Origin of the sequence: Kitasatospora sp. NPDC094028 (genome assembly GCF_049543595.1) — a bacterium.
Classification (GTDB): Bacteria; Actinomycetota; Actinomycetes; order Streptomycetales; family Streptomycetaceae; genus Kitasatospora.
Window position 1 is genome coordinate 1 of the sequence record NZ_JBMVFA010000030.1, and the last position, 57,124, is coordinate 57,124.

The 57,124-nt window shown below is 72.9% G+C and carries 49 protein-coding genes, 5 tRNA genes and 1 pseudogene (1 of these 55 cut by a window edge); 39 read left to right on the plus strand and 16 right to left on the minus strand.

From position 1 onward, the window contains the following. The 6 genes from ACPC54_RS32060 to ACPC54_RS32085 form a co-directional block, all read left to right on the plus strand. Positions 1 to 391, plus strand: a 391-nt coding sequence (locus ACPC54_RS32060) for a thiamine pyrophosphate-dependent enzyme (RefSeq protein ID WP_498969895.1), incomplete at its 5' end; no start/stop codon positions are given. A gap of 37 nt (positions 392 to 428) precedes the next feature. Beyond that, positions 429 to 953: an acetolactate synthase small subunit gene (gene ilvN / locus ACPC54_RS32065; RefSeq protein ID WP_218202005.1), complete on the plus strand. Its 525-nt coding sequence runs from the start codon at positions 429 to 431 to the stop codon at positions 951 to 953. A 148-nt stretch (positions 954 to 1,101) separates the two neighbouring features. Then, positions 1,102 to 2,100: a ketol-acid reductoisomerase gene (gene ilvC, locus ACPC54_RS32070; RefSeq protein WP_498969896.1), complete on the plus strand. Its 999-nt coding sequence runs from the start codon at positions 1,102 to 1,104 to the stop codon at positions 2,098 to 2,100. 246 nt (positions 2,101 to 2,346) lie between these two features. Continuing rightward, on the plus strand, positions 2,347 to 3,927 hold the full coding sequence (serA, locus tag ACPC54_RS32075; protein WP_498969897.1) for a phosphoglycerate dehydrogenase: 1,581 nt from the start codon (positions 2,347 to 2,349) through the stop codon (positions 3,925 to 3,927). A gap of 288 nt (positions 3,928 to 4,215) precedes the next feature. Continuing rightward, a complete protein-coding gene (locus ACPC54_RS32080; RefSeq protein WP_498969899.1) occupies positions 4,216 to 4,374 on the plus strand; it encodes a hypothetical protein in 159 nt (52 codons plus the stop codon). A gap of 223 nt (positions 4,375 to 4,597) precedes the next feature. Continuing rightward, positions 4,598 to 7,963 (plus strand): S8 family serine peptidase, encoded by a 3,366-nt coding sequence (locus ACPC54_RS32085; RefSeq protein ID WP_498969901.1) that lies wholly within the window; start codon positions 4,598 to 4,600, stop codon positions 7,961 to 7,963. Between the two features lie 81 nt (positions 7,964 to 8,044). Here the strand turns inward: ACPC54_RS32085 and ACPC54_RS32090 are convergent, their stop codons facing one another. Further along, positions 8,045 to 10,540 carry a YfhO family protein gene (locus ACPC54_RS32090; RefSeq protein ID WP_498969903.1) on the minus strand — a complete coding sequence of 832 codons (2,496 nt, stop codon included), beginning with the start codon at positions 10,538 to 10,540 and terminating at the stop codon, positions 8,045 to 8,047. A gap of 200 nt (positions 10,541 to 10,740) precedes the next feature. Here ACPC54_RS32090 and ACPC54_RS32095 point away from each other — a divergent pair, with 200 nt between their 5' ends. The 3 genes from ACPC54_RS32095 (at position 10,741) to cimA (ending at position 15,074) form a co-directional block, all read left to right on the plus strand. Next, entirely contained in the window at positions 10,741 to 11,781 is a 1,041-nt protein-coding gene (locus tag ACPC54_RS32095) for a 3-isopropylmalate dehydrogenase (RefSeq protein ID WP_498969904.1), read from the plus strand. A 212-nt stretch (positions 11,782 to 11,993) separates the two neighbouring features. Beyond that, on the plus strand, positions 11,994 to 13,106 hold the full coding sequence (locus ACPC54_RS32100; RefSeq protein WP_498969905.1) for a branched-chain amino acid aminotransferase: 1,113 nt from the start codon (positions 11,994 to 11,996) through the stop codon (positions 13,104 to 13,106). 363 nt (positions 13,107 to 13,469) lie between these two features. Next, entirely contained in the window at positions 13,470 to 15,074 is a 1,605-nt protein-coding gene (cimA, locus tag ACPC54_RS32105; RefSeq protein WP_498969907.1) for a citramalate synthase, read from the plus strand. A 64-nt stretch (positions 15,075 to 15,138) separates the two neighbouring features. On the opposite strand, the gene ACPC54_RS32110 is transcribed toward cimA, so the two are convergent. The 8 genes from ACPC54_RS32110 to ACPC54_RS32145 all read right to left on the minus strand — a co-directional run bounded on the left by ACPC54_RS32110 (position 15,139) and on the right by ACPC54_RS32145 (position 26,151). Continuing rightward, positions 15,139 to 15,723, minus strand: a complete 585-nt coding sequence (locus ACPC54_RS32110; RefSeq protein WP_369183104.1) for a GTP-binding protein — start codon at positions 15,721 to 15,723, stop codon at positions 15,139 to 15,141. Then, positions 15,704 to 16,354 carry a DUF742 domain-containing protein gene (locus tag ACPC54_RS32115; protein ID WP_498969909.1) on the minus strand — a complete coding sequence of 217 codons (651 nt, stop codon included), beginning with the start codon at positions 16,352 to 16,354 and terminating at the stop codon, positions 15,704 to 15,706. Before ACPC54_RS32115 ends, ACPC54_RS32110 begins: the two co-directional genes overlap by 20 nt. A 161-nt stretch (positions 16,355 to 16,515) precedes the next feature. Then, positions 16,516 to 16,929 carry a roadblock/LC7 domain-containing protein gene (locus ACPC54_RS32120; protein ID WP_030291361.1) on the minus strand — a complete coding sequence of 138 codons (414 nt, stop codon included), beginning with the start codon at positions 16,927 to 16,929 and terminating at the stop codon, positions 16,516 to 16,518. A 10-nt stretch (positions 16,930 to 16,939) separates the two neighbouring features. Next, positions 16,940 to 20,290, minus strand: coding sequence for a sensor histidine kinase (locus tag ACPC54_RS32125; protein ID WP_498969911.1), 3,351 nt, complete (start codon positions 20,288 to 20,290; stop codon positions 16,940 to 16,942). Positions 20,291 to 20,705: 415 nt separating this feature from the next. Then, the gene (locus ACPC54_RS32130; protein ID WP_498969913.1) at positions 20,706 to 21,284 is read right to left on the minus strand and encodes a GTP-binding protein; all 579 of its coding nucleotides are present in this window, start codon (positions 21,282 to 21,284) and stop codon (positions 20,706 to 20,708) included. Further along, the gene (locus ACPC54_RS32135; RefSeq protein ID WP_030257834.1) at positions 21,265 to 21,687 is read right to left on the minus strand and encodes a DUF742 domain-containing protein; all 423 of its coding nucleotides are present in this window, start codon (positions 21,685 to 21,687) and stop codon (positions 21,265 to 21,267) included. The genes ACPC54_RS32130 and ACPC54_RS32135 overlap by 20 nt, the downstream gene beginning before the upstream one ends. 164 nt (positions 21,688 to 21,851) lie before the next feature. Next, on the minus strand, positions 21,852 to 22,265 hold the full coding sequence (locus tag ACPC54_RS32140; RefSeq protein ID WP_030291361.1) for a roadblock/LC7 domain-containing protein: 414 nt from the start codon (positions 22,263 to 22,265) through the stop codon (positions 21,852 to 21,854). Between the two features lie 10 nt (positions 22,266 to 22,275). Further along, positions 22,276 to 26,151 (minus strand): nitrate- and nitrite sensing domain-containing protein, encoded by a 3,876-nt coding sequence (locus ACPC54_RS32145; RefSeq protein ID WP_498969915.1) that lies wholly within the window; start codon positions 26,149 to 26,151, stop codon positions 22,276 to 22,278. Positions 26,152 to 26,729: 578 nt separating this feature from the next. Between ACPC54_RS32145 and ACPC54_RS32150 the strand changes: the two genes are divergently transcribed. The 8 genes from ACPC54_RS32150 (at position 26,730) to ACPC54_RS32185 (ending at position 30,278) form a co-directional block, all read left to right on the plus strand. Then, on the plus strand, positions 26,730 to 26,948 hold the full coding sequence (locus ACPC54_RS32150) for a hypothetical protein (RefSeq protein WP_498969917.1): 219 nt from the start codon (positions 26,730 to 26,732) through the stop codon (positions 26,946 to 26,948). Positions 26,949 to 27,232: 284 nt separating this feature from the next. Further along, on the plus strand, positions 27,233 to 28,033 hold the full coding sequence (locus ACPC54_RS32155) for a fumarylacetoacetate hydrolase family protein (RefSeq protein ID WP_498969918.1): 801 nt from the start codon (positions 27,233 to 27,235) through the stop codon (positions 28,031 to 28,033). After that, positions 28,026 to 29,525: a glutamate--tRNA ligase gene (gene gltX, locus ACPC54_RS32160; RefSeq protein ID WP_498969919.1), complete on the plus strand. Its 1,500-nt coding sequence runs from the start codon at positions 28,026 to 28,028 to the stop codon at positions 29,523 to 29,525. The genes ACPC54_RS32155 and gltX overlap by 8 nt, the downstream gene beginning before the upstream one ends. A 237-nt stretch (positions 29,526 to 29,762) precedes the next feature. After that, positions 29,763 to 29,834: transfer RNA gene (locus tag ACPC54_RS32165), tRNA-Gln, on the plus strand. A 49-nt stretch (positions 29,835 to 29,883) separates the two neighbouring features. Then, positions 29,884 to 29,956 (plus strand) — tRNA-Glu (locus ACPC54_RS32170). A 27-nt stretch (positions 29,957 to 29,983) separates the two neighbouring features. Beyond that, positions 29,984 to 30,056: transfer RNA gene (locus ACPC54_RS32175), tRNA-Glu, on the plus strand. 25 nt (positions 30,057 to 30,081) lie between these two features. Then, positions 30,082 to 30,154: transfer RNA gene (locus tag ACPC54_RS32180), tRNA-Glu, on the plus strand. 49 nt (positions 30,155 to 30,203) lie between these two features. After that, a tRNA-Gln gene (locus ACPC54_RS32185) sits at positions 30,204 to 30,278 on the plus strand. A 158-nt stretch (positions 30,279 to 30,436) separates the two neighbouring features. Here the strand turns inward: ACPC54_RS32185 and ACPC54_RS32190 are convergent. Continuing rightward, entirely contained in the window at positions 30,437 to 31,150 is a 714-nt protein-coding gene (locus tag ACPC54_RS32190; RefSeq protein ID WP_030306825.1) for an IclR family transcriptional regulator, read from the minus strand. 231 nt (positions 31,151 to 31,381) lie between these two features. On the opposite strand from ACPC54_RS32190, the gene leuC reads away from it, so the two are divergent. The 4 genes from leuC (at position 31,382) to ACPC54_RS32210 (ending at position 34,785) form a co-directional block, all read left to right on the plus strand. Next, on the plus strand, positions 31,382 to 32,803 hold the full coding sequence (gene leuC, locus ACPC54_RS32195) for a 3-isopropylmalate dehydratase large subunit (protein WP_498969920.1): 1,422 nt from the start codon (positions 31,382 to 31,384) through the stop codon (positions 32,801 to 32,803). 5 nt (positions 32,804 to 32,808) lie between these two features. Then, the gene (gene leuD / locus ACPC54_RS32200; RefSeq protein ID WP_498969921.1) at positions 32,809 to 33,405 is read left to right on the plus strand and encodes a 3-isopropylmalate dehydratase small subunit; all 597 of its coding nucleotides are present in this window, start codon (positions 32,809 to 32,811) and stop codon (positions 33,403 to 33,405) included. Between the two features lie 182 nt (positions 33,406 to 33,587). After that, on the plus strand, positions 33,588 to 33,935 hold the full coding sequence (locus ACPC54_RS32205; RefSeq protein WP_498969922.1) for an SCO5555 family protein: 348 nt from the start codon (positions 33,588 to 33,590) through the stop codon (positions 33,933 to 33,935). A gap of 133 nt (positions 33,936 to 34,068) precedes the next feature. Continuing rightward, positions 34,069 to 34,785 carry an HU family DNA-binding protein gene (locus tag ACPC54_RS32210; protein ID WP_498969923.1) on the plus strand — a complete coding sequence of 239 codons (717 nt, stop codon included), beginning with the start codon at positions 34,069 to 34,071 and terminating at the stop codon, positions 34,783 to 34,785. A 161-nt stretch (positions 34,786 to 34,946) separates the two neighbouring features. Here the strand turns inward: ACPC54_RS32210 and ACPC54_RS32215 are convergent, their stop codons facing one another. Beyond that, positions 34,947 to 35,168, minus strand: a complete 222-nt coding sequence (locus tag ACPC54_RS32215; RefSeq protein ID WP_498969924.1) for a hypothetical protein — start codon at positions 35,166 to 35,168, stop codon at positions 34,947 to 34,949. A gap of 50 nt (positions 35,169 to 35,218) precedes the next feature. Further along, positions 35,219 to 35,902, minus strand: a complete 684-nt coding sequence (cofC, locus tag ACPC54_RS32220; RefSeq protein ID WP_498969925.1) for a 2-phospho-L-lactate guanylyltransferase — start codon at positions 35,900 to 35,902, stop codon at positions 35,219 to 35,221. A gap of 230 nt (positions 35,903 to 36,132) precedes the next feature. Between cofC and ACPC54_RS32225 the strand changes: the two genes are divergently transcribed. The 3 genes from ACPC54_RS32225 (at position 36,133) to ACPC54_RS32235 (ending at position 39,202) form a co-directional block, all read left to right on the plus strand. Then, complete coding sequence (locus tag ACPC54_RS32225; protein WP_498969926.1) at positions 36,133 to 36,966, plus strand: lysophospholipid acyltransferase family protein; 834 nt, start codon at positions 36,133 to 36,135, stop codon at positions 36,964 to 36,966. 14 nt (positions 36,967 to 36,980) lie between these two features. Further along, a complete protein-coding gene (locus tag ACPC54_RS32230) occupies positions 36,981 to 37,964 on the plus strand; it encodes an NAD(P)H-dependent glycerol-3-phosphate dehydrogenase (RefSeq protein WP_498970002.1) in 984 nt (327 codons plus the stop codon). 92 nt (positions 37,965 to 38,056) lie between these two features. Continuing rightward, positions 38,057 to 39,202, plus strand: a complete 1,146-nt coding sequence (locus ACPC54_RS32235) for a D-alanine--D-alanine ligase family protein (RefSeq protein WP_498969928.1) — start codon at positions 38,057 to 38,059, stop codon at positions 39,200 to 39,202. Between the two features lie 76 nt (positions 39,203 to 39,278). Here ACPC54_RS32235 and ACPC54_RS32240 read toward each other — a convergent pair whose 3' ends face one another. After that, on the minus strand, positions 39,279 to 39,797 hold the full coding sequence (locus ACPC54_RS32240; RefSeq protein ID WP_498969929.1) for a DUF3515 domain-containing protein: 519 nt from the start codon (positions 39,795 to 39,797) through the stop codon (positions 39,279 to 39,281). Between the two features lie 20 nt (positions 39,798 to 39,817). Continuing rightward, on the minus strand, positions 39,818 to 40,051 hold the full coding sequence (locus tag ACPC54_RS32245; protein WP_498969931.1) for an Lrp/AsnC family transcriptional regulator: 234 nt from the start codon (positions 40,049 to 40,051) through the stop codon (positions 39,818 to 39,820). A gap of 207 nt (positions 40,052 to 40,258) precedes the next feature. Here ACPC54_RS32245 and ACPC54_RS32250 point away from each other — a divergent pair, with 207 nt between their 5' ends. From ACPC54_RS32250 to thiD, 3 genes are all read left to right on the plus strand, one after another. Further along, entirely contained in the window at positions 40,259 to 41,224 is a 966-nt protein-coding gene (locus tag ACPC54_RS32250; protein WP_498969933.1) for a thiamine-phosphate kinase, read from the plus strand. Between the two features lie 244 nt (positions 41,225 to 41,468). Beyond that, a complete protein-coding gene (locus tag ACPC54_RS32255; RefSeq protein ID WP_498969934.1) occupies positions 41,469 to 42,494 on the plus strand; it encodes an ATP-dependent 6-phosphofructokinase in 1,026 nt (341 codons plus the stop codon). Positions 42,495 to 42,518: 24 nt separating this feature from the next. Beyond that, a complete protein-coding gene (gene thiD, locus ACPC54_RS32260) occupies positions 42,519 to 43,316 on the plus strand; it encodes a bifunctional hydroxymethylpyrimidine kinase/phosphomethylpyrimidine kinase (RefSeq protein WP_498969935.1) in 798 nt (265 codons plus the stop codon). A 224-nt stretch (positions 43,317 to 43,540) separates the two neighbouring features. Here the strand turns inward: thiD and rpmB are convergent. Beyond that, a pseudogene (gene rpmB, locus ACPC54_RS32265) lies at positions 43,541 to 43,651 on the minus strand (50S ribosomal protein L28); the annotation flags it as partial. A gap of 274 nt (positions 43,652 to 43,925) precedes the next feature. On the opposite strand from rpmB, the gene ACPC54_RS32270 reads away from it, so the two are divergent. The 10 genes from ACPC54_RS32270 to mutM all read left to right on the plus strand — a co-directional run bounded on the left by ACPC54_RS32270 (position 43,926) and on the right by mutM (position 53,996). Beyond that, entirely contained in the window at positions 43,926 to 45,587 is a 1,662-nt protein-coding gene (locus ACPC54_RS32270; protein ID WP_498969937.1) for a DAK2 domain-containing protein, read from the plus strand. A gap of 71 nt (positions 45,588 to 45,658) precedes the next feature. Next, positions 45,659 to 47,881 (plus strand): ATP-dependent DNA helicase RecG, encoded by a 2,223-nt coding sequence (gene recG / locus ACPC54_RS32275; RefSeq protein ID WP_498969938.1) that lies wholly within the window; start codon positions 45,659 to 45,661, stop codon positions 47,879 to 47,881. Positions 47,882 to 47,984: 103 nt separating this feature from the next. Next, positions 47,985 to 48,518, plus strand: coding sequence for a hypothetical protein (locus ACPC54_RS32280; RefSeq protein ID WP_045702540.1), 534 nt, complete (start codon positions 47,985 to 47,987; stop codon positions 48,516 to 48,518). Between the two features lie 191 nt (positions 48,519 to 48,709). Further along, positions 48,710 to 49,294, plus strand: coding sequence for a 16S rRNA (guanine(966)-N(2))-methyltransferase RsmD (gene rsmD / locus ACPC54_RS32285; protein ID WP_498969939.1), 585 nt, complete (start codon positions 48,710 to 48,712; stop codon positions 49,292 to 49,294). A 49-nt stretch (positions 49,295 to 49,343) separates the two neighbouring features. Continuing rightward, the gene (gene coaD, locus ACPC54_RS32290) at positions 49,344 to 49,835 is read left to right on the plus strand and encodes a pantetheine-phosphate adenylyltransferase (RefSeq protein ID WP_498969941.1); all 492 of its coding nucleotides are present in this window, start codon (positions 49,344 to 49,346) and stop codon (positions 49,833 to 49,835) included. Positions 49,836 to 50,023: 188 nt separating this feature from the next. Further along, positions 50,024 to 51,226, plus strand: a complete 1,203-nt coding sequence (locus tag ACPC54_RS32295; protein ID WP_498969942.1) for a F0F1 ATP synthase subunit B — start codon at positions 50,024 to 50,026, stop codon at positions 51,224 to 51,226. Positions 51,227 to 51,434: 208 nt separating this feature from the next. Next, on the plus strand, positions 51,435 to 52,079 hold the full coding sequence (locus tag ACPC54_RS32300; RefSeq protein WP_498969944.1) for a YceD family protein: 645 nt from the start codon (positions 51,435 to 51,437) through the stop codon (positions 52,077 to 52,079). Positions 52,080 to 52,081: 2 nt separating this feature from the next. Beyond that, complete coding sequence (gene rpmF, locus ACPC54_RS32305) at positions 52,082 to 52,255, plus strand: 50S ribosomal protein L32 (RefSeq protein WP_030056747.1); 174 nt, start codon at positions 52,082 to 52,084, stop codon at positions 52,253 to 52,255. 20 nt (positions 52,256 to 52,275) lie between these two features. Then, a complete protein-coding gene (gene rnc, locus ACPC54_RS32310; protein ID WP_498969946.1) occupies positions 52,276 to 53,064 on the plus strand; it encodes a ribonuclease III in 789 nt (262 codons plus the stop codon). A 53-nt stretch (positions 53,065 to 53,117) separates the two neighbouring features. Beyond that, the gene (gene mutM / locus ACPC54_RS32315) at positions 53,118 to 53,996 is read left to right on the plus strand and encodes a bifunctional DNA-formamidopyrimidine glycosylase/DNA-(apurinic or apyrimidinic site) lyase (RefSeq protein WP_498969948.1); all 879 of its coding nucleotides are present in this window, start codon (positions 53,118 to 53,120) and stop codon (positions 53,994 to 53,996) included. 18 nt (positions 53,997 to 54,014) lie between these two features. On the opposite strand, the gene ACPC54_RS32320 is transcribed toward mutM, so the two are convergent. Next, entirely contained in the window at positions 54,015 to 54,935 is a 921-nt protein-coding gene (locus tag ACPC54_RS32320; RefSeq protein WP_498969949.1) for a DMT family protein, read from the minus strand. Between the two features lie 328 nt (positions 54,936 to 55,263). Between ACPC54_RS32320 and ACPC54_RS32325 the strand changes: the two genes are divergently transcribed. Next, positions 55,264 to 56,601 carry a hypothetical protein gene (locus tag ACPC54_RS32325; RefSeq protein ID WP_498969950.1) on the plus strand — a complete coding sequence of 446 codons (1,338 nt, stop codon included), beginning with the start codon at positions 55,264 to 55,266 and terminating at the stop codon, positions 56,599 to 56,601. Between the two features lie 120 nt (positions 56,602 to 56,721). Next, on the plus strand, positions 56,722 to 57,124 hold the 5' portion of the coding sequence (locus ACPC54_RS32330) for a winged helix-turn-helix transcriptional regulator (RefSeq protein WP_498969951.1). It continues 101 nt past the right edge of the window; the window shows 403 of its 504 coding nt (coding positions 1-403); its start codon is at positions 56,722 to 56,724; its stop codon lies beyond the right edge, outside the window.

The following is a 57,124-nucleotide window of genomic DNA, read 5'->3' on the forward strand; positions in this document are numbered from 1 at the left end:
CATCCCGATCAAGGTCGCCGTCATCAACAACGGCTCCCTCGGCATGGTCCGCCAGTGGCAGACGCTGTTCTACAACCAGCGCTACTCCAACACCGTGCTGCACTCCGGCCCCGACCACGACGGCATCGAGCCGCCGGCCCAGGGCACCCGCATCCCGGACTTCGTGAAGCTGTCCGAGGCGATGGGCTGCGTCGGCCTGCGCTGCGAGCGCCCCGAGGACCTGGACGCCGTCATCGAGCAGGCGATGGCCATCGACGACCGCCCGGTCGTCATCGACTTCATCGTCCACCAGGACGCCATGGTCTGGCCGATGGTCGCGGCCGGCACCAGCAACGACGAGATCCAGTTCGCCAAGGGCGTCCGGCCCGACTTCGGCGACGACCTCGACTGACCGCCCCTTTCACTCCAGAACGACTGAGGAACGAGACATGTCCAAGCACACCCTCTCCGTCCTGGTCGAGAACAAGCCCGGCGTGCTCGCCCGCATCGCCGCGCTGTTCTCCCGTCGGGGCTTCAACATCGACTCCCTCGCCGTCGGCCCGACCGAGCATCCGGACGTGTCCCGGATGACGATCGTGGTCAACGTCGAGGACCTCCCGCTGGAACAGGTCACCAAGCAGCTCAACAAGCTCGTGAACGTGATAAAGATCGTCGAACTCGACCAGGCCGCTGCGATCCAGCGGGAACTGGTCCTGGTGAAGGTCCGCGCCGACAACGAGACGCGGTCGCAGATCGTCGAGATCGTCCAGCTGTTCCGGGCCAAGACCGTCGACGTGTCGCCCGATGCGGTGACCATCGAGGCCACCGGCAGCTCGGACAAGCTGGAGGCCATGCTCCGGATGCTGGAGCCTTACGGCATCAAGGAGTTGGTCCAGTCCGGCCTGGTCGCCATCGGCCGCGGCGCCCGTTCCATCACGGACCGGTCGCTGCGCGCCCTCGACCGCAGCGCCTGACCGGCGCTGTCTCGCCCGCCCGTCGCCCGCCACCACCCTTCCGAGGGCGCGCCGGCGCGCGGCACCTCTTGAGCAACGACCCACACCCGCGCCGGATCCACCTACGGTGGGAACCCCCGGCAACCACCACGCAAGGAGATGTGCCCCCGTGGCCGAGCTGTTCTACGAAGACGACGCCGACCTGTCCATCATCCAGGGCCGCAAGGTCGCGGTCATCGGCTACGGCAGCCAGGGCCACGCCCACGCGCTGTCCCTGCGCGACTCGGGCGCCGACGTCCGGGTCGGCCTGAAGCCGGAGTCCAAGTCCCGCGCCAAGGCCGAGGAGGCCGGCCTGCGCGTGGTCACCCCGGCCGAGGCCGCCGCCGAGGCCGACGTCATCATGATCCTCGTCCCGGACCCGATCCAGGCCGACGTCTACGAGGCGGACATCGCCCCGCACCTGAAGGCCGGCGACGCGCTGTTCTTCGGCCACGGCCTGAACATCCGCTTCGGCTTCATCAAGCCCCCGGCGGACGTCGACGTCTGCATGGTCGCCCCGAAGGGCCCGGGCCACCTGGTCCGCCGTCAGTACGAGGAGGGCCGCGGCGTCCCGGCGATCGTCGCCGTCGAGCAGGACGCGACCGGCAACGCCTTCGCGCTGGCGCTGTCCTACGCCAAGGGCCTGGGCGCCACCAAGGCCGGCGTCATCAAGACCACCTTCACCGAGGAGACCGAGACCGACCTGTTCGGCGAGCAGGCCGTCCTCTGCGGTGGCACCGCCGCCCTGGTGAAGGCCGGGTTCGAGACCCTGGTCGAGGCCGGCTACCAGCCGGAGATCGCCTACTTCGAGTGCCTGCACGAGCTGAAGCTCATCGTCGACCTGATGTACGAGGGCGGCCTGGAGAAGATGCGCTGGTCGGTCTCCGAGACCGCCGAGTGGGGCGACTACGTCACCGGTCCGCGGATCATCACCGACGCCACCAAGGCCGAGATGAAGAAGGTCCTCGCCGAGATCCAGGACGGCACCTTCGCCAACACCTGGATCGCCGAGTACAAGGCGGGCCTGCCCAAGTACAACGAGTACAAGAAGGCCGACGAGGACCACCTGCTGGAGACCACCGGCAAGAAGCTGCGCTCGCTGATGAGCTGGGTCGACGAGAAGGCCTGAGCTTCTTCGGAGCCCTCCCGGCCCATTTCGCCGAGCTCGAATTCTGCAGGGTCCTTGTACAAGTAGGCTGCTCCCGTCCGGGTGATTTCGCCGGACGGGAGCAGCTCGCTACCCAGCCCGTCGATACACTCCGAGTGCGCGTCAGGCCCACAGCGTCGTGCGTCTACCTACGCGGCATGCCACCTTCCCCCGTCCGCCACGCCACCTACGTGCTCGGGGTGAACCGGACAGTTAAGGAACACTGTCGTGAGCAAATCCGTAGTACTGATCGCCGAAGAGCTGTCGCCCGCCACCGTCGACGCCCTCGGCCCCGACTTCGAGATCCGGCACTGCAACGGCGCCGACCGCACCGAGCTGCTGACCGCGATCGCCGACGTCGACGCGATCCTGATCCGCTCCGCCACCAAGGTCGACTCGGAGGCGCTGGCCGCCGCCCGCAAGCTCAAGGTGGTCGCCCGCGCCGGCGTCGGCCTGGACAACGTGGACGTGGCCGCCGCCACCAAGGCCGGCGTGATGGTCGTCAACGCGCCGACCTCCAACATCGTCACCGCCGCCGAACTCGCCTGCGGCCTGCTGATCTCCGTCGCCCGCAACATCGCGCCGGCCAACGCCGCGCTCAAGCAGGGCGAGTGGAAGCGCAACAAGTACACCGGCGTCGAGCTGAGCGAGAAGACCCTCGGCGTCGTCGGGCTCGGCCGGATCGGCGTCCTGGTCGCCCAGCGGATGTCCGCGTTCGGCATGAAGATCGTCGCGTACGACCCCTACATCCAGGCCGCCCGCGCCGCGCAGATGGGCGTCAAGCTGGTCTCGCTGGAGGAGCTGCTGGAGGTCTCGGACTTCATCACCGTCCACCTCCCCAAGACCCCCGAGACGATCGGCCTGATCGGCGACGAGGCGCTGCACAAGGTCAAGCCGAGCGTCCGGATCGTCAACGCCGCGCGCGGCGGCATCGTCGACGAGGAGGCGCTCGCCGCCGCCCTGCGCGACGGCCGGGTGGCCGGCGCGGGCCTGGACGTGTACGCCAAGGAGCCGTGCACCGACTCCCCGCTGTTCGCCTTCGACAACGTGGTGGCCACCCCGCACCTGGGCGCCTCCACCGACGAGGCGCAGGAGAAGGCCGGCATCGCCGTCGCCAGGTCGGTGCGCCTCGCGCTGGCCGGCGAGCTGGTGCCGGACGCCGTCAACGTCCAGGGCGGCGTGATCGCCGAGGACGTGCGCCCCGGTCTGCCGCTGGCCGAGAAGCTCGGCCGGATCTTCACCGCGCTGGCCGGCGAGGTGGCCGTCCGCCTCGACGTCGAGGTCCGCGGCGAGATCACCCAGCACGACGTGAAGGTGCTCGAACTGTCCGCGCTGAAGGGCGTGTTCGAGGACGTGGTGGCGGAGACGGTGTCCTACGTCAACGCCCCGCTGTTCGCGCAGGAGCGCGGCGTCGAGGTCCGCCTGACCACCTCCAGCGAGAGCCCCGAGCACCGCAACGTGATCACCGTGCGCGGCACCCTCGCGAACGGCGAGGAGATCGCCATCTCCGGCACGCTGGCCGGCCCGAAGCAGACCCAGAAGATCGTCGGCGTGGACGCCTTCGACGTGGACGTCGCGCTCACCGACCACATGGCCTTCTTCAAGTACGAGGACCGCCCCGGCGTGGTCGGCGTGCTCGGCAAGCACCTCGGCGACGCGGGCATCAACATCGCCGGCATGCAGGTCGCCCGCGACGGCGGCAGCGCGCTCGCCTCCATCACGGTGGACAGCGAGATCCCGCAGGACGTGCTGTCGGTGATCGCCGCCGAGATCGGCGCCCGCTTCGCGCGCTCGGTCGACCTGGGCTGATCCTCCCGGCCTCCGCAGGGCCCGTACCGCCGGTCGAACGGCAGTACGGGCCCTGCTGCGTGCTCCCGGGTGACACCCGTCTCAGATACTAGGAAATCCGAGTATTCGTGCAGACACGGCCGGGGCGGGGTCGTACCGTGGAAGAGCCATACGGTGTGCCGCCCCTGTAGCCAGGGCGCGCGGCCCGTGTGTGCGTGCGCTGTCACGAGCGGGCGATCCCCGCTCTCGCGCGTACCCCTCCTCTTCCCTTTCCGCGCCTCCGTGCGCGCCGCTTCCCAGGAGCCCGGTATGCCCACCACCGCCGACCGTCACGTCACCTCCGCCCCCGCCGCCTCCGTCCGCGCCCCGCGCCGCCGCCGGGCCGCCGAACGCAACCCCTTCGCCGCCGACGCGCTGCAGCGCTCGCTCGACCGGCGGGACAACGGTGGGGCGACCGGGCACCGCTGAGCGTTCCTCAGGAGCGGTGACGTTCATCGGAGGACTGGGCCGTCCGGGCGGCCGGACGGTCACTCCGTAGAGTGCAACTCCGCTCCGTCCGAGGGAAGTTGCTCGCCCTGCCCGGCGCGATCATCCTAATTTGGGGCCCCCGGAAGGGTGATCGGCGTCCGCGCGGGCGGGCGTCAGCGACCACGGTGTGCGGATCAGTCCCCCTGCCGGGGGAGAGGGCCCAGTGCTCCTGCCACCCGTCCGCCGTCCGCTCGCCCGGATCGGGCTCACCCTGGCCCTGCTGGCCGGGGCCACCGCTTTCACCGCCGGCCCGGCCGCCGGCGGCCCGCCGAGCGCCGGGCCGCCGGACACCGGCCCCGGCCGCACCACGTCCGTCCTGCTCGAACTCGGCACCGAGGCGGCCGGCCCCGCCTGGCGGCGCGCCGAGGACGGCGCCCGGCGGGCCCGGCGCTCCCCGGACGCCGTCCGCCGGGAGGCCGCCGAGGCCGGCGCCGCCCAGCGGGCCCGGGCCGGGGAGGCGCTGGACCGGTTCGCCGCCGCCGTCCACCGCGCCGCGCCCGCCGCCCGCGAGCTCTACCGCACCCGCACCCTGCTCACCGGCCTCGCCGTCGACGCGCCCGCCGACCGGCTGGCCGCGCTGCGCGCGCTGCCCGGCGTCCGGGCCGTCCACCCGATCGTCAACAAGCAGCGGGACAACGCCTACTCCGTCCCACTCACCGGCGCCCCGCAGGTCTGGGAGGGCGCCGCGGCCCAGGACGGCGGCACCGGCGCGACCGGCGACACCGGCCAGGGCGTGCGGATCGGCATCATCGACAGCGGCATCGACTACACCCACGCCGACTTCGGCGGCCCCGGCACCGAGGAGGCGTTCCGCTCCGTCGAGCGCGGCAAGCCCGCTCCCGCAGCGCTGTTCCCCACCGCCAAGGTGATCGGCGGCAAGGACCTGGTCGGCGACGACTACGACCCCGACCCGTCCTCCCCGCACCACCAGCCCGTCCCGCACCCCAGCGACAACCCGATCGACTGTGCCCGCAACGGGCACGGCACCCACGTCGCCGGTACCGCCGCCGGTCTCGGCGTCACCGCGGACGGCCACCCGTACGGCGGCCCCTACCGGCCCGGGCTCGACCCGGCCGCGTTCAGGGTCGGCCCCGGCGCCGCCCCCGGCGCCCAGCTGTACGCGATCCGGGTGTTCGGCTGCGACGGCTCCACCGACCGGCTCGCCCAGGCCCTCGACCTGGCCGCCGACCCCAACGGCGACGGCGACCTCGGCGACCGCCTCGACGTCGTCAACCTCTCGCTCGGCAGCCGGTTCGGCAGCCCGGACGACGCCGACGCGCTGGCCGTCGACCGGCTCGCCGCGCTCGGCACCGTCGTCGTCGCGGCCGCCGGGAACGAGGGCGACGTGTACGGCGTCGGCGGCAGCCCCGGCACCGCCGCCCGGGCCGTCGCGGTGGCCGCCTCCGTGCACGGGCACTCCGACGTCGACGGCATCACCGTGCTCGCCCCGGACTCGGTCGCCGGCGTCGTCCCCGGCCACTGGAGCGAGCGCTACCAGGGCTGGACCGGCACCGAGGTGAGCGGTGAACTCGCCCTGCCCGCCGACCAGTCGGACGGCTGCGCGGCGTTCAGCGACGCCGACCGGCAGCGGCTCGCCGGGAAGATCGCGGTCCTCACCTGGAACACCCGCGACCCCGACCGGGCCTGCAACTCCGGCCCGCGCGCCGACCACGCCGCCGACGCCGGGGCGATCGGCGCGCTCTACGCCGCCGACACCGACCACCTCGCCGAGATCGCCGGGGACGACCGCGTCCCGGCCGTCCTGCTCGCCCGCGCGGACGGCGAACGGCTCCGGCAGGCCGCGGCCGCCGGGCCCGTCCGGGTCCGGCTGACCGGCCCCGGCAACACGCTGCACGGCTCGGTCTCCCAGCTCCAGCCCGGCCGGGCCGACACCCTCACCGACTTCACCTCGCGCGGCATCGGGGTGCCCGGCGTGGTCAAGCCCGACCTCGCCGCGCCCGGCGAGACCATCTGGTCCGCGCTGGTCGGCAGCGGCACCGGCGGCCAGCGCGAGAACGGCACCTCGATGGCCACCCCGCACGTCACCGGCCTCGCCGCGCTGGTCCGGGCCGCCCACCCGGACTGGCCGGTCGACCAGGTCAAGGCCGCGCTGATGAACACCGCCGCCGACACCCACCTCGGCGACGACCACACCGGGCCGGTCTACGGGCCGGAGCGCGCCGGGGCCGGGCGGGCCCAGGTCGACCGGGCCGTCCGCACGCCCGTCGTCGCCTACGCGGCGGGGGAGGGGGCCGTCGAGGGCGCGGTCGGGGTCTCCTTCGGGCCGGTCGAGGTCGGCGGGCCGACCGAGCTCGGCCGCGAGATCGAGCTCCGCAACCACGGCACCGCGCCGGTGACGTACCGCACCGGGTATGCGGCCGCCACCGAACTCCCGGGCGCCGCCTACCGGGTGAGCCCCGAGCAGGTCGAGGTGCCGGCCGGCGGGACGGCCCGGGTGCGGGTCACGCTGTCCGTCCCCGGCGAGCTGGGCCGCGCCCCCGACCCGACCATCGACACCGTGCAGGGCGGCAAGGCCCGCAGCTACCGGGCCGAACTGTCCGGGCAGGTCCTGCTCAGCCCCGTCACCGACACCGCGCTGCCGCAGCTGCGCGTCCCGGTGTTCGCCGCGCCCCGCCCGGCCACCGACCTCGGCGCCGCCGTCTCCACCCGCACCACCCGGGACGGCACGCTCGTCGCGCTCGCCGGCAGCTCCGAGCCCGGCGACCGGCCCGGCCTGGTCAGCGCCTTCGCCCTCGGCGGCGAGGGCGCCCGCTGGCCCGACTGCCCGCCGAACAGCGGCGCCGCGGTCGGCCCCGGCGCCGGCATCCGGCCCGAGGACGCGGCCGAGGGCCCCGACCAGCCGCAGGACGTCTGCGCCGCACACGCCACCGACCGCGCCGCGAACCTGCGGGCCGTGGGCGCCGCCGCCTCCGCCGACCAGCTGTACGTCGGCGTCCGGCTGTGGGCCCCCAGCGCCACCCCGGTCGGGCTCTACGGCGTGCGGGTCTCGCTGGACACCGACGGCGACGGCGTCACCGACGTCATCCTCAAGGCCGACCGGCTGCGCGGCAGCGACGTCCTGGTCTCCCGCGCCCTCGACGCCCGCACCGGTGCGGAGCTCGACGTCCAGCCGCTCAACGCCCGCTGGGGCGACGCCGACACCGGGCTGCTGGACAGCGACGTCCTCGTGCTGCCCGTCCGGCTGAGCGCCCTGCCCGGCGTGCGGCCCGGCAGCAGCACCGTCCGCTACGGCGTGTGGACCGGCACCGCGTCCTCCGGCAAGCCCGACCCGGCCGAGGCCTACTCCTCGATCGGCCTGCGCGGCACCCGGCCGAACGTGCCGATCGACGTCCTGCACCCGGCGCTCACCGTCCAGGCCGGTCTCGGCGGGCCCACCGCCGTCGCCGAGCCGGCCCAGGCCGGCACCGTCCTCGACGTCCACCGGGCGCCCGGCGACACCTCCCGGCTGCTGCTGCTCCACCACTTCAACCCGGCCGAGCGGCGGGCGGAGGTGGTCGCGCTGCCCTGACGGCCGCGTGAGGGAACGGGCGGCCCGCCGGTGCGACCGGCGGGCCGCCCGCGCGTGCGGGGGCTTGCGGGGAGCGGGGCCTCAGGCCTCGCCCGGGGCCGCCGCCGCGCGGCGGCGTTCGCGGCGCGGCACGTGGGCCGGGCGGCGGCGGGCGAGGCGGTCGAAGATCGCGACCAGGGCGAGCACCGCCGCCGCGCCGGAGGCGACCGTCAGGCCCTCGGTGAGGCCGGACGGGCGGAAGGCGCAGGCCACGCGGGAGGCGCCGCCGCCCAGCGGCACGCCGATCATGCCGAGCACCCGGCCGGGCACCGCGGGGGCGCCGCCGTCCACCGCGCAGGTCCAGCCCTCCGTCGCCGGGACGGACAGCAGCGCGGTGCCGGTGGAGCCCGCCGGCAGCGTCGCGGTCAGGGTGTGCCCGCCGGCCTGGACCCGGGTCGCGCCGGTCGCCGACAGCCGGGCCACGGCCGCCTCCAGCGCGCCCGCCCGCAGGCAGCCGATCGGCCGGGCGGGCACCTGGCTCACCACGTCCGATCGGAGCGTGACCCGGACCACGCCGTCCGCCGGGACCGGCCCCAGCCGGTGGATCGCCACGGCCGTGGTCGGCTGCTCGCCCTCGCTGCGGAAGACGGTGCCCAGCCCGCTCACCTCGCCCCGGTACCAGACCCCGTGGAAGTAGGCCGTCCCGCCCGGCGTGCAGCTCGCCGTGAACACCGTCGCCTCCGCGCCGCCGGGCACCGACCAGCCGCTGGTGCCGTGCAGGGTCGGCGCCGGCCCGCCGGCCGGGACGGGCAGCGGCGCGTCGTACACCTGGCTGCCGAGCAGCGACTCCTGCCGCGACCACACCGAGGAGGTGTCCGGCCGGGCCCCCGGCGCCAGCACGGTCACCAGCGGCGGCGCGGCCGCCCGGCCCGGGGTGAAGCCCAGCGGGGGCGGGCCGTCGTCCAGGTGCGCGCGGACGGCGAACAGCGCCTGCCCCACCGGGTCGGTGACGCTGGCGGTCTGCCGCCCGCCGGCCGTCCAGCCCGCGCCCAGGTCGTGCAGCAGCTGGGCGGTGACGGTCGGCAGGGAGCCGCTGAAGTAGCCGCCGCCCTGGCCGGCCAGCAGCAGCGGGTCGTTGCTGGTGAAGGCGTGCGGGCCCGGGTCGCTGCGCCCGAGCGGCCAGTCGTCGGCGCCCCGCACCGCCGCGTGCCCGGCCCGGACGGCCGCCGGGGAGGCGCCGCCCGCCGGCGCCGGGGCCGCGCCGATCGCCGCGTACCCGGACCAGACGGCGTTGCCGAGCACCGCGCCGCCGACCACCCAGGTGGCGACGGCGTTCACCCGGCGGTCGGTGTGCCGGAGGTCCAGTGCCCACAGCGCGGCCAGCAGCACCGTGCCGGCGGCGCCGAGCAGCGCCCAGGTGGAGGCGGGCACCGAGTGCCGGGTCGCCGCCAGCACGGCGATCACCGCGACCACCCCCGCGCCGCCCAGCAGGGTCAGCCGGTCCGGCCGGTGCGCCAGCGACACCCAGCCGGCCAGCACGAGCAGCCCGCTCAGCACGAACGCCACCCGGTACGGCCCGCCGGCCGGGATCGCCAGGCCGTGCCAGACCAGCACGGTCGGCGTCCAGAGGAAGGTCAGCACCACCAGCACCAGCGCCGCGCACCACACCGCCCGCTCCCGGGCCCGCACCCGGCGGTTGAACGGCAGCCCGCACACCAGGAGCAGCCCCAGCACCCCGATCGCCACGTCCGGCAGCGGCCGGCCGCCGTGCGTCGGCGGCAGCAGCTGGGCCAGGTGCGCGCTCACCCCGGTCGGGCCGAGCGGCTGCACCGGGGACTCCGGCTGGGCGCCGCGGGCCGCCCGGACCGCGACGAACAGCACCGGGGCGGCGAGCAGCACGCCGGTGGTCACCATCGTCACCGCCCGGCCGGTCGCCCGGACCCGGTGCCGGAACGGCCGCGGCGTCGCGAACAGCCGGACGGCGAACAGGAGTCCGGCCACCAGGGTGGCCAGCGCGGCGGTGTACAGGTTGCCCGCCCAGGCGAGCGTCACGCACAGCGAACCCGCCGCCCAGCGGCGCTCGCGCAGGCACCAGTCACCGGCCAGCCCGAGCAGCGGCAGCGACACCAGGCCCCACAACCACATCGGCGCCGCCCCGCCGACGTCCAGCACCCAGGCGCACAGCCCGTACCCGAGCGCGGCGAGCGCCCGCAGCCACCGCGGGCCGGGGTGCACGCGGCCCAGCAGGTGGGCCATCAGGGCGGTGGCCAGGCCGATGGTGGCCAGCACGACCAGGAAGACGGCGAGTCGCCCCTGGTCGCGGGGGAGGAGCGCGGTGAGCCAGGAGAACGGGTTCATCAGGTAGGCGAAGAAGTCCGCCAGGAACGGGGCGCCGTAGCCGCTGTTCCAGTTGAACAGCAGGTCCCCGGAGGCCCGCCCGTGCAGCAGGTCCCACAGGTGCGCGTGGAACGGCACCGCGACCTCCCCCGCCCCGGCCGGCCACCGCCCGGTCAGCCCCGCCGCCAGCGCGTACCCGCCCGCCGCCAGCCCGGCCGCACCCCCGCAGACCAGCACCTCCCGCCGCCGATCGGATCTCAATCCACGCGCCCCGTTCTGCGAGTTCTCCCCAACCTCGCCACCCTAAGCGCGCCCCCGGCGCACCCCTGGTCACCCGCGCTCCCTCGAACGAGTGGCGTCGGGGAAGGCCGGCCGTTCCCGGTGGGGATCGTCCTGACCTGGCGCGTCCGAATGATGGACGCCAGGTGTCAGCCCATGGGACGCCGCAGTAAGGTCCGAGCATGTCTCGCACCATTCGTCTCGCAGTAGTCCCGGGTGACGGCATCGGCCAGGAAGTGGTGGCCGAGGGCCTGAAGGTCCTGGGCGCCGTGCTTCCCGCCGACGTGAAGCTGGAGACCACCGAGTACGACCTCGGGGCCCGGCGCTACCACCGGACCGGGGAGACGCTGCCGGACGACGTGCTGGCGGAGCTCAAGTCGCACGACGCGATCCTGCTGGGCGCCATCGGGGACCCGAGCGTGCCGTCCGGAGTGCTGGAGCGGGGGCTGCTGCTCAAGCTGCGGTTCGCCTTCGACCACCACATCAACCTGCGGCCGGGCCGGCTGTTCCCCGGGGTGGCGTCGCCGCTGGCGGGGCAGCCGGAGATCGACTTCGTGGTCGTCCGCGAGGGCACCGAGGGCCCGTACGTCGGCAACGGCGGCACGCTGCGCGCCGGGACGCCGCAGGAGGTGGCCACCGAGGTCAGCCTCAACACGGCGTTCGGCATCGAGCGCGTGGTCCGGGACGCCTACCGGCGGGCCCAGGCGCGGCCGCGCAAGAAGCTGACCCTGGTGCACAAGAACAACGTGCTGGTGCACGCCGGGCACCTGTGGACGCGGATCTTCGCCGAGGTCGGCCGGGAGTTCCCCGAGGTCACCACCGACTACCTGCACGTCGACGCGGCGACGATCTTCTTCGTCACCCAGCCGGAGCGCTTCGACGTCATCGTCACCGACAACCTGTTCGGCGACATCCTGACCGACCTGGCGGCCGCCGTCACCGGCGGGATCGGCCTGGCCGCGAGCGGCAACATCAACCCCGGCGGCGAGTTCCCGTCCATGTTCGAGCCGGTGCACGGCTCGGCCCCGGACATCGCCGGCCAGGGCAAGGCGGACCCGACCGCCACCGTGCTCTCCGTCGCCATGCTGCTGGAGCACCTCGGCTTCGCCGCCGAGGCCGCGCGGGTGGAGGCCGCCGTCGCGGCGGACCTCGCCGGACGCACGGACGCCCCGCGCAGCACCGCCCAGGTCGGCGACGCGCTCGCCGCCCGAGTATCCGGCTGAGGGGGCCGGCACCGACAAAGGTTCCGGCCCCCGGGCCGGACCGTATAACGGCAGCTTGCAGCGCTCCAAGGAGCGGGCAACTGTTCGGCGCGGCCCTCTGGATGCGAGTATCGACAGTGGGCCGTGCCGTCGTGCCTCCGTTCCGGGTTCCCCACCGGAACGGGGTGGTGGCGGTGGCGGCCCGAACCAACCCCACGGTGAAGGAAACAGCCATGAGCACGCCCACCCAGGCGCCCATCACGTTCGACCTCAAGCCCTCCGCGCACCCGCTGTCCGCAACGGAGCGCGAGGCGCGGCTGATCAACCCCGGCTTCGGCCGCGTCTTCACCGACCACATGGTCACGATCCGCTGGACGGAGGGCCGCGGCTGGCACGACGCCCAGCTGGTCCCGTACGCGCCGGTGGAGATGGACCCGGCGAACATGACCCTGCACTACGGCCAGGCGATCTTCGAGGGCCTCAAGGCCTACCGCCAGCAGGACGGCTCGATCTCCACCTTCCGCCCGGAGGCCAACGCCCTGCGCTTCCAGGCCTCCGCCCGCCGCCTGGCGATGCCGGAGCTGCCGGTCGAGGCGTTCGTCGAGGCCGTCGAGCTGCTGGTCACCCAGGAGCAGGAGTGGGTGCCGAACGAGCCCGAGCAGAGCCTGTACCTGCGGCCGTTCATGTTCGCCACCGAGGTCGGCCTGGGCGTGCGCCCGTCGAACTCCTACCTCTTCATGATCATCGCCTCGCCGGCCGGCGCCTACTTCCCGGGCGGCGTCAAGCCGGTCTCGGTGTGGCTGTCCAAGGAGTACGTCCGGGCCGCGCCCGGCGGCACCGGCGCCGCCAAGTGCGCGGGCAACTACGCCGCCTCGCTGGTCGCCCAGGCCGAGGCCGCGGGCAAGGGCTGCGACCAGGTGGTCTGGCTCGACGCCGCCGAGCACCGGTGGGTCGAGGAGATGGGCGGCATGAACCTGTACTTCGTCTTCGGCGAGGGCAAGGACGCGAAGATCGTCACCCCGGAGCTGTCCGGCGCGCTGCTGCCCGGCATCACCCGCGACTCGCTGCTGCGCCTGGCCTCGGACCTCGGCTACGCCGTCGAGGAGCGCCGGATCTCCACCGAGGAGTGGCAGCAGGGCAACGCGGACGGCACCCTCACCGAGGTGTTCGCCTGCGGCACCGCCGCCGTCATCACCCCCGTCGGCTCGGTGAAGTCGGCGGCCGCGGACTGGACGGTCGGCACCGGCGAGCCCGGCCCGGTCACCATGGAGCTGCGCCGCGCCCTGCTCGCCATCCAGGGCGGCGAGCGGCCGGACACCCACGGCTGGCTGCACAAGATCGTCTGATCCCGGGAACGCCCGCCACCCCCTCCGGCCTGCGCCGTTTCGCATCGCGAGACGCGCGGGCCGGATCGTGGAGGGTGTGCCAGACTGCCAGCGTGTCCTCGCTTTCGCTGATGATTAGCAGCAGGCGCGCCGGTCCGCAGTGACCGCTCCCGCAGGACCCGATGCGGAGCGACCACCAGCGTCCAGACCCGCGCGCAGACCTCTCGCACCCGCGAGGGGTCTTTTTGTTTCCCCGGACCGGCCGAGAGCCCCCACGAAGGGCTCGGGGACACCGGGGCCGCGCGCGGGATGCTGGACAGTGGAGCCGGGACGAAGAATCCGGCAGAGCAGTACGAACCTCCCCGAAACGGAGAACCAGAGGTCATGACCGAGGTCAGCCGTACCGACGACAGTTTCCACGTCTTCGACACCACCCTGCGCGACGGCGCCCAGCGCGAGGGCATCAACCTGACGGTGGCGGACAAGCTGGCCATCGCCCGGCACCTGGACGACTTCGGGGTGGGCTTCATCGAGGGCGGCTGGCCCGGGGCGAACCCGCGCGACACCGAGTTCTTCGCCCGCGCCGCCGCCGAACTGGAGCTGAAGCAGGCGCAGCTGGTGGCCTTCGGCGCCACTCGCCGGGCCGGCGGCAAGGCGGCCGAGGACCCGCAGCTGGCGGCGCTGGTCTCCTCCGGTGCCCCGGTGGTCACCCTGGTCGCCAAGGCGCACGACCGGCACGTCGAGCTGGCGCTGCGCACCACGCTGGACGAGAACCTGGAGATGATCCGGGACAGCGTCGAGTTCCTGCGCTCCCAGGGCCGGCGGGTGTTCATCGACTGCGAGCACTTCTTCGACGGCTACCGGGCGAACCGCGAGTACGCCCTCGCGGTGGTCCGCACCGCGCACCGGGCGGGCGCGGACGTGGTGGTGCTGTGCGACACCAACGGCGGGATGCTGCCGGCCGGCGTGCGGGAGACCGTCGCGGACGTGCTGGCCGCGACCGGCGCCCGGCTCGGCATGCACGCCCAGGACGACACGGGCTGCGCGGTGGCCAACACCCTGGCCGCGGTGGACGCCGGCGCGACCCACGTACAGTGCACGGCGAACGGCTACGGGGAGCGGGTCGGCAACGCCAACCTGTTCCCGGTGGTCGGCGCGCTGGAGCTGAAGTACGACCGCCGGGTGCTGCCGGCCGGCCGGCTGGCCGAGATGACCCGGATCTCGCACGCGATCGCCGAACTGGTCAACCTGGCGCCGTCCACCCACCAGCCGTACGTCGGCTACTCGGCCTTCGCGCACAAGGCGGGCCTGCACGCCTCCGCGATCAAGGTCGACCCGGACCTCTACCAGCACACCGACCCCGAGCTGGTCGGCAACACCATGCGGATGCTGGTCTCCGACATGGCCGGCCGGGCCTCGGTCGAGCTCAAGGGCAAGGAGCTCGGCTACGACCTGTCCACCGACCGGGACCTCGCGGGCCGGGTGGTGGCCCGGGTCAAGGAGCAGGAGAGCCACGGCTACACCTACGAGTCCGCGGACGCCTCCTTCGAGCTGCTGCTGCGCGACGAGGTGCGCGGCAGCCGGGACCGCTTCTACACCCTGGAGTCCTGGCGGACCATCAGCGAGCAGGGCCCGAAGGGCTTCACGGGCAACGAGGCGACGGTCAAGCTGTGGGCCAAGGGCGAGCGCCGGATCGCCACCGGCGAGGGCAACGGCCCGGTCAACGCGCTGGACCAGGCGCTGCGGACGGCCCTGGAGGGGATCTACCCGCCGCTGGCCGGCTTCGAGTTGGTGGACTACAAGGTCCGCATCCTGGAGGGGCAGCACGGCACCGGATCGAAGACCCGGGTGCTGATCGAGTCGACCGACGGCACCGCGACCTGGTCCACGGTCGGCGTGGCGGACAACGTGATCGCCGCCTCCTGGCTGGCGCTTGAGGACGCGTACACCTACGGCCTGATCCGCGCCGGCCTGGAGCCCGCCGAGTAGCGGCCCCGAACCCGCCCGCGGCCCCCACGACTTGGCGAAGTCGTGGAGGCCGCAAACGGGTTCGTCAGCGGAGTCGGGCCAGGAGGGCGTGTTCGACGAGGGTGATGAGGGCGCTCTTGGCGCTGTCGCGGCGGCGCGCGTCGAGCGTGATGACCGGGGTGTCGGCGCCGAGTTGGAGGGCTTCGCGGACCTCGTCGGGGGTGTGGGGCTGGTGTCCGTCGAAGCCGTTGAGGGCGACGACGAAGGGCAGTCCGCTGTTCTCGAAGTAGTCGAGGGCGGGGAAGCAGTCGGCGAGGCGGCGGGTGTCGACGAGGACGATGGCTCCGATGGCGCCTCGGACGAGGTCGTCCCACATGAACCAGAAGCGGTCCTGTCCGGGGGTGCCGAAGAGGTAGAGGATGAGGTCTTCGTCGAGGGTGATGCGGCCGAAGTCCATGGCGACGGTGGTGGTCGTCTTGCCGGAGACGTGGCTGATGTCGTCGATGCCGGCGGAGGCCGAGGTCATGACGGCTTCGGTTCGCAGGGGGTTGATCTCGGAGACGGCGCCGACGAGCGTGGTCTTGCCGACACCGAAACCGCCCGCGATGACGATCTTCGCGGAGGTGGTGGCGCGGGTGGGGGCGGCCGCGTTAGAGCTTGCGAAGTCCACTGAGGACCCTTTCGAGCAGCGTGACGTCGGGCTGGTTTCCGGATTCGCCCCCGGATGCGGGCTGGTGGATGGCGACCAGGCCGGCTTCGGCGAGGTCGGCGACGAGGATGCGGGCCACTCCCAGCGGGAGGGAGAGCAGGGCCGACACCTCCGCGACGGACTTGACCTCCGTGCACAGCGTGCAGATCCGCTGGTGCTCGGGGAGCAGGGTGGCGAGGCGCTGCGGGTCGACGTCGGCGGAGACCAGGGCCTCCAGCGCGAGTTCGTAGCGCGGCCGGGTGCGGCCTCCGGTCATCGCGAACGGCCGGATGAGCGGGCCGGCGTCCGGCTCGTCGTCGAACTCCTCGACGTGGCCTGGCTGCTGGGCCGGCTGCCGGTAGCCGGGCGCCGGGGCCGGGTAACCGGGGGCCGGGGCGCCGTGGCCGGGCTGCGGCGGGCCGAACTGCTCGTAGTGGCCGTACTGCTGGTGCTGGCCGTACTGCTCCTGCGGCATGCCGTAGGGCGCCTGGGGCTGCCCGTACTGGTGCCGGTCGTATCGCTGACCGTGGCCGGCGCCCGGGGCTCCGAAGGCGTCATGGCCTGTGCCGTACGGAATCCCGTATTGGCCGCTGCGGTCGTCGGGCGGTGTCACGGTTCCTCTCCTCACAGGGTGCGGCGGTGCGGTGCAGGCTCCGGGCGTGGTCCGGAGCCGGTGGTGCGAAGGCCGTACAACGCCCGAACCCGAGCCCGCCGAAGCGGGCCCGGGACGGGCGCGGAGGTGCTTCGAATACCTGGACGGTATCCGACGAACCGTCAGTGCAGGAGACTGCCCTGGAGTTCTGCGCGGAGTGCGGGGGTGAGGACGGCGCCGGCGCGGTCGACGAGCAGGGCCATCTCGTAGCCGACGAGGCCGATGTCGGAGTCGGGTGCGGCGAGGACGGCGAGGGCGGAGCCGTCGCTGATGGCCATCAGGAAGAGGAAGCCTCGTTCCATCTCGACGACGGTCTGGTTGACCTCGCCACCCTCGAAGATCCGGCTGGCGCCGGAGGTGAGGGAGGTGAGGCCGGAGGCAACGGCGGCGAGCTGGTCGGCGCGGTCCCGGGGGAAGCCCTCGGACATGCACAGCAGGAGGCCGTCGGCGGAGACCACCACGGTGTGGGACACCCCGGGGGTGTTGTCCACGAAATTGGTGATCAGCCAGTTCAGGTTCTGTGCGGCCTGGCTCATCTGGGTCAACTCAACGCTCCTGGTGGTTCGAGCCGCCGAAGAGATCGGTGCTGCGGTTCTGTCCGTTGCCGGACTGGTCTACCTGATCGGGGTCGATCCGGAAGCTTCCGGTGTTGCCGACGCTGCGGCCCTGCTCCACGCCGCGGCGCAGGTTGGTGAGACGGCCGCGGACCTCCTCCGGGTTGCGGGAGACCGCCGGCCCGTCCATCGGGGTGGGCTTGGCGTTCCCGGGCACCAGGTTCTGCTTGGGCACGCGCCGCGGCAGTCCGGAGTCGGTGGTGCCGCTGGAGCTGGGCTCGCGCAGCTGCTCGGCCCGCTGCCAGTCGCCGTCGTTGGGCGACTGCCAGGGGGAGGTGGTCGGGCCGGTCGGGCCGTATCCACCGAGGGCCGACACGTCGTGGCCGCCGCGCGGCTCCTGGACGGCCGAGGTGTCCTTGGCGCCCGCGAACCAGTTCGGACCGTCGCCGGACGGGACGGCACCGGCCGGCGCGGAGCCGAGGCCCCCGCCCGCCAGCTGCTGGCCGGGGCGGCGCTGCGGCAGCCCGGACGGCAGGGTGGTGGTGGGCTCGGCGGCCGGCAGGGCGGGCGGCTCCGGGGTGTACGGGTGGCCGGCCGGGGCTTCCTGGGCCTGGTGACCGTACTGGTCCTGGCCGTTGTAGCCGTCCTGCTGGTAGCCGCCCTGGTCGTAGCCGTACTGGTCGTCCGCGCTGTACCGATCGTCCGCGTAGGCGGCGTTCTGGTCGTAGCCCTGCTGCTGCGGGTACGGGTCGTAGCCGTCCTGGGCGTAGCCGCCCTGGTCGTAGCCGTACTGGTCGTCCGCGTAGGCGGGCTGCTGCTGGAAGCCCTGCGGGGCGTACGGGTCGTAGCCCTGCTGGTAGTCCTCCTCGACCTCGGCGTCGAGCACCGGGTCGTGCGGGCCGCTCTCCAGGGCCGCACGGCGGACCTGGTCGAGGCGCTGGGAGCGCTGGACGGCCTCCAGGGCCGGGCTGAACCCGCTGGAGCCGGCGTTGCCGCTGCCCGTGAGGTGGTCGTCGAAGCCCAGCTCGGCGGCGCTGCGGGCGCGGTTGTCCTGGGGCCACTGGGCGGTCGGCTCCTGGTCGGCGAAGATCCGGGAGACGGTGAACTGCTCCTCCGGCTCCGGGGCCGGGCCGGACTGGGTGACGAACGGCGGGAGCATGACCAGCGAGGTGGTGCCGGCCGACTCGCCGGAGGGGCGGAGCTGGACGCGGATGTCGTGCCGCTGGGACAGCCGGCCGACCACGAACAGGCCCATGCGGCGGGAGATGGTGGCGTCGACCGTGGGCGGGTCGGCCAGCTTCTCGTTGATCTCGGCGAAGTCGTCGGCGGTGAGGCCGATGCCCTTGTCGTGGATCTCGACCAGCACCCGGCCGTCCGGCAGGCGGGTGGCGTTGACCAGCACCCGGGTCTGCGGGCTGGAGAACGAGGTGGCGTTCTCCAGCAGCTCGGCGAGCAGGTGGACGAGGTCGGTCACGGCGCCGCCGACGACCTCGACCTCCGGGATGCCGGAGAGCTCGACGCGCTCGTACTGCTCCACCTCGGACGCGGCGGCGCGGAGCACGTCGACCAGCGGGACCGGGGTGTTCCAGCGGCGGCCGGCCTCCTCGCCCGCGAGGACGAGCAGGTTCTCACCGTTGCGGCGCATACGGGTGGCGAGGTGGTCCAGCTTGAAGAGGTTCTCCAGCTGGTCCGGGTCGGCCTCGTTGTTCTCCAGGTCGGTGATCAGCGCCAGCTGGCGCTGGATCAGGCTCTGGCTGCGGCGCGACAGGTTGGTGAAGATCGCGTTGACGTTGCCTCGCAGCAGCGCCTGCTCGGCGGCGAGTTCGACGGCCTGCCGGTGGACCTGGTCGAAGGCCCGGGCGACCTCGCCGATCTCGTCCTTGCCGTGCAGCGGGATCGGGGTCACCGAGGTGTCGACCCGGTCCGGGTCGGTCTTGGAGAGCTTCTCGACCAGGTCCGGCAGGCGGTGGTCGGCGATCTCCAGGGCGGCGTTGCGCAGGGTCCGCATGCCGAGGACCATCGAGCGGGCGACGTAGCCGGTCATCACACCGGCCAGGACGAGCGCGACGAGGACGATGCCGGAGTTCAGGATGGCGTCGTAGAGCGCGTTGTCCTTGAGGTCGCGGGAGTCCTTGAGGACGTCGTTGAGCAGCGCGACTTCGGTGTTCCGCAGGGCCTGGATGTGGGTGTTGGCGGCCTGGTTCCAGTTGTCCGGCGTCAGGCCGGCGTTCTTGACCTCGGCGAACGCGGCGTCGGCCGCGGCCTTGCCGTTCCCCTGGCCGATGGCGGCGGCCTCGGCGTACTTGGCGGCGATCGCCAGCAGGCTCTGCATGGTCGGCGCGGAGCCGTTGGGCATCTTGTAGGCCGAGCGGTCCTGGGAGGTGTCCAGGGCGACCTGCGCGTCCGAGTACTTGCGGGCGTCCTCGGGGGCGCTACCGGTGTTGAACTCGTTGAGCGAGACCTGTTCCAGCTTCTCCGACACCAGGATCTGCTGGGTCATGTCCTGGTTCTCGTACCGCGTGGTCGTGCCCTGCGAGGCGCCGATCAGGATGCTCAGCATCAGCGAGCGCTCGGACGAGGCGGCGGCCTTGGCCAGGGACATCGCGTAGATCGCGCGGCCCTTGCTGGTGGCGTTGGAGGAGCCGTTGCCGACCGAGTTGTCGTAGGCCAGCAGCGGCGAGAACATCGTCGAGTACGCGTTCGCGGTGGCGCTGGCGAACAGCTCGCCGCTGTAGGCGACGGACCGCAGGTGCGGGAGGTCCCCGACGAGGACCTGGAAGGCCTCGTGGCGGCGCGGCAGCTCGCCGGACTTGTCGGAGGCCGCGTAGGCGGCGTTGTACGCCTTCAGGGCGGCGTCCGTGTCCGCGCGGCGCTTGGCGACCTCGCCGTTCGGGTCCTGCTTGGTCATCAGGGGTATCAGGGTCTTGTCACGCTCGTTCTCGAGCGCCTCGGCGAGCTCGGTGGCCGCCTTGGCGAGCTCGGCGGTCTTCTCGGCCCGGGAGGCCTTGATGAAGCCGTCGATCGAGGTGTTCACGCGGAGACCACCGAAGACGATGCTGATGATCACGGGGATCAGCAGGATCGCGATCAGGCGGGTCGGCACGCGCCAGTTGCGCGGGCGGAGGAAGTCGTAGCGGCCGGCGCCGTCGTCGCCCTGTGCCTGCGGGCCGCCGGTCCGGAGTTCCTTCGGCTTGGCCGCGGGGTCCGGTGCGGGCGCGGTCTGGCCGCGCTCCTCGGCGGGGGTGAACGCGGAGAATCCGGCCGGGGCCGCTGCGCTACCGTTCGGCTCGCTCTGGCGGGGCTCGGAGCGCCGCTGCGGGGCGGGTTGCTGCTTACGCCTCACTCGACAACTACCTCTCGGCCGTCTGACGGCCATGGATCAATCCAGCGCTACCCCCGTGCCCCGTGCCCGGCGCCGGGTGCGGGCCGACACGAGAACGACAGGGGTAGCTGGAATTTCAGCACGTGCGGGGATACGGGACAAACAGCCGCCGGTCCGGGCACGCGTCGGCACAATACGGACATTCATCGACATGACGGCGCAAAACCGTGGTGATCTGGCGCTGAACGGCGCTGATTAGCCACACTGAGTCATTGTTGATCACCAAATGCCTACCGAACTGTTATCGGCTGCTTATACACGGGCCTTGCGCGGGCCTCCCCGAGGACACCGGCCGTTCGGCACGACAGCCCCGGTGCCCCGCCCGACCGGACGGGGTACCGGGGCTGTCGCCCGTCGTTCGAACCCGGGGCCGGACTCAGCGGAGTCGGGCCAGGAGGGCGTGTTCGACGAGGGTGATGAGGGCGCTCTTGGCGCTGTCGCGGCGACGGGCGTCCAGGGTGACGACCGGGGTGTCGGCGCCGAGTTGGAGGGCTTCGCGGACCTCGTCGGGGGTGTGGGGCTGGTGTCCGTCGAAGCCGTTGAGGGCGACGACGAAGGGCAGTCCGCTGTTCTCGAAGTAGTCGAGGGCGGGGAAGCAGTCGGCGAGGCGGCGGGTGTCGACGAGGACGATGGCTCCGATGGCGCCTCGGACGAGGTCGTCCCACATGAACCAGAAGCGGTCCTGTCCGGGGGTGCCGAAGAGGTAGAGGATGAGGTCTTCGTCGAGGGTGATGCGGCCGAAGTCCATGGCGACGGTGGTGGTCGTCTTGCCGGAGACGTGGCTGATGTCGTCGATGCCGGCGGAGGCCGAGGTCATGACGGCTTCGGTGCGCAGGGGGTTGATCTCGGAGACGGCGCCGACGAGCGTGGTCTTGCCGACACCGAAACCGCCGGCCACGACGATCTTGGCCGACGTCGTGGCCCGGGCGGATCCGTTAGAGCTTGCGAAGTCCACTGAGGACCCTTTCGAGCAGCGTGACATCGGGCGTTCCGCCCGACTCGCCCGCGGCGGCGGGCTGGTGGATGGCGACGAGACCGGCCTCGGCAAGGTCGGCGACGAGGATGCGGGCGACCCCGAGCGGGACGCCGGCCAGTGCGGAGATCTCCGCGATGGACTTGACCTCACGGCAGAGGTTCACGATCCGGGCGTGCTCCGGCAGCAGCCCGCCGGTCCGCTCGGCCGAACCGGTGGTCGAGATCAGCGCCTCGATGGCGAGCTGGTACCGCGGGCGGGTCCGGCCGCCGGTCATGGCGTACGGACGGACCAGCGGCTGCTGCTCGTAGCCGTCGGACTGCTGCCCGCCGTAGCCGCTGCCGTACCCGTTGCCGTAGCCGGCGGGTGTCGAGGGCGGGGTCATGGGTCCTCCTTGTGCTGCGGCCTTGGGCAGCCGGTTCCAGCTGGGGCGGTGCCAGCTGAGGCGGGATCAGCTGCCTGAGGGTAGCTGAGGGTGAGGCGCCGGGGCCGGTCGGGTCGGTCCCGGCGGGGAGGTGGGACGGGTGGGTGGAGCCGTGCGGAGACCGGTCAGTGCAGGAGACTGCCCTGGAGTTCCGCGCGGAGTGCGGGGGTGAGGACGGCGCCGGCGCGGTCGACGAGCAGGGCCATCTCGTAGCCGACGAGGCCGATGTCGGAGTCGGGTGCGGCGAGGACGGCGAGGGCGGAGCCGTCGCTGATGGCCATCAGGAAGAGGAAACCCCGTTCCATCTCGACGACGGTCTGGTTGACCTCGCCACCCTCGAAGATCCGGCTGGCGCCGGAGGTGAGGGAGGTGAGGCCGGAGGCGACGGCGGCGAGCTGGTCGGCGCGGTCCCGGGGGAAGCCCTCGGACATGCACAGCAGGAGGCCGTCGGCGGAGACCACCACGGTGTGGGACACCCCGGGGGTGTTGTCCACGAAATTGGTGATCAGCCAGTTCAGGTTCTGTGCGGCCTGGCTCATCTGGTTCAACTCAACGCTCCTGGTGATCTGCGCCGTTGCCGTCGCTCCGGCCACCGAAACTATCGAATCCGGGCTGCTGCGCACCATGGTGGAAACCGGTCGGGTTGCCGGCCTGCTCGGCGCCGACCCGGCGGCCCTGCTGGATGCCGCGGCGCAGGTTGGTCAGCCGGCCGCGCACCTCCTCGGGGGCCCGGGAGACCTGCGGACCGGTCAGCGGCGAGGACTCGGCGGTGCCGGAGACCAGGTTGGCCTGCGGCGTGCGCCGGGGGAGGCCGGACAGCGTGACGCCGCTGGTCGACGGCTCGCGGACCTGCTCCGCGCGGCGCCAGCGCTCGTCGTTGGCGGACGGGCGCCACGGCGCGTCGCCGGGGCCGGGCTGCGGCTGCTGCGGGGCCTGCGGCGCCGGAGCCTGCTGCGGCTCGGCCTGCTGCTGCGGGGCCGGGGCCTGCGGCTGGAACTCCCCTTGCGGCTGCGGCCGGCGGAGCTGCTGCGGCCGCTGGGGCTGCTGGGGCTCCTCGAAGCCCGGCGCCGAGGTGCCGGGGCGGCGCGGCTGGTACTGCTGCTGCGGCGCCCGCTGCTGCGGCTCGGCCTGCGGGTTCCAGGGCTGCTCGCCGGTGGCCTCGGAGGGCCCGGTGGGCAGCGCCATCGGCTCGGGGCGGCGGTGCTGCTGCTGGGGGTTGGGCTGCTGCGGGGCGCTCTGCTGGGCCGGCTCCGGGCGCACCGGCTCCGGACGGGCCGGGTTCGGCACGTTCGGCAGCACCGGCTCCACCAGGCCGAGGCCCAGCGGGTCGCGCGGGTCGATCTGGCTGGCCTCGAAGCGCGGCCGGGCGAGCTGCTGGGTGCTCTCCACCGGCACCGGCGCCGGCTCGGCCGAGGGCAGCGGCTGGGGCTGCTGCTGCGGCGGCAGCGGCTGGCCCTGCGGCGGCAGCTGCGGCTGGCGACGGCCCTGCTGCGGGCCGTCCGGGCCCGGACGCTGCGGACGGCGCGGCCCCTGCGGGCCGGGCTGCGGGCGACCGGGCTGGCCGGGACCGCCGGGCCGGCCCGGCTGACCGGGCTGACCGGGCTGCTGCGGGCCGAGCTGGCCGGGACGGCGCTGCGGCAGGCCGTCCTGCTGCGGACGCTCGCCGGGGCGGGCGCCCTGCTGCGGCGCGTCGGGGCGGCCGTGCTGCGGCTGCTCGCCGGTGCGCGGGCCGGGACCGCCGGGCTGACCGGGCTGACCCGGCAGGCCGGGCTGCGGGGAGCCCTGGGGCTGTCCGGGCTGCTGCTGTCCGGCCTGCGGACGGCCGCGCCGGGGCAGGCCGTTCGGGCCGGCCTGCGGGGGCAGCTGGGCGGACTGCTGCGGCTGACCCGGGCGGGCCTGGCCGCGCTGCTGCTGCGGGGCCGGGCGGCCCTGCGGCCGGCCCTGACCCGGGCCCTGGCCCTGGCCGGCGCCCTGCTGCGGCGGATTCTCGCGCAGCGACTGGCCGACCTGACGGGTCGGCAGGCCGCCGTCGCGGCCGCCGGGCGCACCCGGACCGGCCGGCGCACCCGGGCCCGCGGGGGCACCCGGCGCACCGGGCGCACCCGGGCCCGCCGGAGCGGGCGAACCGCCCTGGCCGAGCTGCGGGCGACCGCCCTGCGGGGCACCGCCGGCCGGGCCCTGGCCGATCGCGGCCGGGCCGTTCTGGCCGGGCGCCATCTGGCGCTGCTGGCGCGGCGTCGGGGCGATCCCGCGCTGCTGCTTGGGCGGCTGGCCGCCGGCGCGGGCGGGGCCGCGGCGGTCGGCGGAGTTGGTGACGTCCACCGGGAGCATGACCAGCGCGGTGGTGCCGCCGGAGTCGCTCGGGCGCAGCTGGATGCGGATGCCGTGTCGCAGGGACAGGCGGCCGACCACGAAGAGGCCCATGCGGCGGGAGACGGAGACGTCCACCGTCGGCGGGTTGGCCAGGCGTTCGTTGATCTCGGCGAGGTCGTCCGGGCTGAGGCCGATGCCGGTGTCGTGGATCTCGATCAGCACCCGGCCGTCCGGCAGCGCGTGGCCGGTGACCCGGACGCGGGTCTGCGGGCTGGAGAACGAGGTGGCGTTCTCCAGCAGCTCGGCGAGCAGGTGGACGAGGTCGTTGACGACGCGGCCGGCGACCTCGGCGGACGGCACCGAGGCCAGCTCGATGCGCTCGTACTGCTCCACCTCGGAGGCGGCGGCGCGGAGCACGTCGACCAGCGGCACGGGGCGGGTCCAGCGGCGGCCCGGGTCCTCACCGGCGAGGACGAGGAGGTTTTCGCCGTTGCGGCGCATGCGGGTGGCGAGGTGGTCCAGCTTGAAGAGGTTGGCCAGCTGGTCCGGGTCGGCCTCGCGGCTCTCCAGTTCGGAGATGAGCGACAGCTGGCGCTGGATGAGGCCCTGGCTGCGGCGCGACAGGTTGGTGAACATCGCGTTGATGTTGCCGCGGAGGAGGGCCTGCTCGGCGGCGAGGCGGACGGCCTCGCTGTGCACCATGTCGAAGGCGTGGGCCACGTGGCCGATCTCGTCGGCGGAGTCGATGGCGACGGGCTCGACGGTGGTGTCGACGTCGTGCGGGTCGCTCTCGGAGAGCGTCTTGACCAGCTCGGGCAGTCGCCGCTCGGCGACGTCCTCGGCCGCGGACTGCAGCCGGGTCAGCGAGCGCACCATCGAGCGGGCGATCAGCGCGGCGCCACCGAGGGCGAAGAGCAGCACCAGGGCGACGGCGGCGGCGATGATCAGCGCGTCGGTGTCGGCCTGCGACTGGAGGTCCTGGGCCTTGCCGTCCAGGTTCTCCAGCAGCTTGGTCTCGATCCGGCGCTCAGCCGTGATCTTCGCGCTGATCTTCTCGTACCACTCCTTGAAGCTGACCGGGTCGGTCTGGTGGATGCCGTTGGTCTGGAGGATCGAGTGCGCGTAGCGGTCGGCGTCGGCGATCACCGTGTTGTAGCTGAGCTGGCCGCGCAGGTTGTCCAGGTCGTGCGCGGTGTAGATGTTGTTGAAGCCGATGAGCGCGTTGTCGTAGGACGTGCGCAGGCGGATGCCGAAGGACTCGTCGCTCGCGCTGAGGTCCGGGCCCTTGGGGTTGGCGAGCGCGGCGCTGACCAGGGCGCGCTGCTGCGAGGTGACGTTCTTGGCGAGCGAGAACTGCTGCAGCGCGCGGGTCGCGACGACCAGGTCCTTGTTGTTCGACGCGAGCGCGATGTCCTGGGTGAGGGACAGCAGGTCTCGGATGATCACGTCGTAGGCGGTGATCGTCGACTGGATGTTCTGGTTGTTCTGGTACGGCAGGTTGCGCGCCTCGGTGATGGAGTTCAGGTCCCTGCGGATCTGGAACAGCAGGGCCTTTCCACCGGAGAGTTCGAGGTTCTCGAACTTGTCGGAGGAGGCGGTGAACGCGCGGTTGAAGTCGTCGGTCGCCTTGCGGGCGGTGGTGACGTCGTCGTCCAGCGGCGCGCTCGGGTCCCTGGTGATCGGACCGGCGCTGATGTCGCGCTCGGTCTGCAGGGCGTCCGCGAGGTTGGTCGCCTTCTTGGCCAGGTCCGCGAGGTTGGCCATCTGGGCGAGTTGCTGCGAGTTCTCCATCGAGGTCTGGATGCGCAGGCCACCGAGGACCAGCGAGACCAGGACGGGCAGCGCGAGCAGCGCGATCAGGCGGGTGCGGATGCGCCAGTTGCGCATCCGGAACCGGCTGATGCCGGTGGCGCGGCGCCTGGTCAGGGTGGTCCGGAGCTTGTCCCGGGTGGACTTGCGGTCCTGCCCGTCGCCCTCCGGGTGACCGACCACGTCGGGCCCCGCCGGCTCGGCCGGGCCGCCGGGGGCAGCCGCCTGCTGAGGGGCGGCCGCGGGCTCGTGCGACTCCTGGTCGCCCGCGGCGCCGCTACCCCTTTTGAAACGTCCCTGCACTGGCGTCGCAACCTCTGGACCGGGCGTCCCGCCGCGTCGCCACGGCCTGGACGGTGTCGAGTTTCCATCCGCACCCCGGCCGGTCCGGGAGAGCGGGTCGCCGGGGTGGACTGCTCCCTACCCACGGTCCGTGGCATTCCAGCACAGCCGGGGAATCCCAACAAGGGCCGCCGGTCGTGGCCGCCGAACGCTACCGACCGCGTGCGCGGTTTCACTGACTGTGCGGTAACCGGACCGGAATACCGCCTTTTTCGGACACTCGCCGGATACATGCCAACCAGGCTCTAGATCGAAAAGAGTCGCAGACCTCATGGAATGCCCGAAATGTGCGAGATGTCGGAAAGATCCGATGCGGCGATATGTCGGGAATTCGGCTTTTGTCACACAATTTGTGAGCAAAATCACAGCTCAATGTGTAGCTTTGGTCACGGCCTCTGTGGAATGAGATCTCGTAACCTGGCTGTCTCCGGAGCACGGCCCCGATCAGCCTGCCCAGAACCCTTCCGAATATTCGGAATCACTCAGGCCGGTGCCGATCCGTCGCGGATCAGCCCGGCCGCGACCACGAGGTGCTCTCGATGTCCCAGGCGAAGAAGGCCACCAAGTCCACGCTGCCCAGCGGCTCCACGGCGAACCCCCGCCGGACCACGCTGGCCTCGGTCGCGGACTTCAGCCAGATCCCGGGCGCCCGCAAGCCCGAGGACGCGGTGACCTACTCCACCGAGCTGCCGGCCGTCACGGCCAACCCGCGCCGCACCCAGCTTCTGGTCGCCCCGGTCGTCACCCCCCTGGACTGACCCCGGCAGCGCCGCACCGAGGGCGCCGCCGTCGCATCCGCGACGACGGCGCCCTCGTGCTGTCACCCGCTCGCCGGCGGACCGGAGGGGCTCACCCCTTCGGCGTCGGCGCGCCCTTCGGCCCGGGGCGGAACCAACCGCGCTGAACAGGGGCAAACGGGTCGGCGGAGCCCCCACGCGATAGCCTGGACGACGATTGACGGGGCCGCGCCCAGCTCGGGCGGGGCGCCCACCAGCGCCCGGGCGCGCCCCGGGCGGCCGACGAAGCGAGGGGTAGCCCAGCCGTGCGCATTGCCAGGTTTTCCGTCCGGGAAGGGAGCCCTGCCGCCGGCACGGTCTCCTTCGGCGTCGTGGAGGGCGACCTCTCCCAGCCCGAGTCGCTGGTCGTCCACGCGCTGGCCGGCCACCCGTTCGGCCAACCCCAGCCCACCGGCGAGAGCTACCGCTTCCAGGACGTCCGGCTGCTCAGCCCGATGCTCCCGAACAAGATCGTGGCGGTCGGCCGGAACTACGCGGCGCACGCGGCCGAACTGGGCAACGACGTCCCGGACGTCCCGCTCACCTTCTTCAAGCCCTCCACCTCGGTGATCGGCCCGACCGAGAGCATCGCGTACCCGCCGTTCTCCTCGGACGTCCAGCACGAGGCCGAACTCGCCGTGGTGATCGGCCGGATGTGCCGGGAGGTGCCGCTGGAGCGGGTGCCCGAGGTGATCCTCGGCTACACCTGTGCCAACGACCTCACCGCGCGCGACGTCCAGCAGCGCGAGGGCCAGTGGGCCCGGGCCAAGGGCTTCGACACCGCCTGCCCGCTGGGGCCGTGGATCGAGACCGACCTCGACCCGGCCGACCTCGCCGTCACCTGCACGGTCAACGGCGAGCTCCGGCAGGCCGGCCGCACCTCCCAGATGGTCCGCTCGGTCGCCGAGCTGATCGTCCACATCTCCGAGGCCATGACGCTGCTTCCCGGCGACGTCATCCTCACCGGCACGCCCGCAGGGGTGGGCCCGCTCAACGTCGGCGACGAGGTCGCCGTCTCCATCGAAGGCATCGGCACTCTCACCAACAAGGTGATCAAGCGTGGCTAACACTGACCCGGCCGTCCGGGTTCGCTTCTGTCCGTCCCCGACCGGCAACCCCCACGTGGGCCTGGTCCGCACCGCCCTCTTCAACTGGGCCTACGCCCGCCACAACGGCGGCACGCTGGTCTTCCGGATCGAGGACACCGACTCCGCCCGCGACTCCGAGGAGTCGTACAACCAGCTGCTCGACGCCATGCGCTGGCTCGGCTTCGACTGGGACGAGGGCCCGGAGGTCGGCGGCCCGCACGAGCCGTACCGCCAGTCGCAGCGGATGGACATCTACGCCGACGTCGCCCGCCGCCTGCACGAGGCCGGCCACGCCTACCACTGCTACTGCAGCACCGAGGAGCTGGACGCCCGCCGCGAGGCCGCCCGCGCGGCCGGCAAGCCCTCCGGCTACGACGGCCACTGCCGGAACCTGACGGACGACCAGGTCGCCGTCTACAAGCTGGAGAAGCGCGAGCCGATCCTGCGCTTCCGGATGCCCGACACCACCATCTCCTTCGACGACCTGGTGCGCGGCACGCTCACCTTCGAGCCGGAGAACGTGCCGGACTACGGCATCGTCCGGGCCAACGGCGCCCCGCTGTACACCCTGGTCAACCCGGTGGACGACGCCCTGATGGGCATCACCCACGTGCTGCGCGGCGAGGACCTGCTGTCCTCCACCCCGCGGCAGATCGCCCTGTACGCGGCGCTCGCCGAGATCGGCGTCGGCGACGGCGGCACCCCGCGCTTCGGCCACCTGCCGTACGTGATGGGCGAGGGCAACAAGAAGCTCTCCAAGCGCGACCCGCAGGCCTCGCTCAACCTGTACCGCGAGCGCGGCTTCATCCGCGAGGGCCTGCTCAACTACCTGTCCCTGCTGGGCTGGTCGCTGGCCGAGGACCGGGACATCTTCAGCACGGACGAGCTGATCGCGGCCTTCGACATCGCCAAGGTCAACTCCAACCCGGCCCGCTTCGACCTGAAGAAGTGCGAGGCGATCAACGCCGAGCACGTCCGCCGGCTGGCCCCGGAGGACTTCGTCCGGCGCCTGGTGCCGTACCTGCAGGCCCCCGGCCTGCTGCCGGCCGAGCCGACCGCCGAGCAGCTGGACCTGCTCGCCAGGATCGCGCCGCTCACCCAGGAGCGGATGGTCGTGCTGAGCGAGATCGTGAACATGGCCGGCTTCCTGTTCGTCGACCCGGCCGACTTCACCGTCGACCCGGACGACGCCGCCAAGGCGCTGACCGCCGACGCCCGCCCGGTGCTGGAGGCCAGCATCAAGGCGCTGGAGGAGCTGGCGGACTTCACCCCGGAGCCGATCCAGGCCGCGCTGCGCGAGGCGCTGGTGGACGGGCTGGGCATCAAGCCCAAGTTCGCCTTCACGCCGTTGCGCGTGGCCGTCACGGGCCGCCGGGTGTCGCCGCCGCTGTTCGAGTCGATGGAGCTGCTCGGACGCCCCGAGACGCTGCGCCGGCTGCGCTCCGCCCTGGACGCCCTGCCGGCCGCCTGAGGCACCGGCTGAACTGCCCGCGGGCCCGGCCTCGTGCCGGGCCCGCGGCGTACCCGGAGGTCATCCGCCGGCCTCCCGGCCGCTGCCTGGGGTTATCGATTTTGGAGCCAGGCCAGACGTCGGGTAATGTTCTTTCTGCGCCGCCCGGGAGGGAACGGACGAGGGAGCGAAAGCCCCCCGCCGGGACCGAACGAGAGGCGCAACGCCTGAGAAGAGCTCGCAAGGGTTCAACTCTGGTGGGGTATGGTGTAATTGGCAGCACGACTGATTCTGGTTCAGTTAGTCTAGGTTCGAGTCCTGGTACCCCAGCGCTGTACGATCGGAGACGATCGCACCGCAGTGACAAAAGAAGATCCAAGCCCCCGTTGTGTAGCGGCCTAGCACGCTGCCCTCTCACGGCAGTAGCGCCGGTTCGAATCCGGTCGGGGGTACTGGTCCCGCAAGGGACCGCCTGGAAAGCCCCCGTTGTGTAGCGGCCTAGCACGCTGCCCTCTCACGGCAGTAGCGCCGGTTCGAATCCGGTCGGGGGTACTGATTCCGCAAGGGATCGCCAGGAGCCCCCGTTGTGTAGCGGCCTAGCACGCTGCCCTCTCACGGCAGTAGCGCCGGTTCGAATCCGGTCGGGGGTACTTCAGAGCAGGAAGCCGGTGGGCTCGCCCATCGGCCCTTGCTTTGTGTTGGGGTATGGTGTAATTGGCAGCACGAGTGATTCTGGTTCATTTAGTCTAGGTTCGAGTCCTGGTACCCCAGCCAGAAAAAAGGAAAGGCCCCGGTCCTCGGGGTCTTTTTTGTTTCTCCGGACCGTTTCCCGCCCCGGTGCCCCGAATGCGCCGAGGGCCCCGCTCGACTCCGAGCGGGGCCCTTCCGGTTTTCGTGGGGGCGGGTGGGGGATTTCGGCCGGCGGGGCCGGTTCAGCTGCGGCGCAGCGCCTCGGTGAGCCGGTTCGCGGCCTCGATGATGGCCTGGGCGTGCAGCCGGCCCGGGTGGCGGGTCAGACGCTCGATCGGGCCGGAGACCGAGACGGCGGCCACCACGCGGTTGGAGGGGCCGCGCACCGGCGCGGAGACGGACGCGACGCCCGGCTCCCGCTCGCCGATCGACTGGGCCCAGCCGCGCCGCCGGACGCCGCTGAGCGCGGTGGCGGTGAACCGGGCGCCCTGCAGGCCGCGGTGGAGGCGCTCGGGCTCCTCCCAGGCGAGCAGGACCTGGGCGGCGGAGCCGGCCTTCATCGGCAGGGTGCTGCCGACCGGGACGGTGTCCCGCAGGCCGGAGAGCCGCTCGGCGGCGGCGACGCAGATCCGCATCTCGCCCTGGCGGCGGTAGAGCTGTGCGCTCTCGCCGGTGACGTCGCGCAGGTGGGTCAGGACCGGGCCCGCGGTGGCGAGCAGCCGGTCCTCGCCCGCCGCGGCGGAGAGTTCGGACAGTCGGGGGCCGAGGATGAAGCGCCCCTGCATGTCCCTGGTGACCAGACGGTGGTGTTCGAGTGCGACGGCGAGCCGGTGGGCGGTGGGGCGCGCCAGGCCGGTGGCGGCGACCAGCCCCGCCAACGTGGCGGGGCCCGACTCCAGTGCGCTCAGCACCAGAGCGGCCTTGTCGAGAACGCCGACGCCGCTAGAGTTGTCCATGCGATAAGACTGCAGTCTCATTCCGCGAGACGCAAGTTCAATCTTCCGGGAAAAGCGCCACTCTGGAGGCAGCAGCCCGGGAGACATCCAGGATGTGGCCTCGTCCGAGTGTCCGCATCGTGGACAGCGATCCGGCGTGCAGGTCCGCGGACGCGCCCCGCTCCGGGCGGCGGACGCTTTGACCCCGATGACACGAGAAGGCCGGCAACGCGGCCGGCTGGAGGGATTCCGATGGGACGGACACTCGCTGAGAAGGTCTGGGACGACCACGTCGTGCGGCGCGCGGAAGGCGAGCCCGACCTCCTGTTCATCGACCTGCACCTGCTCCACGAGGTGACCAGCCCGCAGGCCTTCGACGGCCTCCGGCTGGCCGGTCGCAAGGTCCGCCGCACCGACCTGACCATCGCGACCGAGGACCACAACACCCCCACCCTGGACATCGACAAGCCGATCGCCGACCCGGTCTCCCGGGTCCAGCTGGAGACCCTGCGGCGCAACGCGGCCGAGTTCGGCGTGCGCATCCACTCGCTCGGCGACGTCGAGCAGGGCGTGGTGCACGTGGTCGGCCCGCAGCTCGGCCTGACCCAGCCCGGCACCACGGTGGTCTGCGGCGACTCCCACACCTCCACCCACGGCGCCTTCGGCGCGCTGGCGTTCGGCATCGGCACCAGCCAGGTCGAGCACGTGCTGGCCACCCAGACCCTGCCGCTCGCGCCGTTCCGGACCATGGCGATCACCGTCGAGGGCGAACTGCCCGAGGGCGTCACCGCCAAGGACCTGATCCTGGCCGTCATCGCCAGGATCGGCACCGGCGGCGGCCAGGGCTACGTCCTGGAGTACCGCGGCTCGGCGATCCGGAGCCTGTCGATGGAAGCCCGGATGACCGTCTGCAACATGTCCATCGAGGCCGGCGCCCGGGCCGGCATGATCGCCCCGGACGACACCACCTTCGCCTACCTGGAGGGCCGCCCGCACGCCCCGAAGGGCGAGGACTGGGACGCCGCAGTCGCGTACTGGCGGACCCTGGCCACCGACGAGGACGCCGTCTTCGACCACGAGGTCTTCATCGACGCGAACGAGCTGACCCCGTTCGTCACCTGGGGCACCAACCCCGGCCAGGGCGCCCCGCTCGGCGCCGAGGTGCCGGACCCGGCGGACTTCGCCGACCCGCAGGAGCGCCTGGCCGCCGAGAACGCCCTGGCCTACATGGGCCTGGTGCCCGGCACCCCGCTGCGCGAGGTCGCCGTCGACGCCGTCTTCGTCGGCTCCTGCACCAACGGGCGGATCGAGGACCTGCGCGCCGCGGCCGCCGTCCTGGAGGGCCGCAAGGTCGCGGACGGCGTGCGGATGCTGGTCGTCCCCGGGTCCGTCCGGGTCGCGCTGCAGGCCGTCGAGGAGGGCCTGGACAAGGTGTTCACCGCCGCCGGTGCCGAATGGCGGCACGCCGGCTGCTCGATGTGCCTCGGCATGAACCCCGACCAGCTGGCCCCCGGCGAGCGCTGCGCCTCCACCTCGAACCGCAACTTCGAGGGCCGGCAGGGCAAGGGCGGCCGCACCCATCTGGTCTCCCCGCAGGTCGCCGCGGCGACCGCCGTCCTGGGCCGTCTGGCCGCACCGTCCGACCTGAGCGCCAACGTGGCTGTGGAGGCCTGAGAACCATGGAGAAGTTCACCACCCACACCGGCCGGGCCGTCCCGCTGCGCCGCAGCAACGTGGACACCGACCAGATCATCCCCGCCCACTGGCTCAAGAAGGTCACCCGATCCGGTTTCGAGGGCGGGCTGTTCGAAGCCTGGCGCCGGGACGAGGCGTTCATCCTCAACCGGCCCGAGCGGCAGGGCGCCACCGTCCTGGTGGCCGGCCCCGAGTTCGGCACCGGCTCCTCGCGCGAGCACGCCGTCTGGGCGCTGCAGAACTACGGCTTCCACGCGGTGATCTCCAGCCGCTTCGCGGACATCTTCCGCGGCAACTCCCTGAAGAACGGCCTGCTGACGGTCGTCCTGCCGCAGGAGGCCGTGGAACGACTCTGGGTGCTCACCGAGAGTAACCCTTCGGCCGAGATCACCGTTGATCTGGAGAACCGCGAAGTGCGGGCCGAAGGCGTCACGGAGAGCTTCGAACTGGACGACAACGTCCGGTGGAGGCTGCTCAACGGCCTGGACGACATCAGCATCACGCTGCGGAACGAGGACGAGATCGCGGCCTTCGAGGCGAGCCGCCCCGCGTTCAAACCCCGTACCCTGCCCGTGGTCTGAGTTCCGTTCAGATCCGTCATTCCGACGATCCGCCGGATGGCCCGCGTCCCCCTCGGGGGGGCCGGGCCATCCGGCGTTCCGGACCATGAGTTACCACCGGGCCCTTCCCCGGATTGCCCATTCGGCTTTGCCGAACAGGGGCCCGCGCAAGTACAACTACGGGTAGATGGCACAATCAGTACATGCACCGGCACCACGAACCTCCGTACGCGGGCGGCGAACCCGCGTCCGAGGACTCCGGGGGCCGGCGATCCGAACGCCGAATTGACGATCGGCCGGACGTCACCTCCGCGCCAGCTGAGGGATCGGACGACCAGGAAGTCGCAGCGCTCTACGCGCTCGTGGCCGAGCGGTTGAAGCAAGCTCACGCCCGCGTGCATGCGCTGAACGTGTCTGCCGATGCAAAGACCGCTCTCACCCGTCAACTGCTCATCGTCACCGAGACCGCCAAGCGCGATCTTCCGGAGGCGGCACGGCGGTTGAGTCGCTTTGTACATGACCTCGACGAGGGGCTCCCGCCGCTCCGCTGAGGTCGCCGACGCGCAAATCCATTGCGACACTAGGGTGATTCGCGCGTTTGGTAATTGAAAGTCCGCAGATACATACCTAACGTGCGAAAAGAACGGATGGAATCATCCGGCGCCCGTTTCCGAAGGGGAAGACGTGAACAAGGCTCAGCTTGTCGAAGCGGTGGCCGAGCAGCTGGGCGGTCGCAAGGCTGCCGCAGAGGCCGTCGACGCAGTGCTCGACACCATGGTCCGTGCCGTTGTGGCCGGTGACCGGGTTTCGGTCACCGGGTTCGGCACCTTCGAGAAGGTGGAGCGCTCCGCGCGCTTCGCCCGCAACCCGCAGACCGGCGAGCGGGTCAAGGTCAAGAAGACCGCCGTCCCGCGCTTCCGCCCTGGCCAGGGCTTCAAGGACCTGGTCAGCGGCAGCAAGAAGCTGCCGAAGGAAGGCCCCTCGGTGAAGAAGGCCCCCAAGGGCTCGCTCACCCCGGGCAAGAGCGGCGTCGCCGCCACCCCGGCCGCCAAGCGCGCCGCCACCAAGCGTGCCGCCGCCGCTGCCGCCACCCCGGCCGCGACCAAGAAGACCGCCGCCAAGAAGGCGACGACCACGGCCGCCGCCAAGAAGACCACCACGGCCGCCGCCGCCAAGAAGGCGACCGCGACCAAGAAGACCACCGCCGCCGCCGCGAAGAAGACCACCACGGCCGCCGCGACCAAGAAGACGGCCGCCGCCAAGAAGGCGACGACCACGGCCGCCGCCAAGAAGACCACGGCCACCGCCGCCAAGAAGGCGACCGCCACGGCCAAGAAGACGGCGCCGGCGAAGAAGACCGCCACCCGCAAGACCACCGCGCGCAAGACCTCGGCCAAGTAAGGTCCCGCGCGGGCTCGTCCCCCGGACGGCCTTCGGCTGGAGAGCCGCGGCAACCCCCTTTTCCGCGACGGCGGAGACCGGGCGCCGCGGCTCTTTCGGTTTCCGGGCGCTCGGTCAGGAATTCGACGCCCGGCGGCCCCGGCCGTCGCCGGGGCGGGCGGCTACTGCTCGGCGGGGTCGGGGAAGGTCTGCAGCGTCACGAAGACCACCCGGCGGGCCTCGCCGGTGCCCTCGGTGCGGATGCGCACCCGCTGGCCGGGGCGCAGCAGCCGCAGGCCGCCGGCGTCGAAGGCGGCCGCGTCGAACGGCACCGGGGTCCCGTCGTCGAGCAGCACGGAGCCGGCCCGGGTGGCGGGGTCGAAGGTGAACGCGGTGGCCTGCATGCGAGCAGCATAGCGATCAGGGGGTCGCGCCCGGCCGCTCGGGCGCGCCGTCAGGAACGGCCCAGGCGTGCGAACAGGGCACTGGTGTGCGGGCCGAGGCCGAGGGCCGCCGCCTCGCCGAGGTCCGTTCCGGTGTCGACGTCCCGGCGCACCGACTCGACGCCCGCCAGGCGCAGTTCGAGCGCCCCGCCGGCCGCGTGCCGGGCCCGGGAGCCGTCCCCGAAGGCGGGGGAGAGCGGCCGTCCGGGCGTGCAGGCGAGCAGGGTGGTGCCGAGGCCCGGGGAGTCCGGCAGGAAGGCCCGGCCGTCCGCCGGCACCGCGCCCAGCACCCGGGCGAGTTCGGCCGGGCGCAGGGCCGGCAGGTCCGCCGACAGGACGGCCAGCGGGGCGTGCGGGGCCAGCCGCCGGGCGGCCGAGGCGCCGTGCGCCAGCGCCGTGTTGAGGCCGCCACCGGGCTCGTCGGCGACCACCAGGGCACCCAGCCCGGCCAGCCGCTCGCCGGCCGTCGCGTCCCGGGTGACCACCAGGACGCGGGCGACGCCCGGGGTGGCCAGCGCGGCGCGGACGGTGTCCAGCGCGAAGGAGAGTGCCAGGCCGGCCCGGTGCGGGCCGGCGTACGGGGCCAGTCTGCTCTTCGCCGTCGCGAGCGGTTTGAGCGGCAGTACCACCGACCAGTCGGCGGCGGGTGCGGCGGGCGTGACGGGCCCGCTGGGGCGTACGGTGTCCTGGGTCATCGGCGTCATTGTGACGCCGGTCCCGGAACCCTCGCCAGGCCGTCCGAGCTGTGCGGACGTGCGTTTGATCACGACCGCCGCGCGGGTTGGCGCGGCCGCTCGACAGCCGGTGAGCAGGCGGGCGAGACTGTTCCGCGCCCGGCACCCGGGCACCGGTCGCTCCGGTGCGGAGGCCGGGAGGCTACGACCGCGGCACCCCACGTGCCGCATGTGATGAGAAGGAGCCTGGGGTGGCCCGCCGCTCGTACGCCAAGTTCGGCAACGCCGACTACGGCATCTGGTACCGCTTCGCGGCCGTGCTGGTGAAACCGGTGACGACCGCCCTGGTGAAGCCCGACTGGCGGGGCTGGGAGCACCTTCCCGAGAAGGGCGGCTTCATCGCCGCGGTGAACCACAATTCGATCATCGACCCGGTGATCTATGCCCACTGGCAGTACAACAGTGGACGCCCGCCGCGCATTCTCGGCAAGTCCTCGCTGTTCTCGATTCCGTTCATCGGATTCATGCTGCGCAAGACCGGTCAGATTCCGGTGTTCCGCGAGTCCACCGACGCCGCGCAGGCCTTCCGGGCCGCGATCGACGCCGTCAACGGCGGCCAGTGCGTGCAGTTCTACCCCGAGGGCACGCTCACCCGGGACCCGGACCTGTGGCCGATGACCGGCAAGAGCGGTGTCGCCCGGGTCGCGCTGATGACCGGCGCGCCCGTCATCCCGGTCGCGCACTGGGGTGCGCACGAGATCATCCCCCCGTACGGCCGAGCCGGTTACGGGAAGGGCAAGTTCAACCTCTTCCCGCGCCACCGGGTCGTGGTCGCGGCCGGCCCCGCGGTCGACCTGAGCAAGTACCGCGGCCAGGAGCTGACCGCCCAGGTGCTGGCCGACGCCACCGAGGACATCATGTCGGCGATCACCGAGGTGCTCGCCGACATCCGCGGCGAGCGACCGCCCGCCGAGCGCTACGACATGCGCAAGGCGGCCCGGCAGCGGGCCGCCGCGGCGCTCGCCGAGCGGCGCCGCGCCAAGGGCGAGAAGCCCGCCGACTCGGGTGAGGAGACCGGCCGGTGAGCCGCTGCGCAGTGATGGGGACCGGCTCCTGGGGCACCGCCTTCGCGATGGTGCTCGCCGACGCCGGCAGCGAGGTGGTGCTGTGGGCCCGCCGGCAGGAACTCGCCGACGCCGTCAACAGCACGCACGAGAACCCGGACTACCTGCCGGGCGTCCGGCTGCCCGACTCGGTGCGGGCCACCACCGACGCCGCCGAGGCGCTGGCCGGCGCCGACTTCGCGGTGCTCGTGGTGCCCTCGCAGACGCTGCGCGACAACCTGGCCGCGTGGACGCCGCTGATCGAGCCGCAGACCGTGCTGGTGAGCCTGATGAAGGGCATCGAACTCGGCACCGCCAAGCGGATGAGCGAGGTGATCGAGGAGGTCACCAAGGTCGGCCCGGAGCGGGTCGCGGTGGTCAGCGGGCCCAACCTGGCCAAGGAGATCGCCAACAAGCAGCCCGCCGCCAGCGTGGTCGCCTGCGCCGACGAGGCGGTCGCCAAGCGGCTCCAGGCGGCCTGCCACACGCCGTACTTCCGCCCGTACACCAACACCGACGTGATCGGCTGCGAACTCGGCGGCGCGGTCAAGAACGTGATCGGCCTGGCGGTCGGCATGGCGGCCGGCATGGGGCTCGGCGACAACACCAAGGCGACGCTGATCACCCGCGGGCTGGCCGAGACCACCCGGCTCGGCGAGGTGCTGGGCGCCGACCCGCACACCTTCGCGGGGCTCGCCGGGATGGGCGACCTGGTCGCCACCTGCTCCTCGCCGCTGTCGCGCAACAACACCTTCGGGATGAACCTCGGCCGGGGCATGTCGCTGGCCGAGACCATCGCGGCGACCCGGCAGACCGCGGAGGGCGTCAAGTCCTGCGAGTCGGTGCTCGATCTGGCCCGGCGCAGCGGCGTCGACATGCCGATCGTCGAGGCCGTGGTGGACGTGGTGCACAACGGGCGGCCGACCCAGGAGGCGCTGCGGGCGCTGATGTCGCGCTCGGCGAAGGCGGAGCGGCGCTGAACTCCCGCCGGGTCGGGGATCCGTCGTGCGGCGTGTCTTCGGAAAGCCGTTGACTTCCCGGAAACACGTCGCACGGTAGTCTCAAACCCGATATGAGCATCGAACAGTCCTCCCCGAACCCGTCCGCCCGCAAGCCGCGCGTCGCGCTGGTCTTCGGCGGCCGCAGCTCCGAGCACGCCATCTCGGTCTCCACCGCGGGCAGCGTGCTCAAGTCGATCGACCGCGACAGGTACGACGTGCTGCCGATCGGCATCACGCACGAGGGCCGCTGGGCGCTGGTCAGCGACGAGCCGGCCCGGATGGCCATCACCGACGGCAAGCTGCCGGACGTCGCCAACGTCGCCGAGGCCGTCGCCGGGCAGGTCGCGCTGCCGGTCTCGCCGGGCAGCCGCGAGGTGGTCCTCAGCGAGCCGGGAAGCGCCCCCAAGGCCCTCGGCGACGTCGACGTCGTGTTCCCGCTGCTGCACGGCCCCTGGGGCGAGGACGGCACCCTCCAGGGCCTGCTGGAGCTCTCCGGCGTGCCCTACGTCGGCAACGGCGTGCTGGCCAGCGCGGCCGGCATGGACAAGGAGTTCGCCAAGCGGATCCTCGCCTCGCACGGGCTGGGCGTCGGCCACTACACGATCGTGCGGCCGCGCGACTGGGAGACCGAGCAGGGCCGCGCCGCCGTGCGCGAGCGGGCCGCCGGGCTGGGCCTGCCGCTGTTCGTGAAGCCCTGCCGGGCCGGCTCCAGCATCGGCATCACCAAGGTCAAGGACCTGGCCGAGCTGGACGCCGCGATCGAGGAGGCCCGCCGGCACGACCCCAAGCTGATCATCGAGGCCGGCGTGTCCGGCCGCGAGATCGAGTGCGGGGTGCTGGAGTTCGAGGACGGCCCGCGGGCCAGCGTGCCGGCCGAGGTGCTGGTCGGCGAGGGCTTCGACTTCTACGACTTCGAGGCCAAGTACATCGACTCCTCCGAGGTGCGGATCCCGGCGGCCCTGACCGCCGAGGAGACCGCCGAGATCCAGCGCCAGGCGGTGGCCGCGTTCGAGGCCTTCGGCTGCGAGGGGCTGGCCCGGGTGGACTTCTTCCTGCTGGAGGACGGCACCTGGATGATCAACGAGATCAACACCATGCCCGGCTTCACCCCGATCTCGGCCTACCCGAAGATGTGGGAGGCCAGCGGGGTCTCGTACCCGGAGCTGATCGACCGGCTGCTGCAGACCGCGCTGCGGCGCTCCACCGGCCTGCGCTAGCGGACACCCGTACGGCGAAGGGCGGGCCGGAGAGTTCCGGCCCGCCCGTTGCCACTGGCCCGCTCGGTCAGCCCGGTCAGCCCGGGATGTTCGCCTTGACCACCGGGGTCAGCGCGGCGGCCGGGTCGAAGGGGTTCTGCGCGGCGCCCTTCGGGACGGTGACCTCGACGTAGGCGGCCCGCATGGTCGTCACGAAGCGGTAGCCGCCGTCGTCGAGCTTCTGCGACCACCAGGTGACGTCGTCGACCGTCGGGGACCAGTCCGCGGCGTGCTCGCCGTTCAGCTCCTCCGGCCGCTCGATGCCGCAGCGCAGCACCGTCCGGGGCGAATCGCCCCAGGCGGCGACGTACGGCGAGGCGGGCGAGAGGTCCTGGCGGGGCTTGCCCAGCAGGTCCTGCGGCAGGGCGGCCGCGAGTGCCCGGCAGTGTTCGGCCGCCCTCCCGGTGGGCTTGGGTGCCTCGACCTCCGAGGCGGCCGAACTCCAGCTGTTGACCATCAGCACGACCGCGCCGGTCAGCGCGGCCGGCAGGGCCAGCCAGCGGACCGGCGCGGGAACGGCGCCCAGCGCCTTGGGAATGCGGGATTCTCGGGCCACCCGCCGATGGTAGCCGGGCCTTACAGGTTGACCACCGGACAGGTGAGGGTGCGGGTGATGCCCTCGACCTTCTGGACCTTCGCCACCACCATGCGGCCGAGGTCGTCGATGGTGTCCGCCTCGGCCTTGACGATCACGTCGTACGGACCGGTGACGTCCTCGGCGGTGATCACGCCCTTGATCGCGGAGATGGTCTCCGCGACAGCGGTGGCCTTGCCCACCTCGGTCTGGATCAGGATGTACGCCTGTACCACGGGGACCTCCGGGGGCCGGTTGCGGGGATCGCCGCCGTGATCACCCGGCCGGGCATGAGGTCGGGATCGGGCTCACCGGCAGTCTGATCACCACGCTACCGCGCAGCGGGCCGGGGAGGGAGACCCGCGCGCCCCCGAAGGGCGTACGCTGCGCGCGGGGGAGCGCGACGGGGGTCGATTTCGGACGAGAACGCGAGAGGACGGCAGATGCAGGGGACCGTGGGCGAGCTGGGCGAGTTCGGCCTCATCAGGGAGCTGACCGCCCGGGTACCGCTCACCGACGCGGTCGACCTCGGCCCGGGTGACGACGCCGCGGTGGTGAAGGCTCCGGACGGCCGGGTGGTGGCCACCACCGATGTCCTGATCGAGAACCGGCACTTCCGCCGGGACTGGTCGACCGCCTACGACGTGGGCCGCAAGGCCGCCGCACAGAACCTCGCCGACGTGGCCGCGATGGGCGCGGTGCCGACCGCGATACTGCTCGGGCTGGTCGCCCCGGCCGACCTGCCGACCACCTGGGCGACCGAGCTGATGGACGGGCTGCGCGACGAGTGCCAGGTCGCCGGGGCGACGGTGGTCGGCGGCGACGTGGTGCGCGGCGACACCATCACGCTGGCCATCACGGCGCTCGGCGACCTCCAGGGGCGCGCGGCGGTGAAGCGCTCCGGCGCGCAGGTCGGTGACGTGGTCGCGGTGACCGGCTGGCTGGGCTGGTCGGCGGCCGGACTGACCGTGCTGCAGCGCGGCTTCCGTTCCCCGCGGGCCTTCGTCGAGGCGCACCGCCGGCCCGAGCCGCCGTACCACGCGGGCCCGGCCGCCGCCGAGTTGGGCGCGACCTCGATGATCGACGTGAGCGACGGGCTGGTCGCCGACCTCGGCCACGTGGCCCGGGCCAGCGAGGTGGACATCGACCTGAAGGCCGCCGACTTCGACGTCCCGGCGCAGATGGCCGACATCGGGCAGGCGGTCGGGGTCGACCCGCTGGTGTGGGTGCTCTCCGGCGGGGAGGACCACGCGATCGTGGCGACCTTCCCGCGCGGGGTCCAACTCCCCGCCCGCTGGCGGGTGGTGGGCGAGGTCATCGGCCGCCCGACCGGCCGCCGCAGCGGCCGGGTGACGGTGGACGGCGCGCCCTGGGACCGGGTCGGCGGGTGGGACCACTTCGCCGAGTGAGCCGAGTGAGCCGAGCGGGCCGAGCGGGCCGAGCGGGCCGGACGCGGGGCGGCGCAGGGCGCCGCGGGCGCGGACTGACGTACGGAGTACGGCCGATGGGCGGTGGACGCCGGTACGGCACGTGACGCTCCGGGCGTGCGCGGGACGGGCTTCACGGATGCGTTGTGCGTAGGCTTGCGGCATCCGAGCCCGCCCGCCGTCCGGCGCGGGTGGGCCGAACCACTGCGAGCGGAGCCCGCCACACATGCGCATCGGTGTCCTGACCAGCGGCGGCGACTGCCCCGGCCTGAACGCGGTCATCCGCTCGGTGGTGCACCGGGGCACCGACGTGCACGGAGACGAGATCGTCGGCATCGAGGACGGCTTCCTCGGCCTGATCGAGGGCCGCGCCCGGCCGGTGTCGCACGACGACGTCACCGGCCTGCTCACCCTCGGCGGCACGATCCTCGGCTCGGCCCGGGTGCGGCGCGAGCGGATCGCCTGGGCGGTGGACAACGCGAAGGTGCTCGCCCGCGACATCGGCATCGACGCACTGATCGCGATCGGCGGCGAGGGGACGCTGACCGCGGCCAAGCTGTTCAGCGACGCCGGCCTGCCGGTGGTCGGCGTGCCCAAGACCATCGACAACGACATCGACGCCACCGACGTCACCTTCGGCTTCGACACCGCGGTGCACGTCGCGACCGAGGCGATCGACCGGCTGAAGACCACCGCCGAGTCCCACCAGCGCGTCATGGTCGTCGAGTTGATGGGCCGGCACACCGGCTGGATCACCCTCACCGCGGGCATGGCCGGCGGCGCCCACGGCATCCTGATCCCGGAGAAGCCCTTCGACATCGAGGCGGTCGCCCGGATAATCGAGGACCGCTTCGCGCGCGGCAAGAAGTTCGCCATCATCGCCGTCGCCGAGGGCGCGGCACCCGTTCCCGGCACCATGCGCTTCGACCACGGCGACGTCGACCAGTACGGCCACCGGACCTTCGGCGGGATCGGCAACCGGCTCGCCCACGAGCTGGAGAACCTGCTCGGCAAGGAGGCCCGCCCGGTCATCCTCGGCCACGTCCAGCGCGGCGGCACCCCGACCGCCCGGGACCGGGTGCTCGCCACCCGCTTCGGCTGGCACGCGGTGGAGGCCGTCCACCAGGGCGCGTTCGGGCACTTCACCGCGCTGCGCCGGACCGGCATCGAGCTGCTGCCGATCGGCGACGCGGTGACCAGGCTGAAGACCGTACCGGAGGACCGCTGGGCGGAGTCCGAGGCGGTGCTCTGAGCCCGCGCGGGTAGGTTGGGGCCCATGTCTTCGACCGTTCCTCCCCGCGTGCTCACCATCGCCGGCTCCGACTCCGGCGGCGGCGCCGGCATCCAGGCCGACCTCAAGGCGATGCTCGCCCTCGGCGTCCACGGCATGAGCGTGATCACCGCCGTCACCGCGCAGAACTCGCTCGGCGTCCAGGGCTACTGGGAACTGCCCGCCGAGGCCGTCCGCGCGCAGTTCCGCAGCGTGGTCGACGACATCGGGGTGCAGGCCGTGAAGACCGGCATGCTGGCCTCGATCGAACTCGTCGAGACCGTCTCCGAACTGCTCGCCGGGGTGGACGCCCCGGTCGTGGTCGACCCGGTCGGCGTCTCCAAGCACGGCGACGCGCTGCTGGCCGCCGAGGCCGTGGCCACCGTCCGGGAGAAGCTGCTGCCGGTCGCCACCCTGGCCACGCCCAACCTGCACGAGGTGACGCAACTCACCGGCCGCACCGTCGAGGACGAGACGCAGATGCTGGACGCCGCCAAGGCGCTGCTCGACCTCGGCCCGCGCTGGGTGCTGGTCAAGGGCGGCCACCTGGCCGGCGAGGCCGCCGACCTGCTGTACGGCGGGCCGGGGGAGGAGCACTGGTACCGGGCGCCGCGCTACGACAACCGGCACACCCACGGCACCGGCTGCACGCTGGCCAGCGCGATCGCGGCCGGCCTGGCCAAGGGCGAGGCGCTGCCGGAGGCGGTCGGCTCGGCCAAGGAGTACATCACCGGCGCGATCGCCGGGGGCTTCGCCCTGGGCGCCGGGATCGGCCCGGTCGACCACGCCTGGCGCTGGCGCTGACGTTCACCGTGCCGGGCGGCTCCGCGGACCCGCCCGGCACGGACGGCGAGTTCACCGTCGCGGAGCGTGCCCGGCCACGGAAAACAGTGAAGCCGGTCCATCCGAGGATGAACCGGCTTCACTGGAGGACCGGCATGCCGGTCTGCGCGTCAGCGCGAGACCTTACCGGCCTTGATGCACGAGGTGCAGACGTTGAGCCGCTTCGGCGTCCGCCCAACCACAGCGCGCACCGTCTGGATGTTGGGGTTCCAACGACGGGAGGTACGGCGGTGCGAGTGGGAGATGCTGTTGCCGAAGCCCGGCCCCTTGCCGCAGACGTCGCAGTTGGCAGCCACAGGAGTCACTCCAAGACTTCAGATCATTTACGTTCGACAACCCCGGCGATCCAACGGAGCACTCGCGTGAACCGGATCGGATCGAGGGGTGCGCCCGGATTGTTCCGGGCAACCGGGAGAGCATACAACGCCTGCTCCCGTCCCACGAAACTACCATGACCGGCCGAGTGATCGCTCCGGGCCGCGGACCGGAGCGGCCCTCCCCGGCCCCCGATAACCTGCCGGTATCACCCCTCGATCACCCCATGCCGTTCACCCATGGGCCATCTCACCCATGGGCCACCGCGGCGTCCCGTCCGGAGGAGACCCGGTGCTGCACACGCTCGACGCCCCGGCCGTGCGCACCTGGTGCCAGCTCGCCCTGCGCGCGCTCGGCCAGGCGCGCGAGGAGATCGACGCGCTCAACGTGTACCCCGTCCCGGACGGCGACACCGGCACCAACCTGTACCTGACCGTCGAGTCCGCCGCCGCCGAGGTGGAGAGCCGCTTCGCCGACCCGGCCGCCCACCCGGCCCCCGGGCTGGCCGACACCGTCCGGGCGATGGCCCGCGGCGCGCTGGTCGGCGCCCGCGGCAACTCCGGGGTGATCCTCGCCCAGTGGCTGCGCGGCACCGCCGAGACGCTCGCCGAGGGCGGCGGCGCCGAACAGCTGCGGGCCGCCCTGCAGCGGGCCGCCGACTCCGCCTACCAGGCCGTCGCGGAGCCCGTCGAGGGCACCCTGCTGACCGTCGCCCGGGTCGCCGCCCGGGAGGCCGTCCGGGCCGGGGACGGGCTCGCGCAGGTCGCCGACACCGCCTACCGGGCCGCCCGGGACGCGCTGCGGCACACCCCCGAACAGCTCGCCGTGCTGGCCGAGAACGGCGTCGTGGACGCCGGCGGGCGCGGCCTGGTGGCCGTCCTCGGCGCGCTCGCCGACGCCGTCGCCGGGCAGCAGCCGATGGGGCCGGTCGCCCTGCGCGGGGACGTGGTGGCCGGCTGCGAGACGCACGTCCGCCCGCCCGGGCCCGGCCACCCCGCCTTCGAGGTCATCTACCTGCTGGACGCCCCCGACGAGGCCCTGCCCGCGCTGCGGACGCGGCTCGGCGCGCTCGGCGACTCCCTGGTGGTCGGCGGCGGCGACGGGCTGTGGAACGTCCACGTGCACGTCGACGACGCGGGCGCCGCCGTGGAGGCCGGCGTCGAGGCCGGGCGCCCCCACCAGATCCGGATCACCCACTTCGCCGAGGCCGCCGCCCGGGCCGGCACCGCCGCCGAGCGCGGCGAACGCGAGGAGCGCGCCCGCGCGGTGCTCTCCGTGGTCTCCGGCGAGGGCCTGGCCGACCTGTGCGAGCAGGCCGGCGCCGTCGTGCTGCACGCCGACCCGGACCGCCGCCCGGCCAGCGCCGAACTCGCCGCCGCCGTCCGCCGGTCCGCCGCCCGCGAGGTCGTCCTGCTGCTCAACGACCCCGAACTGCGCGCCGCCGCCGGGGCCGCCGCCGACCAGCTGCGCGAGGAGGGCGTGCGGATCGCCGTGCTGCCCACCCGCTCGCCGGTTCAGGGGCTCGCGGCGCTCGCCGTGCACGAGGGCGGCCGCCGCTTCGACGAGGACGTGGTCGCCATGACCTCCGCGGCCGGCGCCACCCGGTACGCCGAACTCGCCGTGGCCGAGGGGGAGTCCTGGACGATGGCCGGCGTCTGCCAGGCCGGGGACGTGCTCGGCCTGATCGACGGCGACGTCGCGGTGATCGGCAGCGGGCTGGAGGAGGTCGGCGCCAGCGTGCTGGAGCGGATGCTCGGCGCGGGCGGCGAACTCGTCACCCTCGTCCTCGGCGAGGGCGCCGACCGGGCGCTCGCCGACCGGCTGGTCGCGCACGTGCGGCACCGCCGGCCCGAGGTGGACGCGGTGGTCTTCCACGGCGGGCAGGAGTCGGCGCCGCTGCTCATCGGGGTGGAGTAGCCCGCCCCGGAGGCGGGTGCGCGGGCGGCAGCCCGTGGTTTGTCGGTGCGGTGGTGTAAACAGGGGCGTTGATGGGCGCTCTCGATGAACCACTGACCAAGCTGGTCGGCGACCGCACCGCGAAGGTGCTCGCCGACAGCCTCAAGCTGCGCACGGTCGGCGACCTGCTGCACCACTACCCGCGGCGCTACGTCGAGCGCGGCCAGCTCACCAGCCTGGACGAGCTGGAGATCGACGAGCACGTCACCGTGCTGGCCCGGATCGAGAAGGTCACCCTGATCCCGTTCCGCGGCCGCAAGGGCGACCGGCTGGAGGTCGTCGTCACCGACGGCCGCAGCCGGCTCTCGCTGGTCTTCTTCAACCAGGGCTGGCGGCAGAAGGAGCTCAAGGCCGGCGCCCAGGGCCTGTTCGCGGGCAAGGTCGGCGTCTTCAACCGCACCCGCCAGCTGGTCTCGCCGGACTACCAGCTCCTCGACGAGGACGCCGGGTCGGACGCCGCCAGGCAGTTCGCCGGCCGGCTCATCCCGGTGTACGGCGCCAGCGCGCAGATGCCCAGCTGGAAGCTGTCGCTCTGCGTCGAGATGGCCCTCGACTCGTACCTCGCCAAGGTCGGCGAGCCGCTGCCCGCCGAACTGCGCGAGCGGCACGAGCTGATCCCGCTGCCCGAGGCGCTGGAGCTGATCCACCGCCCGCGCGGCCACGCCGACCGCGAGCGCGCCCAGAGCCGGCTGCGCTGGGACGAGGCCTTCGTCCTGCAGGTCGCGCTCGCCCGGCGCCGGGCCGCCGACTCGGCCCTGCCCGCCAAGCCGCGCGAGGCCCGGGCCGGCGGCCTGCTGGACGCCTTCGACGCCCGGCTGCCGTTCACCCTCACCGAGGGCCAGCGGAAGGTCTCCGCCGAGATCGCCGCCGACCTGGCCACCGACCACCCGATGCACCGCCTGCTCCAGGGCGAGGTCGGCTCGGGCAAGACCCTGGTCGCGCTGCGCGCCATGCTCGCCGTGGTCGACGCGGGCGGCCAGGCCGTGCTGCTGGCGCCCACCGAGGTGCTCGCCCAGCAGCACCACCGCTCGATCGTCGAGATGATGGGCGACCTCGCCGAGGGCGGCATGCTCGGCGGCTCCGACCTCGGCACCCGGGTGGTGCTGCTGACCGGCTCGATGGGCGTGCCGGCCCGCCGCCAGGCGCTGCTCGACATGGCCTGCGGGGACGCCGGGATCGCGATCGGCACCCACGCGCTGATCGAGGACAAGGTGCAGTTCCAGGACCTCGGCCTGGTCGTGGTCGACGAGCAGCACCGCTTCGGCGTCGAGCAGCGGGACGCGCTGCGCGCCAAGGGCGAGCAGCCGCCGCACCTGCTGGTGATGACCGCGACGCCGATCCCGCGCACCGTCGCGATGACCGTCTTCGGGGACCTGGAGACCTCCGTCCTGGACCAGCTCCCGGCCGGCCGCTCGCCGATCTCCACCCACGTCGTCCCGGCGCTGGAGAAGCCCAACTTCCTCACCCGGGCCTGGGAGCGCGTCCGCGAGGAGGTCGGCAAGGGCCACCAGGCGTACGTGGTCTGCCCCCGGATCGGGGACGAGGAGCCGGCCGCCGACCCGAAGGCGAAGAAGAAGCGCAAGCCGGCCGAGGAGGACTTCGAGGACGTCGCCGACCTCGGCGCCGCGAGCGACGAACGGCGGCCCCCGCTCTCGGTGGTGGAGACGGCCGAGATGCTCCTGAAGGGCCCGCTGAGCGGCCTGCGGGTGGAGATCCTGCACGGCCGGCTGGCCCCGGAGGCCAAGGACGAGGTGATGCGCCGGTTCACGGCCGGCGAGGTCGACGTGCTGATCGCCACCACCGTCATCGAGGTCGGCGTCAACGTCCCCAACTCGACCGCGATGGTCATCATGGACGCCGACCGCTTCGGCGTCTCCCAACTCCACCAGCTGCGCGGCCGGGTGGGCCGCGGCAGCGCGCCGGGCCTGTGCCTGCTGGTCAGCGAGATGCCCGCCGGCAGCGCCGCCCGGGCCCGGCTGGACGCGGTGGCCGGGACGCTGGACGGCTTCGAGCTGTCCCGGATCGACCTCGAACAGCGCCGCGAGGGCGACGTGCTGGGCCAGGCGCAGTCCGGGGTGAAGTCCTCGCTCAAGGTGCTCTCGGTGCTGGAGGACGAGGAGGTCATCCTCACCGCCCGGACGGAGGCCACCCGGCTGGTCGCCGAGGACCCGGAACTGGCCGCGCACCCGGAGCTGCGCACCGCCCTGGACAGCCTGCTCGACGAGGACCGCGCGGCCTACATGGAGAAGGGCTGAGGGCTCTTCGGCCGGCCGGATTGTCAGACCCCCGGGAGAGAATGAAGGTGTTCAGGGCGCACCCCCAAGGTGCGTACCTGGCGCGACACTTGGGGGTCCTGCCATGGCATTCCGTCATCTCAACGAGCTCCCGCTGGGCGACAAGGTCTTCCGGATCGAACTCGCCAGCGACGACGACCGCGAGGTCACCCTCACCCTGACCGGCTGGCGCGAGGGGGCGGCCGCCGCGCCGCTCGCCTCGGGCAAGCTCCGCCTGCCGGTCGAGGACGTCGCCTCGCTGCGGATCGCGCTCAACCGCGCGCTGCGGGCGCTGGCGATCGTCGCCGACGTCTCCGAGCCCATCCCCGACCGCGACGTGCTGCGCGAGCTGTACCCCGGCCACGGCGCCCCCTGGGTGCCGCAGCACGAGGAGGAGCTGGTCCGGCGGTTCCACGAGGGCGAGACCGTCGCCCGGATCGCCGCCCGCTTCGGCCGCACGCCCGACTCCGTCCGCACCAAGCTGCGCGAGCTCGGGCACGACCCGCGCCGCCCCGAGTTCTGCCCGCCCGACGGCTGCCTGTCCTGGTCCCGCTACGCCTCGCCGGCCCTGCTCGGCGCCGCGATCCCGGCCCAGGGCGCGGGCTCCGAGGCGAGCTGACCACCCAGTGCGCGGCCGTGGCCCCCGCCGGACGACCGGCGGGGGCCACGGCCGTCGCCCGCCCCCTCGGCTCCGGGGCGGGCCCTCGCCCGGACGGCCCGGGTGCCGTCCGGTGACCGGGACGGCGGTGATCGGGACGGCGGTGATCGGGATAGCGTGGTCGGGCAGCGACGAAAGGACCTTCCACCACCATGACCCGCGTGATCGCCGGGGCGGCCGGCGGCCGCCGACTGGCCGTACCGCCCGGCCGGGGCACCCGCCCGACCTCCGACAAGGCCCGTGAGGCGATGTTCTCCACCCTGGAGGCGCTGCACGGCACCCTGCACGGGGCCCGGATGCTGGACCTGTTCGGCGGTTCGGGCGCGGTCGGCCTGGAGGCGCTGTCGCGCGGTGCCGGGCACGTCCTGCTGGTGGAGGCGGACGCCCAGGCGGCCCGGGTGATCCGCGAGAACGTCCGCACGATCGGCCTGCCGGGCGCCGAGGTCCGGGCGGCCAGGGCCGAGAAGGTGATCGCCGGGCCGGCCCCGGAGACCCCGTACGACCTGGTGTTCCTCGACCCGCCGTACGCCGTGACGGACGAGGAGCTGCGCGAGATGCTGATCACACTCCTCGCTGGGGACTGGCTCGCGGCGGACGCACTCGTCACCGTGGAGCGGAGCACCCGCGGGGGAGCGTTCGGCTGGCCCGAGGGTTTCGAGGAGTTGCGCTCCCGCCGCTACGGCGAGGGCACGCTCTGGTACGGTCGCGCCGCCACCGCGGCCGGCGATCAGGAGTAGCGGGCCGCGGCCCGCCGTAGCCGTCACCCCACGAGGGAGCACACACGCCATGCGTCGAGCCGTCTGTCCCGGTTCGTTCGACCCGATCCACAACGGCCACCTCGACATCGTCGAGCGCGCGTCGAAGCTGTACGACGTGGTGCATGTCGCGGTCCTGGTGAACCCGAACAAGCAGGGCATGTTCAGCATCGCGGAGCGGATCGGCCTGATCGAGGAGGTCACCGCGGACTTCGGCAACGTGGTGGTCGAGTCGCACCAGGGCCTGCTGGTGGACTACTGCCGCGAGCGCGGGATCCCGGCGATCGTCAAGGGCCTGCGCGCGGTCAGCGACTTCGACTACGAGCTGCAGATGGCGCACATGAACAACGGCCTGACGGGCGTGGAGACGCTGTTCCTGCCGACCTCGCCGACCTACAGCTTCCTCTCCTCGACGCTGGCCAAGGAGGTCGCCTCGTACGGCGGCGACGTCTCGCACCTGCTGCCGCCGACGGTGCACCGCCGGCTGGTCGAGCGGATCGCGGAGCGCAGGGCTCAGCAGTAGGCGCGATGCGCCGTTTTCTGCCGGTTCGTCACGGCTCGTCACGCGCCCGGGGGGCCGTGCCCGCTGCGGTGTTGTGACCTCGCCGCGTGCGGGCCGTACAGTCTGTACTCCTGCCCTGCGGTGAGGTCCACCGCGCCGGGCCTGCCTCCGCCGGAGAAGTCGGGCGGCACACGGAAAGACGAAGCCCCGTGGACGTGCAGAACCAGGTCGACGAGATCGTGGCGGTGGTCGAGAGCGCCCGCTCGATGCCCATGTCGGCCTCCTGCGTGGTGAACCGGGCCGAGCTGATCGGCCTGCTCAACGACCTCAAGGCGGCTCTGCCCGCCGAACTCGCCCAGGCCCAGTCGGTGATGGCCGACCACGGCCAGCTGGCGGCGGACGCCCAGGCGGAGGCCGACCGGATCATCCAGGGCGCGCACGCCGAGCGCGGCTCGCTGATCTCCGACACCGAGGTGGTGCGCCGCGCGCAGGCCGAGGCGGACCGGATCCTCGCCGAGGCCCGCGCCGAGGTCGAGGCCCAGCGCGCCGAGGCCGACGACTACGTGGACAGCAAGCTCGCCAACTTCGAGGTCGTGCTGACCAAGACGCTCGGCGCGGTCGGCCGCGGCCGGACCAAGCTGCGCGGCGACTCCGGCGTCTTCGAGACCGAGTACGACGGCGAGAGCGACGGCGAGGAGTTCCGGCCGCAGCGGATCAGCCCGAGCCCGGAGGTCGACGAGTACGTCGACGTGAAGCTCGCCACCCTGGAGACCGTGCTCGGCGCGACCCTGGAGGCGGTCGGCAAGGGCCGCGACAAGCTGCTCGGCAAGCGGCCGATCGACGATCTGGGCGCCTACCTGGCGGCCGCCGACGAGGCCCAGCAGGCCAAGGAGCGGGCCGAGGCGGTGGCCGCGGGCTTCGCCGAGGACCCGGACGGCGCGGACATCGCCTGGTACCGCGAGGACGTCCCGCAGCAGCAGACCTGGCCGGAGCAGACCCCGGCCGCGGCCGGCTGGCAGGCCCCGGGCGCCGACCAGTACGCGGCCGCCCAGCAGGGCGGTCAGCAGCCGGGCGTCCAGTACGCCGAGGTGTACGGCGGGGGCTTCGACCCGGCGGCCGGCCACGGCGACCCGTACCAGGCCCAGTGGGCCCAGCAGCAGGGCGGCTACCCGCAGCAGCAGGACTACCAGGGCCAGCAGCAGCACGACGGCTACGCCTACCCGCAGCAGCAGGGCGGCTACGCGGCCCAGCAGTACGACGGCTACGGCTACCAGCAGCAGCCCGCACAGCCCGCACAGCCCGCGCCGCCCCCGGCGCTGCCGCACCAGCAGCAGCAGGGGCTGGACGAGACCAGCTTCTTCGACACCAGCATGATCGACATGACCCGGCTCCGGGAGCTCGGCGGGCGCTGAGCGCCTTCGGCCGAGCCTCCCCGGGGTTCTCCCGGCAGGTCTCCCCGAGGTCCCCGAACGGGACCGAAGTTGGGCCTGGCGGGAGACTCGGGTAGTCTGACCACTCCGGCATCCCCATGTCCGGCTGTCGGCTTGCCCTCGCGGCGCCGAGTTACAGGCCGACCGACTGGGGGAGCCCTCGATCGATTCCCATGGAAGTCAGGACACCTTGAACCGCCTCGACCACCGCGACCCCCTCGTGTTCGACACACACGAGCTCGGTCGTCGTCCGGGCGCCATGCGCAAGGTGAACCGGACGCTGGAGGCCCCCGAGGGCCTGGGGATCATCGACGTGATCGGGGTCCCGGAGAAGAGCGAGATCGCGCTGGAGCTCCGCCTGGAGTCCGTGGTCGAGGGCGTGCTGGTCACCGGCACCGCCGAGGCCCGGGTCGAGGGCGAGTGCGTCCGGTGCCTGGAGCCCGTCGACTTCGACATCGACGTGGACTTCCAGGAGCTGTACTACTACCCGGAGTCCGACGAGCGCCACCGCGCCGGGACGGCCGGGGCCGAGGACCTCGACGAGGACTCGGAAGAAGAGACTTACCGCCTGGAGGGCGACTACTTCGACCTCCAGCCGGTGCTGCGTGACGCGGTGGTGCTCGCACTGCCGCTGCAGCCGGTGTGCCAGGAAGACTGCCTGGGCCTGTGCTCCGAGTGTGGAGCGCGCCTGAGCGACGACCCGACGCACCACCACGACGCCGCCGACCCCCGGTGGGCGGCTCTGCAGGGACTCTCCGCCGCCCCCGGCGACGAGGGTGACGGATCTAAGAACAGCGACACCCGTGAGGGTCTCGCCGAGAACCAGGAGAAGTAGCCGTGGCTGTTCCGAAGCGGAAGATGTCGCGCAGCAACACGCGCCACCGCCGGTCCAACTGGAAGGCCGTCGTTCCGGCCCTCGTGGCGTGCGACCGCTGCCACGAGCCGAAGCTGGGCCACATCGCGTGCCCGAGCTGCGGCACGTACAACCGTCGCCAGGTCCTCTCGGTCTGATCGGCGGGGTGTACGGATCGATGTCGGACGGTAACTCCACCCGCAAGGCATCCGCTGCCTCGAAGGGTTCTTCGGGCAACGGCAAGGCCGGCGGGCCGGCTTCGACCGAATACGACGTCCTGGAAGGGCGCCTCGGGTACACGCTCGAGCGCGCCCTTCTGGTGCGTGCCCTGACCCACCGCTCGTACGCGTACGAGAACGGTGGCCTGCCCACCAACGAGCGCCTGGAGTTCCTCGGCGATTCGGTGCTGGGCCTCGTGGTGACCGACACCCTCTACCGCGTCCACCCGGACGTCCCGGAGGGCACGCTCGCCAAGCTGCGCGCCGCGGTGGTCAACTCGCGCGCGCTCGCGGACGTCGGCCGGGGCCTCGAACTCGGCGCGTTCATCCGGCTCGGCAAGGGCGAGGAGGGCACCGGCGGCCGCGACAAGTCGTCGATCCTCGCCGACACCGTCGAGGCCGTGATCGGCGCCGTCTACCTGGACCGCGGTCTGGAGGCGGCGACCGAATTCGTCCACCGGCTGTTCGACCCGCTGATCGAGGAGTCCTCTCAGCTCGGCGCCGGCCTGGACTGGAAGACCAGCCTGCAGGAGCTCACCGCCTCGGTGGGCATCGGCGTGCCCGAGTACGTGGTCATGGAGTCCGGTCCGGACCACGAGAAGACCTTCACCGCGGCGGCCCGGGTGGCCGGCGAGGACTTCGGCAGTGGCGTCGGCCGCTCCAAGAAGGAAGCCGAGCAGAAGGCCGCCGAGAGCGCCTGGCGCGCGATCAAGGAGAAGTACGCCGACCGGCTGCCCGCGGGCAACTGATCGCGAAGTAGCCTGTCCTCCTGCCGGTTTCTTCTCGCAGGAGGACAGTTTCCGTGCCCGAACTCCCCGAGGTCGAGGTCGTCCGCCGTGGTCTGGCCAACTGGGTCGCCGGGCGGACGGTCGCCGAGGTCCAGGTGCTGCACCCGCGTGCGGTGCGCCGCCAGCCGGCCGGCGCCGCCGACTTCACGGCCCGGCTGACCGGCACCGTCCTCGGCGGCGCGCAGCGCCGCGGCAAGTACCTCTGGGTGCCGCTGAACGGTAGCGGGGCGGGATTCTCGCTGATCGGCCACCTCGGGATGAGCGGCCAACTCCTCGTCCAGGACCCGTCGGTGCCGGACGAGACCCACCTGCGCGTCCGGCTGCGCTTCACCGACGGCGGGCGCGAACTGCGCTTCGTCGACCAGCGGACCTTCGGCGGCCTGGCCGTCGAGGAGGCCGAGGACGGCGACCCGGAGGGCACGCCCGTCTCGATCGCGCACATCGCCCGCGACCCGCTCGACCCGCGCTTCGACGACGAGGCCTTCGCGGCCGCGCTGCGCGCCAAGCGCACCACGGTCAAGCGCGCGCTGCTCGACCAGACCCTGATCAGCGGCGTCGGCAACATCTACGCCGACGAGGCGCTGTGGCGCTCCAAGCTGCACTACGACCGCCCGACCGCCACCCTCACCCGCCCGCAGGCCGCCCTGCTGCTGGCCAACGCCCGCGAGGTGATGACCGCCGCGCTCGCGGTCGGCGGGACCAGCTTCGACAGCCTGTACGTGAACGTGAACGGCGAGAGCGGCTACTTCTCCCGCGACCTGGACGCCTACGGCCGCGAGCACGAGCCCTGCCGCCGCTGTGGCACCCCGATCCGCCGGGCCGCCTGGATGAACCGCTCCAGCTACTTCTGCCCCCGCTGCCAGCGCGTGCCGCGGATCCGCAACGGGGGCTGAAGTCGCCCGAGCCGCGCGCTACTTGTGCGCGAGTTCGGGGTGGTCGGCGGCCGACTCGGCGGGCCCGCCGTGGCTGTCCTGGCCGAAGTAGGCGACGCCGACCGCGGAGACCACCGCGAGCAGGAAGCCGACCACGCCGAGCCAGGTGAGGCCGGCCTTGGAGGAGTCGCCGAGCCAGATCACCCCGACCGCGCCGGGCAGCACCGTCTCGCCGACCACCAGCGCGGCCGTCGCGCCGTTCACCGAGCCGATCTGCAGCGCCACGGTGTGGATGTACATGCCGCCGAGCCCGCCGATCAGGACGGCGTACAGCGCCGGGTCGGAGAGCAGCGGGCCGAGCTCGAACGGGGAGACGCCGTTCAGGATGCGCACGCCGACGCCCAGCGCGCCGAAGCCGAAGCCGGAGAGCAGACCGGCCAGGATCGCGCCGTTGGTGCCCATTCGCCGCACCAGCAGGCTGCCGCCGACCAGCAGCAGAGTGATCGAGATCAGCAGCCACCAGTGGAAGGACATGTCGGCGTGGTGGCCGCCCTCGGGGCCGGCCGAGACGGCCAGCAGCACCAGCGCCGAGCACAGCACGCCGATCGAGAGCCACTCCAGCTGCTTGAGCCGGATGCCCAGCAGCTTGATGCTCAGCACCGCGGTGATCACCAGGTTGGCGCTGATGACGGTCTGGGAGAGGAACAGCGGCAGCAGCCGGGCGGCCAGCGCGCCCAGCGCGAAGCCGATCAGGTCGAGCACCGTGCCGATCATGAACTCCCAGGTCACGGCGGCCTTGGCGGTCGACGAGAGGCTGGGACCGCCGTGCTCGGTGGTCGAGGTGGTGACGCCCTTGGCGGCCTCCTCGCGGGCGGAACGGCGGGAACCGACGGCCTGCAGGACCGAGCCGGTGCCGTAGCAGGCGGAGGCCGCCACGGCGGTGACGAGGCCGATGATCACCGGGTGCTCCGATCGGGAGAAGGGTCAAGAACAGGTAATGGGCGACGAGTACGGGGACCACTATGCCCGGTCGCGCGGTACGGTCTGCACACACCCCGTACCGCCCCCGGACCGCCCCCGGACCGCTTCCGGCTCCGCGCCGGGCCCGCCGGGACGTACGTCCGGGAGCCCGTGCCGGTTCCCGGACCCCGGCCGCCTCAGGGGGGAATCGGGGAAACATCATCCCCGGGAAGGGGAGCCGCCCCGGCGGACGGCGGGGAATACCGTCATCACCAGTATGCGAAGGGTATGGCGTGCTTCGACGTCGCTCGCGGTAGCGTCTGGGGTTATGAGAACCCTTGCACGACGTACCCGGGGCGCCGGGCCACTTGCCCTGGTGGCGGCGCTGCTCGGGGTGATGCTCCTGCTGGCTCCCTCGGCCTCGGCCGCCGGCGGCCTGAGCGACGCCGCGGCCACCCTGAAGAAGGGGCAGGTCTACGTCGCCCCGCAGATGCTGGACCGCTTCAGCCAGGCCCAGGCCGACGCCCTGACCAAGAAGATCGAGAAGGCCGACAAGCCGATCTTCATCGCGGTCGTCCCCGACGCCGCCAACAAGGACTCCGTCCTCACCGACCTGCGCACCCTGGTGGGCATCGACGGCGTCTACGGCGTCTGGCGGGGCAACAGCGGCTTCATGGCCCGCTCCGACCGCGGCGCGATGAACGCCGGCGTCGCGGACCGGATCGCGGTCGCCGTCGGCCATGCCGACAAGGGTGACATCAACGCCACCCTGAACGACTTCGTCGACCAGGCCGCCCCGCAGACCAAGGGCACCGGGGTCAACCACAGCACCTCGATCGCCTGGGTGATCATCCCGGTCGTGCTGGTGGCACTGGCCGGTGCCGGCGTCTTCTTCCTCTTCCGCCGCGCCAAGAAGCGCAAGGAGGAGAAGGCCCGCGCCGAGCTGGAGCAGCTGCGCCGCGTCGTCGACGAGGACATCACCGCCTTCGGCACCGAGCTGGAGCGGCTCGACTTCAACCCGCGCGCGGCGGACGCCGACGACGCCCAGCGTGCCGACTACAGCAGCGCGCTGGACTCGTACGAGAAGTCCAAGCGGCTGATGGACGAGGCCAGGAAGCCCGAGGACGTCAAGCAGGTCACCGAGGCGATCGAGGACGGCCGGTTCCAGCTGGCCACCCTGGCCGCCCGGCGGGACAAGCGCCCGCTGCCCGAGCGCCGTCCTCCGTGCTTCATGGACCCGCGGCACGGCCCGTCGGTCAAGGACGTCGACTGGGCCCCGGCCGGCGGCTCCGCCCGCTCCGTCCCGGTCTGCCAGGCCGACGCCGACCGGGTCGCGGCCGGTCTCGACCCGGCGGTCCGCACCGTCGACACCGAGTACGGCCCGCAGCCGTACTGGAACGCCGGCCCGGCCTACGCGCCGTACGCGGGCGGGTACTACAGCGGCTTCGGCGGCGGCCTGCTGCCGGGCCTGCTGGTCGGCACCGTGCTCGGCTCGATGATGAGCACCCCGGCCTACGCCGCGGCGCCGATGATGGAGGGCCACCACGGCTACCAGGACCAGCACGAGGGCGGCGACTACACCGGCGCCGACTTCAACGCCGCGGACTTCAGCGGCAACGACTGGAGCGGCGGCGGCGACTTCGGTGGCGGCGGCGACGACTGGTGACCCGCTGATCCGAGCCTGACCGTACGGCCCCGCCGGTTCCTCCGGCGGGGCCGTACGCCGTCCGCGGGCGGGCCGGGCGAAGCGGTTTGAGAAGCCAACCCGGTGTGGCAGGCTGGCAGCGTGACCTACGACACCCCGACCGTCCGGCCCCCCTCCGCCGTCCCCGGGCGGCCCTGCTCGATGGCGGCGGCGCTGCAGGTGGTCGGCGAGAAGTGGGCGCTGCTGGCCGTCCGCGAGCTGTTCTTCGGAAACCACCGCTTCGACCGGATCGCCCGCAACACCGGCGCGCCCCGGGACCGGCTGACCGCGCGGCTGCGGGCCCTGGAGGAGGCGGGCGTGGTCGAGCGCCGCCCGTACAGCGAGCGGCCGCCGCGCTACGAGTACCACCTCACCGAGGCGGGCCGGGACCTCGCCCCGGTCGCGCAGGCGCTGCGCACGTGGGGCGACCGCTGGCTGGTGCCCGAGTCGCCGATGACCTTCTCGCACGTGCCCGAGGGCGGGGAGCCGCACCCGTACGAGCCGG

Coding starts and splice junctions, on each gene's coding strand:
- ilvN (WP_218202005.1), top strand. CDS start 429: ATGTCCAAGCACACCCTCTCCGTCCTGGTCGAGAACAAGCCCGGCGTG.
- ACPC54_RS32080 (WP_498969899.1), top strand. CDS start 4,216: ATGCCCACCACCGCCGACCGTCACGTCACCTCCGCCCCCGCCGCCTCC.
- ACPC54_RS32095 (WP_498969904.1), top strand. CDS start 10,741: ATGTCTCGCACCATTCGTCTCGCAGTAGTCCCGGGTGACGGCATCGGC.
- ACPC54_RS32100 (WP_498969905.1), top strand. CDS start 11,994: ATGAGCACGCCCACCCAGGCGCCCATCACGTTCGACCTCAAGCCCTCC.
- cimA (WP_498969907.1), top strand. CDS start 13,470: ATGACCGAGGTCAGCCGTACCGACGACAGTTTCCACGTCTTCGACACC.
- ACPC54_RS32120 (WP_030291361.1), bottom strand. CDS start 16,929: ATGAGCCAGGCCGCACAGAACCTGAACTGGCTGATCACCAATTTCGTG.
- ACPC54_RS32135 (WP_030257834.1), bottom strand. CDS start 21,687: ATGACCCCGCCCTCGACACCCGCCGGCTACGGCAACGGGTACGGCAGC.
- ACPC54_RS32140 (WP_030291361.1), bottom strand. CDS start 22,265: ATGAGCCAGGCCGCACAGAACCTGAACTGGCTGATCACCAATTTCGTG.
- ACPC54_RS32150 (WP_498969917.1), top strand. CDS start 26,730: ATGTCCCAGGCGAAGAAGGCCACCAAGTCCACGCTGCCCAGCGGCTCC.
- ACPC54_RS32190 (WP_030306825.1), bottom strand. CDS start 31,150: ATGGACAACTCTAGCGGCGTCGGCGTTCTCGACAAGGCCGCTCTGGTG.
- leuC (WP_498969920.1), top strand. CDS start 31,382: ATGGGACGGACACTCGCTGAGAAGGTCTGGGACGACCACGTCGTGCGG.
- leuD (WP_498969921.1), top strand. CDS start 32,809: ATGGAGAAGTTCACCACCCACACCGGCCGGGCCGTCCCGCTGCGCCGC.
- ACPC54_RS32205 (WP_498969922.1), top strand. CDS start 33,588: ATGCACCGGCACCACGAACCTCCGTACGCGGGCGGCGAACCCGCGTCC.
- ACPC54_RS32215 (WP_498969924.1), bottom strand. CDS start 35,168: ATGCAGGCCACCGCGTTCACCTTCGACCCCGCCACCCGGGCCGGCTCC.
- cofC (WP_498969925.1), bottom strand. CDS start 35,902: ATGACCCAGGACACCGTACGCCCCAGCGGGCCCGTCACGCCCGCCGCA.
- ACPC54_RS32230 (WP_498970002.1), top strand. CDS start 36,981: ATGGGGACCGGCTCCTGGGGCACCGCCTTCGCGATGGTGCTCGCCGAC.
- ACPC54_RS32235 (WP_498969928.1), top strand. CDS start 38,057: ATGAGCATCGAACAGTCCTCCCCGAACCCGTCCGCCCGCAAGCCGCGC.
- ACPC54_RS32250 (WP_498969933.1), top strand. CDS start 40,259: ATGCAGGGGACCGTGGGCGAGCTGGGCGAGTTCGGCCTCATCAGGGAG.
- ACPC54_RS32255 (WP_498969934.1), top strand. CDS start 41,469: ATGCGCATCGGTGTCCTGACCAGCGGCGGCGACTGCCCCGGCCTGAAC.
- thiD (WP_498969935.1), top strand. CDS start 42,519: ATGTCTTCGACCGTTCCTCCCCGCGTGCTCACCATCGCCGGCTCCGAC.
- ACPC54_RS32270 (WP_498969937.1), top strand. CDS start 43,926: ATGGGCCACCGCGGCGTCCCGTCCGGAGGAGACCCGGTGCTGCACACG.
- recG (WP_498969938.1), top strand. CDS start 45,659: ATGGGCGCTCTCGATGAACCACTGACCAAGCTGGTCGGCGACCGCACC.
- ACPC54_RS32280 (WP_045702540.1), top strand. CDS start 47,985: ATGGCATTCCGTCATCTCAACGAGCTCCCGCTGGGCGACAAGGTCTTC.
- rsmD (WP_498969939.1), top strand. CDS start 48,710: ATGACCCGCGTGATCGCCGGGGCGGCCGGCGGCCGCCGACTGGCCGTA.
- coaD (WP_498969941.1), top strand. CDS start 49,344: ATGCGTCGAGCCGTCTGTCCCGGTTCGTTCGACCCGATCCACAACGGC.
- rnc (WP_498969946.1), top strand. CDS start 52,276: ATGTCGGACGGTAACTCCACCCGCAAGGCATCCGCTGCCTCGAAGGGT.
- ACPC54_RS32325 (WP_498969950.1), top strand. CDS start 55,264: ATGAGAACCCTTGCACGACGTACCCGGGGCGCCGGGCCACTTGCCCTG.